This window comes from Caulobacter sp. GW821-FHT10C03, assembly GCF_059415485.1.
This window is the reverse complement of sequence record NZ_JBWKNI010000003.1, coordinates 333,659-383,796: the sequence shown is the minus strand read 5'-3', so window position 1 is coordinate 383,796 and position 50,138 is coordinate 333,659. Positions and strand designations below refer to the sequence as shown.

The 50,138-nt window shown below is 69.7% G+C and carries 55 protein-coding genes (1 of these 55 cut by a window edge); 18 read left to right on the top strand and 37 right to left on the bottom strand.

Annotated elements, in window-relative coordinates:
- The first annotated feature begins 172 nt into the window (after positions 1-172).
- Both AC07NG_RS05860 and AC07NG_RS05855 read left to right on the top strand, forming a co-directional pair.
- Positions 173-916, top strand: coding sequence for a hypothetical protein (locus AC07NG_RS05860; protein WP_494592696.1), 744 nt, complete (start codon positions 173-175; stop codon positions 914-916).
- Between the two features lie 31 nt (positions 917-947).
- Complete coding sequence (locus AC07NG_RS05855; RefSeq protein WP_494592695.1) at positions 948-1,343, top strand: OsmC family protein; 396 nt, start codon at positions 948-950, stop codon at positions 1,341-1,343.
- A 179-nt stretch (positions 1,344-1,522) separates the two neighbouring features.
- Here the strand turns inward: AC07NG_RS05855 and AC07NG_RS05850 are convergent, their stop codons facing one another.
- From AC07NG_RS05850 to petA, 3 genes are read right to left on the bottom strand one after another with little or no spacing between them, the layout of a single operon-like run.
- Positions 1,523-2,377 carry a cytochrome c1 gene (locus AC07NG_RS05850; RefSeq protein WP_492853690.1) on the bottom strand — a complete coding sequence of 285 codons (855 nt, stop codon included), beginning with the start codon at positions 2,375-2,377 and terminating at the stop codon, positions 1,523-1,525.
- A gap of 5 nt (positions 2,378-2,382) precedes the next feature.
- On the bottom strand, positions 2,383-3,702 hold the full coding sequence (locus tag AC07NG_RS05845; RefSeq protein ID WP_487288122.1) for a cytochrome b: 1,320 nt from the start codon (positions 3,700-3,702) through the stop codon (positions 2,383-2,385).
- A 5-nt stretch (positions 3,703-3,707) separates the two neighbouring features.
- Entirely contained in the window at positions 3,708-4,256 is a 549-nt protein-coding gene (gene petA, locus AC07NG_RS05840; protein ID WP_110120228.1) for a ubiquinol-cytochrome c reductase iron-sulfur subunit, read from the bottom strand.
- A 198-nt stretch (positions 4,257-4,454) separates the two neighbouring features.
- On the opposite strand from petA, the gene AC07NG_RS05835 reads away from it, so the two are divergent.
- The gene (locus tag AC07NG_RS05835; RefSeq protein WP_494592694.1) at positions 4,455-4,919 is read left to right on the top strand and encodes a tRNA (cytidine(34)-2'-O)-methyltransferase; all 465 of its coding nucleotides are present in this window, start codon (positions 4,455-4,457) and stop codon (positions 4,917-4,919) included.
- Positions 4,920-5,227: 308 nt separating this feature from the next.
- Here the strand turns inward: AC07NG_RS05835 and AC07NG_RS05830 are convergent, their stop codons facing one another.
- The 8 genes from AC07NG_RS05830 to prmC all read right to left on the bottom strand — a co-directional run bounded on the left by AC07NG_RS05830 (position 5,228) and on the right by prmC (position 14,205).
- Positions 5,228-5,806, bottom strand: a complete 579-nt coding sequence (locus AC07NG_RS05830) for an OmpA family protein (protein ID WP_492853692.1) — start codon at positions 5,804-5,806, stop codon at positions 5,228-5,230.
- A gap of 447 nt (positions 5,807-6,253) precedes the next feature.
- On the bottom strand, positions 6,254-8,842 hold the full coding sequence (gene clpB / locus AC07NG_RS05825) for an ATP-dependent chaperone ClpB (RefSeq protein WP_494592693.1): 2,589 nt from the start codon (positions 8,840-8,842) through the stop codon (positions 6,254-6,256).
- A 101-nt stretch (positions 8,843-8,943) separates the two neighbouring features.
- Positions 8,944-9,705 carry a M48 family metallopeptidase gene (locus tag AC07NG_RS05820; RefSeq protein WP_494592692.1) on the bottom strand — a complete coding sequence of 254 codons (762 nt, stop codon included), beginning with the start codon at positions 9,703-9,705 and terminating at the stop codon, positions 8,944-8,946.
- Between the two features lie 93 nt (positions 9,706-9,798).
- The gene (locus AC07NG_RS05815) at positions 9,799-10,407 is read right to left on the bottom strand and encodes a DUF4893 domain-containing protein (protein WP_494592691.1); all 609 of its coding nucleotides are present in this window, start codon (positions 10,405-10,407) and stop codon (positions 9,799-9,801) included.
- A 61-nt stretch (positions 10,408-10,468) separates the two neighbouring features.
- Positions 10,469-10,807 carry a response regulator gene (locus AC07NG_RS05810; protein WP_110120224.1) on the bottom strand — a complete coding sequence of 113 codons (339 nt, stop codon included), beginning with the start codon at positions 10,805-10,807 and terminating at the stop codon, positions 10,469-10,471.
- On the bottom strand, positions 10,808-11,839 hold the full coding sequence (locus tag AC07NG_RS05805) for a sensor histidine kinase (RefSeq protein WP_494592690.1): 1,032 nt from the start codon (positions 11,837-11,839) through the stop codon (positions 10,808-10,810).
- A gap of 75 nt (positions 11,840-11,914) precedes the next feature.
- Positions 11,915-13,081 carry a DUF4167 domain-containing protein gene (locus tag AC07NG_RS05800; protein WP_494592689.1) on the bottom strand — a complete coding sequence of 389 codons (1,167 nt, stop codon included), beginning with the start codon at positions 13,079-13,081 and terminating at the stop codon, positions 11,915-11,917.
- A 254-nt stretch (positions 13,082-13,335) separates the two neighbouring features.
- Positions 13,336-14,205 (bottom strand): peptide chain release factor N(5)-glutamine methyltransferase, encoded by an 870-nt coding sequence (gene prmC, locus AC07NG_RS05795; protein WP_487288115.1) that lies wholly within the window; start codon positions 14,203-14,205, stop codon positions 13,336-13,338.
- A gap of 178 nt (positions 14,206-14,383) precedes the next feature.
- On the opposite strand from prmC, the gene AC07NG_RS05790 reads away from it, so the two are divergent.
- Positions 14,384-15,340: a DUF1028 domain-containing protein gene (locus AC07NG_RS05790; RefSeq protein ID WP_494592688.1), complete on the top strand. Its 957-nt coding sequence runs from the start codon at positions 14,384-14,386 to the stop codon at positions 15,338-15,340.
- A 10-nt stretch (positions 15,341-15,350) separates the two neighbouring features.
- On the opposite strand, the gene AC07NG_RS05785 is transcribed toward AC07NG_RS05790, so the two are convergent.
- Positions 15,351-16,115: an MOSC domain-containing protein gene (locus AC07NG_RS05785; protein ID WP_494592687.1), complete on the bottom strand. Its 765-nt coding sequence runs from the start codon at positions 16,113-16,115 to the stop codon at positions 15,351-15,353.
- A gap of 89 nt (positions 16,116-16,204) precedes the next feature.
- Here AC07NG_RS05785 and AC07NG_RS05780 point away from each other — a divergent pair, with 89 nt between their 5' ends.
- Positions 16,205-17,455, top strand: a complete 1,251-nt coding sequence (locus AC07NG_RS05780; RefSeq protein ID WP_494592686.1) for a YihY/virulence factor BrkB family protein — start codon at positions 16,205-16,207, stop codon at positions 17,453-17,455.
- 54 nt (positions 17,456-17,509) lie between these two features.
- Positions 17,510-18,034, top strand: coding sequence for a GNAT family N-acetyltransferase (locus tag AC07NG_RS05775; protein ID WP_494592685.1), 525 nt, complete (start codon positions 17,510-17,512; stop codon positions 18,032-18,034).
- Between the two features lie 166 nt (positions 18,035-18,200).
- Here AC07NG_RS05775 and prfA read toward each other — a convergent pair whose 3' ends face one another.
- Complete coding sequence (prfA, locus tag AC07NG_RS05770; protein WP_487288110.1) at positions 18,201-19,262, bottom strand: peptide chain release factor 1; 1,062 nt, start codon at positions 19,260-19,262, stop codon at positions 18,201-18,203.
- Between the two features lie 191 nt (positions 19,263-19,453).
- Here prfA and AC07NG_RS05765 point away from each other — a divergent pair, with 191 nt between their 5' ends.
- Positions 19,454-19,981 (top strand): DUF1993 domain-containing protein, encoded by a 528-nt coding sequence (locus AC07NG_RS05765; protein WP_494592684.1) that lies wholly within the window; start codon positions 19,454-19,456, stop codon positions 19,979-19,981.
- Positions 19,982-19,996: 15 nt separating this feature from the next.
- Here AC07NG_RS05765 and AC07NG_RS05760 read toward each other — a convergent pair whose 3' ends face one another.
- The 3 genes from AC07NG_RS05760 to AC07NG_RS05750 form a co-directional block, all read right to left on the bottom strand.
- Entirely contained in the window at positions 19,997-20,833 is an 837-nt protein-coding gene (locus AC07NG_RS05760; protein ID WP_494592683.1) for an alpha/beta hydrolase, read from the bottom strand.
- Between the two features lie 59 nt (positions 20,834-20,892).
- Positions 20,893-21,384 (bottom strand): molybdopterin-dependent oxidoreductase, encoded by a 492-nt coding sequence (locus AC07NG_RS05755; RefSeq protein WP_494592682.1) that lies wholly within the window; start codon positions 21,382-21,384, stop codon positions 20,893-20,895.
- Positions 21,385-21,757: 373 nt separating this feature from the next.
- Positions 21,758-22,429 carry a LysE family translocator gene (locus tag AC07NG_RS05750; protein WP_492853704.1) on the bottom strand — a complete coding sequence of 224 codons (672 nt, stop codon included), beginning with the start codon at positions 22,427-22,429 and terminating at the stop codon, positions 21,758-21,760.
- A gap of 97 nt (positions 22,430-22,526) precedes the next feature.
- Between AC07NG_RS05750 and AC07NG_RS05745 the strand changes: the two genes are divergently transcribed.
- A complete protein-coding gene (locus tag AC07NG_RS05745; protein WP_494592681.1) occupies positions 22,527-23,909 on the top strand; it encodes an aminotransferase-like domain-containing protein in 1,383 nt (460 codons plus the stop codon).
- 109 nt (positions 23,910-24,018) lie between these two features.
- Here AC07NG_RS05745 and AC07NG_RS05740 read toward each other — a convergent pair whose 3' ends face one another.
- The 12 genes from AC07NG_RS05740 to AC07NG_RS05685 form a co-directional block, all read right to left on the bottom strand.
- Positions 24,019-24,618, bottom strand: a complete 600-nt coding sequence (locus AC07NG_RS05740; RefSeq protein ID WP_492853706.1) for a hypothetical protein — start codon at positions 24,616-24,618, stop codon at positions 24,019-24,021.
- Complete coding sequence (locus AC07NG_RS05735; protein ID WP_492853707.1) at positions 24,615-25,058, bottom strand: translation initiation factor 2; 444 nt, start codon at positions 25,056-25,058, stop codon at positions 24,615-24,617. The genes AC07NG_RS05740 and AC07NG_RS05735 overlap by 4 nt, the downstream gene beginning before the upstream one ends.
- A 180-nt stretch (positions 25,059-25,238) precedes the next feature.
- Entirely contained in the window at positions 25,239-26,378 is a 1,140-nt protein-coding gene (gene ispG, locus AC07NG_RS05730; protein WP_494592680.1) for a flavodoxin-dependent (E)-4-hydroxy-3-methylbut-2-enyl-diphosphate synthase, read from the bottom strand.
- A gap of 66 nt (positions 26,379-26,444) precedes the next feature.
- On the bottom strand, positions 26,445-27,518 hold the full coding sequence (locus tag AC07NG_RS05725; protein WP_494592679.1) for a helix-turn-helix domain-containing protein: 1,074 nt from the start codon (positions 27,516-27,518) through the stop codon (positions 26,445-26,447).
- A gap of 157 nt (positions 27,519-27,675) precedes the next feature.
- Positions 27,676-29,940 carry a phosphoenolpyruvate--protein phosphotransferase gene (ptsP, locus tag AC07NG_RS05720; protein WP_487288099.1) on the bottom strand — a complete coding sequence of 755 codons (2,265 nt, stop codon included), beginning with the start codon at positions 29,938-29,940 and terminating at the stop codon, positions 27,676-27,678.
- Positions 29,941-30,121: 181 nt separating this feature from the next.
- Positions 30,122-30,508, bottom strand: coding sequence for a hypothetical protein (locus AC07NG_RS05715; RefSeq protein ID WP_494592678.1), 387 nt, complete (start codon positions 30,506-30,508; stop codon positions 30,122-30,124).
- Positions 30,509-30,664: 156 nt separating this feature from the next.
- Positions 30,665-31,609: a DMT family transporter gene (locus AC07NG_RS05710; RefSeq protein ID WP_492853710.1), complete on the bottom strand. Its 945-nt coding sequence runs from the start codon at positions 31,607-31,609 to the stop codon at positions 30,665-30,667.
- Positions 31,610-31,704: 95 nt separating this feature from the next.
- The gene (locus tag AC07NG_RS05705) at positions 31,705-31,923 is read right to left on the bottom strand and encodes a hypothetical protein (RefSeq protein WP_492853711.1); all 219 of its coding nucleotides are present in this window, start codon (positions 31,921-31,923) and stop codon (positions 31,705-31,707) included.
- Positions 31,924-31,990: 67 nt separating this feature from the next.
- A complete protein-coding gene (locus AC07NG_RS05700) occupies positions 31,991-33,343 on the bottom strand; it encodes a hypothetical protein (protein ID WP_494592677.1) in 1,353 nt (450 codons plus the stop codon).
- Positions 33,344-33,442: 99 nt separating this feature from the next.
- Positions 33,443-34,177, bottom strand: a complete 735-nt coding sequence (locus AC07NG_RS05695; RefSeq protein ID WP_494592676.1) for a helix-turn-helix domain-containing protein — start codon at positions 34,175-34,177, stop codon at positions 33,443-33,445.
- Positions 34,178-34,195: 18 nt separating this feature from the next.
- Entirely contained in the window at positions 34,196-34,660 is a 465-nt protein-coding gene (locus tag AC07NG_RS05690) for a hypothetical protein (protein ID WP_487288094.1), read from the bottom strand.
- Between the two features lie 99 nt (positions 34,661-34,759).
- Complete coding sequence (locus tag AC07NG_RS05685) at positions 34,760-36,007, bottom strand: aspartate kinase (RefSeq protein ID WP_494592675.1); 1,248 nt, start codon at positions 36,005-36,007, stop codon at positions 34,760-34,762.
- A gap of 206 nt (positions 36,008-36,213) precedes the next feature.
- On the opposite strand from AC07NG_RS05685, the gene AC07NG_RS05680 reads away from it, so the two are divergent.
- From AC07NG_RS05680 to AC07NG_RS05650, 7 genes are all read left to right on the top strand, one after another.
- Positions 36,214-36,726, top strand: coding sequence for an AbrB/MazE/SpoVT family DNA-binding domain-containing protein (locus AC07NG_RS05680; protein ID WP_494592674.1), 513 nt, complete (start codon positions 36,214-36,216; stop codon positions 36,724-36,726).
- Positions 36,716-37,102 carry a type II toxin-antitoxin system VapC family toxin gene (locus tag AC07NG_RS05675; protein WP_492853714.1) on the top strand — a complete coding sequence of 129 codons (387 nt, stop codon included), beginning with the start codon at positions 36,716-36,718 and terminating at the stop codon, positions 37,100-37,102. Before AC07NG_RS05680 ends, AC07NG_RS05675 begins: the two co-directional genes overlap by 11 nt.
- Before the next feature lie 2 nt (positions 37,103-37,104).
- Entirely contained in the window at positions 37,105-37,869 is a 765-nt protein-coding gene (ubiG, locus tag AC07NG_RS05670) for a bifunctional 2-polyprenyl-6-hydroxyphenol methylase/3-demethylubiquinol 3-O-methyltransferase UbiG (RefSeq protein WP_487288090.1), read from the top strand.
- A gap of 243 nt (positions 37,870-38,112) precedes the next feature.
- Complete coding sequence (locus AC07NG_RS05665) at positions 38,113-38,490, top strand: hypothetical protein (RefSeq protein WP_494592673.1); 378 nt, start codon at positions 38,113-38,115, stop codon at positions 38,488-38,490.
- A gap of 138 nt (positions 38,491-38,628) precedes the next feature.
- Positions 38,629-39,720 (top strand): YMGG-like glycine zipper-containing protein, encoded by a 1,092-nt coding sequence (locus tag AC07NG_RS05660; protein WP_494592672.1) that lies wholly within the window; start codon positions 38,629-38,631, stop codon positions 39,718-39,720.
- A gap of 105 nt (positions 39,721-39,825) precedes the next feature.
- Positions 39,826-40,137 (top strand): glycine zipper 2TM domain-containing protein, encoded by a 312-nt coding sequence (locus AC07NG_RS05655; protein ID WP_487288085.1) that lies wholly within the window; start codon positions 39,826-39,828, stop codon positions 40,135-40,137.
- Between the two features lie 106 nt (positions 40,138-40,243).
- Positions 40,244-41,518, top strand: coding sequence for a cation:proton antiporter (locus tag AC07NG_RS05650; RefSeq protein WP_494592671.1), 1,275 nt, complete (start codon positions 40,244-40,246; stop codon positions 41,516-41,518).
- On the opposite strand, the gene AC07NG_RS05645 is transcribed toward AC07NG_RS05650, so the two are convergent.
- The 4 genes from AC07NG_RS05645 to AC07NG_RS05630 are packed head-to-tail and all read right to left on the bottom strand — an operon-like array spanning position 41,511 to position 43,845.
- Positions 41,511-41,945, bottom strand: coding sequence for a DUF1178 family protein (locus AC07NG_RS05645; protein ID WP_494592670.1), 435 nt, complete (start codon positions 41,943-41,945; stop codon positions 41,511-41,513). The two genes, AC07NG_RS05650 and AC07NG_RS05645, sit on opposite strands and share 8 nt — an antisense overlap.
- A gap of 15 nt (positions 41,946-41,960) precedes the next feature.
- Positions 41,961-42,785, bottom strand: a complete 825-nt coding sequence (locus AC07NG_RS05640; RefSeq protein ID WP_494592669.1) for a carbon-nitrogen hydrolase family protein — start codon at positions 42,783-42,785, stop codon at positions 41,961-41,963.
- A complete protein-coding gene (gene grxC, locus AC07NG_RS05635) occupies positions 42,782-43,036 on the bottom strand; it encodes a glutaredoxin 3 (protein WP_110120192.1) in 255 nt (84 codons plus the stop codon). Before grxC ends, AC07NG_RS05640 begins: the two co-directional genes overlap by 4 nt.
- A 29-nt stretch (positions 43,037-43,065) precedes the next feature.
- On the bottom strand, positions 43,066-43,845 hold the full coding sequence (locus AC07NG_RS05630; RefSeq protein ID WP_494592668.1) for a ComF family protein: 780 nt from the start codon (positions 43,843-43,845) through the stop codon (positions 43,066-43,068).
- Here AC07NG_RS05630 and AC07NG_RS05625 point away from each other — a divergent pair.
- Positions 43,844-44,755 carry a methyltransferase domain-containing protein gene (locus AC07NG_RS05625; protein ID WP_494592667.1) on the top strand — a complete coding sequence of 304 codons (912 nt, stop codon included), beginning with the start codon at positions 43,844-43,846 and terminating at the stop codon, positions 44,753-44,755. The two genes, AC07NG_RS05630 and AC07NG_RS05625, sit on opposite strands and share 2 nt — an antisense overlap.
- Before the next feature lie 123 nt (positions 44,756-44,878).
- On the opposite strand, the gene AC07NG_RS05620 is transcribed toward AC07NG_RS05625, so the two are convergent.
- Positions 44,879-46,285 carry a family 43 glycosylhydrolase gene (locus AC07NG_RS05620; protein ID WP_494592666.1) on the bottom strand — a complete coding sequence of 469 codons (1,407 nt, stop codon included), beginning with the start codon at positions 46,283-46,285 and terminating at the stop codon, positions 44,879-44,881.
- A gap of 46 nt (positions 46,286-46,331) precedes the next feature.
- On the bottom strand, positions 46,332-46,760 hold the full coding sequence (mutT, locus tag AC07NG_RS05615) for an 8-oxo-dGTP diphosphatase MutT (protein ID WP_492853723.1): 429 nt from the start codon (positions 46,758-46,760) through the stop codon (positions 46,332-46,334).
- 86 nt (positions 46,761-46,846) lie between these two features.
- On the opposite strand from mutT, the gene AC07NG_RS05610 reads away from it, so the two are divergent.
- Together AC07NG_RS05610 and AC07NG_RS05605 are read left to right on the top strand one after the other, a co-directional pair.
- Positions 46,847-47,182: a PRC-barrel domain-containing protein gene (locus tag AC07NG_RS05610; RefSeq protein WP_494592665.1), complete on the top strand. Its 336-nt coding sequence runs from the start codon at positions 46,847-46,849 to the stop codon at positions 47,180-47,182.
- Between the two features lie 147 nt (positions 47,183-47,329).
- The gene (locus AC07NG_RS05605; RefSeq protein WP_494592664.1) at positions 47,330-47,671 is read left to right on the top strand and encodes an endonuclease domain-containing protein; all 342 of its coding nucleotides are present in this window, start codon (positions 47,330-47,332) and stop codon (positions 47,669-47,671) included.
- Positions 47,672-47,788: 117 nt separating this feature from the next.
- Here AC07NG_RS05605 and AC07NG_RS05600 read toward each other — a convergent pair whose 3' ends face one another.
- The 3 genes in view from AC07NG_RS05600 to AC07NG_RS05590 are tightly spaced (each overlapping or abutting the next) and all read right to left on the bottom strand, a layout consistent with a single transcriptional unit that may run on beyond the window.
- Complete coding sequence (locus AC07NG_RS05600; RefSeq protein ID WP_494592663.1) at positions 47,789-48,379, bottom strand: hypothetical protein; 591 nt, start codon at positions 48,377-48,379, stop codon at positions 47,789-47,791.
- Positions 48,376-49,629 carry a M48 family metalloprotease gene (locus tag AC07NG_RS05595; RefSeq protein WP_492853726.1) on the bottom strand — a complete coding sequence of 418 codons (1,254 nt, stop codon included), beginning with the start codon at positions 49,627-49,629 and terminating at the stop codon, positions 48,376-48,378. The genes AC07NG_RS05600 and AC07NG_RS05595 overlap by 4 nt, the downstream gene beginning before the upstream one ends.
- Positions 49,629-50,138, bottom strand: the 3' portion of a protein-coding gene (locus AC07NG_RS05590) for a hypothetical protein (protein ID WP_492853727.1). The gene runs 180 nt beyond the window's last position; 510 of the gene's 690 nt are visible here — the last part of the coding sequence; its start codon lies off the right edge, out of view; its stop codon occupies positions 49,629-49,631. The genes AC07NG_RS05595 and AC07NG_RS05590 overlap by 1 nt, the downstream gene beginning before the upstream one ends.

Here is a 50,138-nt window from a genome sequence, read left to right as displayed (position 1 = left end):
CCCCCCGCCGGCACAGAGCCCAGTCTCGCCCCCTCCACCACTTCGTGGTCCCCCTCCCCCGTTTCACGGGGGAGGAGTTTGGGATCCAGACTTGTACGAACCGACCGGCGATCCACGTCCCTAGAGCGACCGGCGCTTCCCACCGCCGCCGCACACGCTCTAGTCTCCCTCCATGCGCGCCCCGCTCCTCGCCCTGGCCCTGATCCTCGCGACCGCCGCCTCGGCGCGGGCCGGCGAGACGGCCTGCTGGTTCGAGAACGGCGCGGTGGTCGCCCCGGCCGCGATCGGCGACATGACCGGCGACTTCGTCATCGACCTGTCGGCGCCCCGCACCCTGCTGCACGAGACCAAGGCCCAGGCCGGCGGCTTCGAAGCGACCGACCTTTCCCTCCCCATCCGCGTGGCCGGCGAGGCCCTGCCCGCCCAGCCGGTCAGCGTCACCGATCTCGACTATCGCGGCGTCGGCTTCGTCGCCCCCATCGCCGGAGTCATCGGCGCCGATGTCCTGGCCCGCTACACGGTGGTGATCGACTTCTCCCCCTGCCGCCTGACGCTGGCGCCCGCCGACGGGCTCGCGAGGCCTTCGGGACGCGCCCTGCCCGTCGAGATGATCGGCGGGGTGCCGACCGTGCGGGCGACCGCTTCGGACGGCTTCACCAGCGTCCAGGGTCCCTTCGCCCTCGACACCGCCTCGGGCGGCGTGCTGCGGGCCCGGGGACCGGCCGACGGACCGCGCCAGAAGCCGGCCGGCACGGTGGCCGCGCTGGCCTTCGACGGTCGCCTCTATCCCCGCGCCCGGGCCGTGAAGGCCGGCGACCTGCCGCCCGGCGTGGTCGGGGCGCTGGGCGTCGAGGTGCTGGCCCGGGGCCGCCTGCGGCTGGACCCGGCCGCCCACGCCCTGTGGCTGACGCCCTGATCCTTCTTCTTCCCTGTACGGAGCTTCCCCCATGGCCTCGCGCGCCCACGCCGTCACCGCCGATCCGCGCCACACGATCCTGCTCGAGGTGAACGGCCACAAGCTGGTCGGCGACGAGCCCCCGGCCCTGGGCGGCCAGGACGCCGGCCCGCCGCCGTTCGGCTTCGTGCTGGCGGGCCTGGCCGCCTGCACCGCCACCACCCTGCGCATGTACGCCGACCGCAAGGGCTGGGGCGAGGTGACGATCACCGTCGACCTGGCGCTCGACACCCACGGCGATAAGCCCAGGATCGACCGCAAGGTGGCCGCGACCGGCGACCTGGACGAAGCCGCCGTCGCCCGCCTGCGCGACGTCGTCGAGCGCACGCCGGTGACCCTGGCCCTGAAGGGCGGGTTCGAGATTGATACGGTGCTGGAGCGGGGGTGAGACCCCCTCCGGCCCTCCGGGCCACCTCCCCCAGAGGGGGAGGATTTGGTCGGCGCGGCGTAGATGCTCCCCCTCTGGGGGAGCTGTCGCGGAGCGACTGAGGGGGTCTCCCCCCGAAAACAAAAAAGGGCCCGGCGTCGCCGCCGGGCCCTTCTTCGTTCTCAGTCGGAACGCGCCGCTCAGTGCGACTCGTTCTTCCAGACCTGGCGGTAGGCCGCATAGAGCAGGCCGGCGAACAGGATCAGGTAGATCAGCACGGCGAAGCCGGTCTGCTTGCGCTCTTCCAGCTTGGGCTCGGCGGCCCACATCAGGAAGGCCGAGACGTCCTTAGCCTGCTGGTCGATCGTCGAGGGCGTGCCGTCGTCGAAGGTGACGAGGCCGGCCTTCAGCGGCGGGGCCATGGCGATGAAGCCGCCCGGCGGAACATGCTCGTGCGAGCCGCTCCAGTACGAGGTCAGATCGCCGGCCATGTACGGGTTGTAGTGCTGGCCCACGCCGACCTTCAAGCCGGCCGGGGCGTCCTTGTAGCCCGTGACGATGGCGTGGATGTAGTCCGGACCGCCTTCGCGGGCCTTGGCCAGCAGCGACATGTCCGGCGGCAGGGCGCCGCCGTTGCTGGCGCGGGCCGCGGCCTCGTTCGGGAACGGCGAGGGGAAGCGGTCGGCGCTGGTGGCCGGGCGCTTGATGGCGTCGCCGGTCTCGGAGTCGATGTCGGCGACCTCGAACTCCTTGGCGATCGCCTTGACCCACGGGTTGTCGTTCGAGTTCGGGTACTTGTCGTTATAGAACGGGCCGCCCTTGTCGCCGAGGTTCCGGAAGCTGACCAGCTTCATGGAGTGGCAGGCCGAGCAGACCTCGCGATAGACCTTGTAGCCGCGTTGCAGCTGGGCCTGGTCGAACTTGCCGAGCGGTCCCTCGAACGACCAGTGGATCTTCTCGGGTTCCAGCGGGTGACCGGCGGCCAGGGCCGGAGCCGAGGCTCCAGCCGTCAGCAGACCCGCGACCGCTGCGATGGCGAAGAGTTTGCGCAGCATCGGGATCAGCCCTTCATTTCAGGCGCGGCGGTCGCTTGCTCCGGCGCGGCGGCCGGGTGCGACAGGGCGGGCGAGGCGATGGAGTCCGGCACCGGCAGGGTCTTCTCGACCAGGCCCAGCACCGGCAGGATCACCAGGAAGAACGCGAAGTAGTAGAGCGAGGCGAACCGGCTCAGCCACACGAAGCTGTTCAGGTCGGAGTCGATCAGGGTGAAGGTCTTGAAGTGACCCAGCACCGGATCGTCCGGCAGCTTGGCGCCGCAGAGGCCCAGGATGCAGCACACCACCACGAAGATGAGGAAGTACAGCTTCGCGGTCGGGCGGTAGCGCATCGAGCGCACCTTCGAGGTATCCAGCCACGGCAGGGCGAACAGGCAGGCGATGGCGCCGAACATGGCCAGCACGCCCATCAGCTTGTCCGGAACGGCGCGCAGGATCGCGTAGAACGGCAGGAAGTACCATTCGGGCACGATGTGCGACGGCGTCACCAGCGGGTTGGCCTCGACGTAGTTGTCGGCGTGGCCCAGGGCGTTCGGCAGGTAGAAGACGAACACCGCGAAGAGGATCATGAAGACGCTCATCGCAAAGGCGTCCTTCACCGTGGCGTACGGCGTGAAGGGCAGGGTGTCGGCTTTCGACTTGGGCTCGACGCCGGTCGGGTTGTTCTGGCCGACCACGTGCAGCGCCCAGATGTGCAGGATCACGACGCCCGCGATCATGAAGGGCAGCAGGTAGTGCAGCGAGAAGAAGCGGTTCAGCGTGGCGTTGTCGACGGCGAAGCCGCCCCACAGCCAGGTGGTGATCGACGGGCCGACGATCGGCAGGGCGCCGAACAGGTTGGTGATCACGACGGCGCCGTGGAAGCTCATCTGACCCCAGGGCAGCACGTAGCCCATGAAGGCCGTGGCCATCATCAGCAGGTAGATCACGCAGCCCAGGATCCACAGCACCTCGCGGGGCGCCTTGTAGGAGCCGTAATAGAGGCCGCGCAGCATGTGGACGTAGACGGCGATGAAGAACATCGACGCCCCGTTGGCGTGCATGTAGCGGATCAGCCAGCCGTAGTTCACGTCGCGCATGATGTGCTCGACGCTGGCGAAGGCGTGGTCGGCGCTCGGCGTGTAGTGCATCACCAGGATGATGCCGGTGATCAGCTGGCTGGCCAGGCACAGCGACAGGATGCCGCCGAAGGTCCACCAGTAATTCAGGTTACGCGGGGTGGGGTAGTCGACGAAGCTGTCGTAGCCCAGGCGCACGATCGGCAGACGGGCGTCGAGCCAGCGCTCGATACCGGTCTTGGGTTGGTAGGTCGAATGTCCGCTCATCTGGCTTACCCGATCTTGACCTTGGTGTCGGACAGGAAGGCGTACTCCGGAACCACCAGGTTCTTCGGAGCGGGGCCCTTACGGATCCGGCCGGACGTGTCGTAGTGCGAGCCGTGGCACGGGCAGAACCAGCCGCCGTAGTCGCCGCCGCCGAAGGTGGGCACGCAGCCCAGGTGCGTGCACGAACCGATCAGCACCAGCCATTGGGCCTTGCCCGGCTTCACGCGCTCGGCGTCGGTCTGCGGGTCGCGCAGGCCCGGATCATGGTCATCCTTCACCGCGCGGGCGATCTCGGCCGACGTACGGTTACGCACGAACAACGGCTTGCCGCGCCACTTCAGCGTGACCTGCTGGCCGTCGGCGACCTTGGTCAGGTCGAACTCGGTCGAGGCCAGGGCCAGTGTATCGGCAGAGGGATTCATCTGGTCGATGAACGGCCAGGCAATGGCGGCGGCGCCGCCGGCGGCGGCCGTAATGGCCGCGATGTAAATGAAATCGCGTCGGCTGGGATCGGACCCAGACTCGGTCTTTGCGCCCACGGCGGTGTCGGCCACCTTGTTCCACCCTTCGTTTCCGTCGGACCGGCGAGCGACCCGACCAGGAAGCGCCATTTCGGCGCAGTATCTTTTATTCGACCCGCAAGCGGATCTTCGCCACAAGGGGCATGCTCCCTATCGGATGGGCGAACAGAGTTCGCAAGCCCTTTCGATGCGCAGCAATGCCCCTACTAGCCCCATGGTTGGTTCGTTAGAATGCGTCTCGCCCTTTTTCAACCCGGCATTCCCCAGAACGTGGGCGCGGCGATTCGGCTTTCGGCCTGCCTCTCGGTCGGGCTCGACGTCATCGAACCCTGCAGCTTTCCCTTGGACGACAAGAGCTTGAAGCGCGCGGCCCTCGACTACGGCCCGCTGACGCACCTGACGCGACATGATTCGTGGGAATCGTTCCTGGTCGCGCCTCAACGGGCGGAGGGGCGCCTGGTGCTTTTCACCACCCGCGGCGACACAAGCTTCCACGACTTCGCCTTCCAGCCCGGCGACACCCTGCTGTTCGGCAACGAGAGTCGCGGCGCCCCACAAGAGGTGCACGCCGCCGTCGACGCCCGGCTGGTCATTCCGCTGCGTCCCGAGGCCCGCTCGCTGAACGTCTCGGTGACCGCGGGCATGGCGCTGGCCGAGGCCCTTCGCCAGACCGGCGGCTTCCCCGCCCTGCCCTGACGGCTGACCATTCGGAAACCGAGGCGCTTTTTCACCGCGCATCCCCGCGAAGGCGGGGATCCAAGCCGAGTCTGCGGATGATCCACGGCCGCGCCCCATCCTGAAAGCCAGCTTGGGTCCCCGCCTTCGCGGGGAGAGACGAATTTGGGGGAAGGATCAGCGGGCGGAAGTCGCCTCGCCCAAAGATCAGACCACGAAAAAAGGCGGCCCCGTTTCCGGGACCGCCCAAGGTTCAGTCTGGCGCTCGGGCCGGCCAGGCGAGATGTGGAGTCCTCGCCCGCCGGTCTTGGCGTCCTGGGCGGTAAGGCCTAGGCGAGCACCATGATCACGACCCGGCGGTTCTGCGCCCGGCCCTCCTTGGTCTCGTTCGGGGCGATCGGATCTTCCGAGCCGTACGAGATGGTCGCCATCCGGTTCAGGGCCACGCCCTGACGGGACAGATACTTGCGCACCGCGTCGGCGCGGCGTTGGCCGAGCTTTTCGTTGTAGCCGGTCTCGCCGGTGGCGTCGGTGTAGCCCTGGATTTCCAGGTAGACGTTCTTGTTCTCTTCCTTGAGCTTCGACGCGAAGTCGGCGAGGCGCTGCTCGGCCTCCGGCGACAGGGCGTCCTGGTCGGTCGGGAACTTCACGGAATCGTCGGACAGCACCATCGAGTACATGAACTTGCCCTCGGCCAGCTTGCCGGCCGCCGTGGCGCGCTCCAGCGCCTCGCGCGAGGTCTTGTCCAGTTCAGCGATCTGGGTGTCGTGCCCGTCGACGCGGGTGGCGACCCCGCCGACCTGGGTGTTGACGTACTTCTTGGTCGCGCAGCCGCTGACCGCCAGGCCCCCAGCCACCAGCGCGACCACCGCCGCCATCTTCAAGCTGCCTTTGACTTGGCCGATCATTGTTCGCCTTCTCTCTTCATTGATCCAATAAAGCTTGACCTTGGACCTACACACTCCATCCGGGTCGTTCAGCTTTCGCATTACGAAACCGTCAGGTGACAGAGGCGAAAAATGGGCGTGTTCTTGTCGCGATTGGCGCCGCTTTGAACCTATGTTCTTGGTGACTTTATAGACCGCGCGCGATCGTGCGAACGCCGGTTTGGTTCCACGAATTATTTTCGAATGGGATGGGGATTTTTGGCCGCTCGGAGGGGCCCGCGAGCCGCCGTCGGGTCCCGAAAGGACATCGGACGGAATCGCCGGCCGGCCTGAAACGGGCGCGGCGGCGCATCGCTCGTCCTCCAGATGTAGGGAGCTTTCGCGCGACTTCAAACGAAAAACGCGCGCTCCGGAGGCCGGAGCGCGCGCTTCGTCGAAATCGATCGGCCAGGGCTTAGTGCCCAGAGCCTACTGCAAGGTCGCCCGGCCGAAGGACAAGCCCTCGGCATCCGCTCCCACCGCGATGACGCCGCCATCCTCAAGCTCGCCGGCCAGCAGACGGCGGGCGATCGGGTCGACCAGTTCCTTCTGGATCACGCGCTTGAGCGGGCGTGCGCCATAGACCGGGTCGTAGCCCTTGTCGGCCAGCCACTGCAGGGCGCCGGCGTCCAGCGCCAGGCTCATGCGGCGGTCGGCCAGCAGCTTCTCCACCCGACCCAGCTGGATGCGGACGATGTCGCTCATGTTCGAGCGGTCGAGCCGCTTGAACAGGATGATCTCGTCGATCCGGTTCAGGAACTCCGGCCGGAAGTGGCCGCGCACCGTGGTCATGACCAGGGGCCGGACCTCTTCCACGTCGGCCCCGTCCTCCTGGTTGGCCAGGAACTCGGCGCCGAGGTTGGAGGTCATGATGATGATCGTGTTGCGGAAGTCGACCGTGCGGCCTTGCCCGTCGGTCAGACGACCGTCGTCCAGCACCTGGAGCAGCACGTTGAAGACGTCCGGGTGGGCCTTCTCGATCTCGTCGAACAGCACCACCTGGTACGGACGGCGACGGATAGCCTCCGTCAGCGCCCCGCCCTCGTCGTAGCCGACATAGCCCGGAGGCGCCCCGATCAGACGGCTGACCGAGTGCTTCTCCATGTATTCCGACATGTCCATGCGGGTGATCGCATGCTCGTCGGCGAACATGAACTCGGCCAGGGCCTTGGTCAGCTCGGTCTTGCCCACGCCCGTCGGGCCCAGGAATAGGAACGAGCCGATCGGGCGCGTGGGGTCGTGCAGGCCGGCGCGGGCGCGGCGAACGGCGTCGGACACCGCCTCAAGGGCCTCGTCCTGGCCGACCACGCGCGAGCGCAGGGCGACCTCCATCTGCAGCAGCTTCTCGCGCTCGCCCTCCAGCATCTTCTCGACCGGCACGCCGGTCCAGCGGCTGACGACGGCGGCGATCTGTTCGGCGTCGACGACTTCCGGCGTCAGGGCCTTCTCCCCGCCGGTCTCGCCGGCCTCGGCGTCGGCCAGGCGCTTTTCGAGCGCCGGGATCTCGCCGTACTGAAGCTGGCCAGCGCGGGCGAAGTCGCCGGCCCGCTGGGCGTTGGCCAGGTCGGCGCGCAGACGGTCCAGGGCCTCGCGCGCCTGAGCGGCGCCGCCGACCTTGTCCTTCTCGGCCTTCCAGCGGGCGGTCATTTCGTCCGACCGGAACTGCAGGTCGTCGATCTCGACCTCCAGGTTCTCCAGGCGCTGCTTGGAGGCGGCGTCGGTTTCCTTGGACAGGGCCTCGCGCTCGATCTTCAGCTGCACCAGGCGGCGGTCGATCTCGTCGAGCTCCTCGGGCTTGCTGTCGATCGCCATCCGCACGCGGCTGGCCGCCTCGTCCACCAGGTCGATGGCCTTGTCGGGCAGGAAGCGGTCGGCGATGTAGCGGTTGGACAGCGTCGCGGCGGCCACGATGGCGCTGTCGCTGATCCGCACCCCGTGGTGGACCTCGTACTTCTCCTTCAGGCCGCGCAGGATCGAGACGGTGTCCTCCACCGTCGGCTCCTGCACGAACACCGGCTGGAAGCGGCGGGCCAGGGCGGCGTCCTTCTCGACGTGCTTGCGGTACTCGTCGAGCGTGGTGGCGCCGACGCAGTGCAGCTCGCCGCGCGCCAGGGCGGGCTTGAGCAGGTTCGAGGCGTCCATGGCCCCGTCGCTCTTCCCCGCGCCGACCAGCGTGTGCATCTCGTCAATGAACAGGATGATCGAGCCCTCGGCGGCCGTTACCTCGCCGAGCACGGCCTTCAGCCGCTCCTCGAACTCGCCGCGATACTTCGCGCCGGCGATCAGGCTGCCCATGTCGAGCGACAGCAGCTTCTTGTCCTTCAGGCTCTCGGGCACGTCGCCGTTGACGATGCGTTGCGCGAGGCCCTCGACGATGGCGGTCTTGCCGACGCCGGGCTCGCCGATCAGCACCGGGTTGTTCTTGGTGCGGCGGGAGAGGACCTGGATGGTGCGGCGGATCTCTTCGTCGCGACCGATCACGGGGTCGATCTTGCCGTCGCGGGCGGCCGCCGTCAGGTCGCGGGCGTAGCGCTTGAGGGCGTCATAGCCTTCCTCGGCGTTGGCGCTGTCGGCGGTGCGGCCCTTGCGCAGGGCGGCCGCGGCGGTTTCCAGGCTCTGGGCCGAGACGCCGGCGTCCTTCAGCACCTTGGCCACGTCGCCGCCGTCCTTGGCGATGGCGACCAGCAGGCGCTCGGTGGTGACGAAGGCGTCGCCGGCCTTCTTGGCGCCGTCCTCGGCGGTGGCGAAAACCCGGGCCGTGTCGGGTTTCATGTAGAGCTGGCCGCCGGCGCCGTCGACGCGCGGGTTCTTGGCCAGGATCGCGTCCACGGCCGCGTCGGCCGCGTCGGGACGACCGCCGGCGTTGACGATGATGGTGCGCGAAAGCCCGTCCTTTTCTTCCAGCAGCACCTTCAGAAGGTGTTCGGGCCCGAGCTGCTGGTGACCACGGGCCAGGGCCAGGCTCTGCGCGGACTGCACGGCCTGCTTGGCGCGGTCGGAATAGATGTCGATCTTCACTCTGAACGTCCCCTTGTTAGGCGGATCAGACCAGGCCGCCTCCGATGAGCGCGGCCCGACCTGTCAGGGGATGTAGTGTGACCTTCAGGCCACACAAGGCGTCACCAGCCCTTGCTGGCGATATAAGTTTCCAGGGCCTGGATGCGGGTGGCGTCCGACGGGTGGGTCGAGGTGAACTCGGCGCGGTTCGAACCGCCCTGGGCCTGCATCTTGCGCCACAGGACCACGGCCTCGCGCGGCCGGTAGCCGGCGCGCTGCATAAAGTCGACGCCCAGGCGGTCGGCCTCCAGTTCGTGCTTGCGCGAGAACGGCAGCAGGAAGCCGACCTGAGCCCCCGCCCCACCCAGCGCCGAGACGGCCTTGCCGCCGTCGCTGGCCCCGCCGCCGGCGGCCGCCTGGGCGATGGCCAGCACCAACTGCGTGCTCATCTGCTGCGAATAGCGCTCGGCCGCGTGGCGGGCGACCACGTGCGCGGCCTCGTGGCCCAGCACGGCGGCCAGCTGGTCGTCGTTGTCGACCAGCTGCACCAGCCCCGAATTGACGCCCACATGGCCGCCCGGCAGCACGAAGGCGTTGGGCACCGGATTGTCGAACACCACATAGTCCCACGGACGGTCAGCCAGGCCCGCGGCCGTGACCACCCGCTGGCCCACCCGCTCGACCCGGGCGTTCAGCCGCGGATCCTGCGAGATCTTGCCGGTGCGCAGCGCCTCGTTCCACGCCTGCTCGCCCGAACGGGCCAGGGCCGCGTCGTCGACCACCGCGAACTGGTCGCGACCGAGCTCGGCGTTGTAGGCGCAGGCGGAAAGCGCCGCCGTCGACGCCAGGACGGCGAACAGGGCAAGCGACGGGCGGCGAAGCATGGGCGGCTCGGGGGCTGGTTGGTCTGCGCCCCGACTTAAGTCGGCTCGGGGCGCGCTTGCAACCACCGGGTCATAGGGGTCTTCCCTTGCGCGTCAGCGGCGCAGTTCGAGAATGTCGAGCTTCGACTCCTGCTGAGGCCACGGCAGCACCAGGCGGTAGCGGTTCGCGCCGACCCGCTCGAACACCCCGGCCTGGTCGCGTTGCGGGTCTCGGCGGTAGGTCGCGCGCCCCTCGCGGTCGCCCCAGGCGACGGCGCCCAGGAACACCTGGCGGCGCGGCGCGTCGGGATAGAGGTTGCCGGCTTGGCGCTGCGAGCCGGTGGTCTTTTCGAGGATCAGGTCGCCGCCCGGGGTCAGCTCCACCCGGCAGCGGAACCAGCCGTAGGCGACGTAAGGCAGGCCGCGCCCGTCCTGGCTGCCCAGCTTGATGGTGCGGCAGCGATAGGCGCCCGGCGTCGGCTGCGGACGGGCCAGGGCCGCGCGCGGATCGACCAGCGGGCCCAGCGCCCGCAGTTCACGCCCGTGACCGCCCCGGCGCGCCTCCGAAAGCGCCGCGTCCCAGGCCTCGTCCAGCCGCTCGATGCGCCGCACGTCGTCGCGGCTGGCGTCGCGCCGCCAGTCGCCCGAGGCGGCCCAGGCCGGGGCGGAGAGGGCCGGAGCGGCGGCGGCGAGGGACAGGACGATGGCGGCGACGGCGCGCATGGGCGGCTCCTGGGAACGTCGAAGGAGCGTGGATAACTCCCCAGACCTCGGAGCGGTTCGTTCAGCGCGCCGCGGCGATCGTCCGCGCCAGGTGCCTGGGATCGACCGGCTTGCTGAGGATCGGGGCGTCGCGCAGGTCGGCCCGCACGCCCTGGTCGCCATAGCCGGTGACGAAGGCGAAGGGCACGCCGCGCTCGCGCAGCACGTCGGCGGCCGCGAACGAGGTGCCGCCGTCCAGGTTGACGTCCAGCAGGGCGAAGTCGACCTTCTCGCGCCGCGCGGCCTCGACGGCGCTTTCGGCCGAGACGGCCGGGCCGGTGACCTCGCAGCCGAGGTCGGTCAGCAGGTCCTCGACCAGCATGGCCACCATGATCTCGTCCTCGACGATCAGAACGCGCATTCAGGCGGCTCCTCGGGCCGGTACGGCGTTGGCGGCCGGCTTGCGACGAAGACGGGCGACGATGGCGCAGGCCACCCCGTCGGGCTGGTAGTCGAGCGTCGCCTCGCCATCGAGCTCCAGGGCCAGGCCCCGCGTGATCAGGCGGCTGCCGAAGCCCTGGCGCTCGGGTGGGGAAACCAGCGGCCCGCCGCTCTCCTTCCAGCCCAGCCGCAGGCGCTCGTCCTCGCCCTCGCCTTCCCGGCTCCAGCCGATCGCGACCTGGCCGGCGGGGGTGGAAAGGGCGCCGTACTTGGTGGCGTTGGTGGTCAGCTCGTGCAGGGCCAGCGACAGCGACAGGGCCGTCTTCGGCGACAGCCGCACCGAAGGTCCCGACAAGGTGAAGCGCGTGGCGTCGCCGTAGGATTCGATCAGTCCGGCCAGGATGTCGCGCAGGTCCGCGCCCTCCCAGCTTTCGCGGGTCAGGATGTCGTGGGTGCGGGCCAGGGCCAGCAGGCGGGTGGTCAGGGACTCGCGGGCGTCGCCCAGGTCGGCGGCGTTGCGCAGGGTCTGGCCGGCCACCGACTGCACGGTGGCCAGGGTGTTCTTGACCCGGTGATTGAGCTCGTTGACCAGCAGCCTCTGCAGCTCCTCGGTCCGCTTGCGCTCGGTGACGTCGCGCATCACGCCGGTGAAGAACCGCCGTCCGCCCGAGCGCCATTCGGCGATCGAAAGTTCGAGGGGGAAGGTCGAGCCGTCCTGCCGGCGGCCGAACACCTCGCGGCCGATGCCGATGATCCGGCGCTCGCCGGTGGCGCGGTAGGTCTCGAGATAGCCGTCGTGCCCCGCGTGATGCGGCTCGGGCATCAGGGCCTTGACGTTGGACCCGATCATATCGGCGGCGGTGTAACCGAACAGCCGCTCGGCGGCGGGATTGAACGCCTCGATGCGGCCGTGCTCGTCGATCACGACGATCGCGTCCACCGCCGTATCGACGATGGCGCGATAGCGGGCCTCTTCGCCCGCGCCGCCGGCCTTAGCTCCACGCCCGCCCATGGCCGGCTCTCCTGTCGTCCAGGAGAGCCTAGCCTATGGGTTTAGCAATAGCCAAGGCCTCGCGGAGGGTAAGTCTCAAGCTTCTTCGGATTCCGAAGCCGGAGCGTCGCCGCCTTCGAAGCTGCGCGGGGCGCGGCGACGACGGGGCTTCTTGACCTCTTCGCCGGCGGCCTCGGGGGCCGGAGCGGCGGGGGTCTCGGCCGCCGGAGCGGCTTCGGCCTCGACCTTGGCGGCCTTCGGCTCGGACTTGCGGCCGAGGAACGCCGGGGCGTGGCTTACCGCGCCGTCCTGGCCGCGCAGCACCGGCGAGCTTTCGCTCACCGAGGCCTCGCCGCCGCCCAGCGGGGCGGCTTCCGGCTCGATCACGGCCAGCGGATCACGCTCGCCGCGGTCACGGTCGCGATTGCGGTCACGATCCCGGTCGCGGCGCGAGCGGCGGCCTTCGCGGGCCTCGCCCTGGAATTCGCCGCCTTCGGCCGCCGGACGCTCTTCGCGCGGCTGGCGCTCTTCGCGGGGACGGTCGTCGCGCGGCCGATCATCACGGGGGCGGTCATCACGGGGGCGATCGTCGCGGTCGCGGAAGCGGTCTTCGCGGGGACGGTCGTCACGCGGGCGGTCGTCACGGGGACGATCATCGCGCGGGCGATCATCACGGGGCCGATCATCACGGGGACGGTCGTCGCGGCTGCGGTCGCGGTCGTCGCGGTCGCGCCAACGGTCGCGGCGCTGTTCGCCCTGGCCCTGGCCATCGCGGGGACGGTCGTCGCGGTTGCGATCGCGGTCACGGTTCTCGAAGCGGTCGCGGTTGCGGTCGCGGCGTTGTTCGCCCTGACCTTCGCCGCCCTCGCCGCCTTCAGCGCCCTCGGCGGGCGTCTCGACGGCGGCCGGGGCCTCGACGACTTCTTCCGGCTCGGCCTCGAAGTCGATCTCGTACGCCGAGTAGGCGTCCTTGCCGATGATGTCGCTGACCGAACGATTCGGCTGGATGGCGCGCAGCACACGGAAATAGTGCTCGGCGTGCTGCAGGTAGTTCTCAGCCAGCACCCGGTCGCCGGACGACGAGGCGTCGCGGGCCAGCTGCTGGTACTTTTCATAGACGCTCTGGGCCGCGCCGCGGACCTTCACGCCGTCGGGACCGTTCGAATCGAAGGCCCGGTTGGCGTTGTGCTGCTGTGGCTTGCCACCACCGCCCCCGCGGTTGTTGCGGCCACGCTGGCGCTTCATGCCCTTGAAATCTCTCATCTTCTCTTCTGAACCTGTCCGACCGGGAAGCTTTGCCTCGATCGGTATTCGGTCTCTTGAGACTGGGTGGGCCCGTCTCGGGCTCGCCTTCGATGTTCTTGAGACCTGGGTTTCCGTAGAGTCTCCGTCCGGATCGGGCGCGGCTTTCGGCCTCGTCGGCCGTTCGCGCCTGCCGGATGCGTCTGGCGACCGTCGAAACGACCGCTCTTCCCGTCACCCGGCGATTTGGAAGGAGACCCCTTTCGTCTAGCGCCTCACGCGGCCGTTTCCAAGGGGTTTTTGAACCCCGTGACAACGCGGTCGTGGGTGGAGAGGTCCTTGACCGTCCGCACGTTCTGCGCGCCGGCCGCCTTGAACAGGATCTCGACGTCCGCCGACTGGTCGAAACCGATCTCGACGCAGAACAGGCCGCCGGGCTTGAGCACCCGCAGAATCTCGGGCGCCAGGGCGCGATAGGCGCTCAGGCCGTCGCTCCCGCCGTCCAGCGCCAGGCGCGGCTCGTGGTCGCGCACTTCCGGCTCCAGGGTGTCGATATGGGCGGTCGGGATGTAGGGCGGGTTGGACACCACCACGTCGAACGACGCATCGCCCAGGCCCGTCGTCCAGTCGCCGCGCATCAGCGCCAGGCGACCGTCGAGATCCAGGTTGGCGGCGTTCTCGCGCGCCACGGCCAGGGCCTCTTCGGAGATGTCGATCCCCAGGCCCTTGGCGGCCGGACGCTCGGCCAGGATGGCCATCAGCATCGAGCCCGAGCCGACGCCCAGGTCCAGCAGGTTGAAGGCCATGGTCTCGGGGAAGGCCTTCAGCACCTCGTCGACGATGACCTCGGTCTCGGGGCGCGGGGTCAGCACGTCCTTAGTCACCGACAGCAGGATCTTCCAGAACCCCTTGCGGCCGATGATGTGGCTGACCGGCTCGCGGCGGGCGCGGCGCTCCAGGTAGTCGTCCAGCGTGGCCACCTGCTCGGCGGTCAGCTCGCGATAGGGGTCGGTGATGATGTCGGTGCGGCTGACGCCGGCGGCGACTTCCAGCATCAGGCGCGCGTCGATGGCGGGCTGATCGATGCCGGCTTCCTTCAGGCGCTCCTTGGCGCCGTTCCAGGCTTTGACGAGAGTGAGGGTCATGGCGGCTCCAATAGCGCGTCGCGGCGGCGAGGGCGAGATTGCAGATGGATTAGCGTCGGCGATGCGCCGTTGCTTGTCCGGACCTGCCATGGACCGCCCCCTCGGCATGAACCGCTTTTCACGTGACACCCGGCGACCGGGTCGGAACAGTCGCGGTCGAGTTGAGGGGGAAGACGACGTGCTTCGTTCGATCATCGCGGGTCTCGCCGGCTGCGGCCTCGTCGCCCTGGCCACGCCCGCCAGCGCCACCTTCTCCATCGCCGCCTGCGACGCGCAGAAGACCTGCGGGGTGGCGGTCGCCACCAACAACCTGGCCGTCGGCGCCAGCGTGGCCTACGCCGAGGGCGGCGTCGGCGCGGTCGTCACCCAGTTCGAGACCAATCCGCACTACGGCCCCAAGGGCTTGCGCCTGCTGGCCCAGGGCCAGGATCCGCAGAAGGTCGTCGCCACTCTGCTGGCCGAGGACGGCGGCTTCGAGGACCAGGACCAGAGCTGGCGCCAGGTCGCCGTGGTCGCGGCCGACGGACGGGCCTTCGCCTTCACCGGCGACAAGGCGGCCGCCTCCGCCTGGGCCGGCCACCAGGCGCAGGCCGGCTACAGCGTCCAGGGCAACGGCCTGGAAAGCGCCAAGGTGCTCGAGGCGATGCAGGCGGCGTTCGCGCGGACCGCCGGTCCCCTGCCCGATCGCCTGCTCGCCGCCCTGGAAGCCGGCGAGGCGGCGGGCGGCCAGACCACCGGGCGGATGTCGGCGGCCCTGCTGGTCCGCACCGTCGAGGGCGGCTGGAGCGACGTCGACCTGCGGGTGGACGCCTCCGACGCCCCGATCGCCGACCTTCGCCGGCTGCTGAACCTTCGCCAGGCCAACGAGCGGCTGGCCGGCGCCGAACGCGCCGCGCGCCGGGGCCGTCTGGACGCCGCCAGAAGCGACATCGCCGTCGCCATCGGCCTGGGCGGCGACTGGGACCGCGTCTGGCGCCGGGCCGCGCGCCTGCAGATGTCGATGGGCGACCGCGCCGCGGCCGTTCAGGCGCTCTCGGCCCTGCATCGCCTCAATCCGAAATGGGCGGCGATGGAGCGAGACGATCCGCTGTTCGCCCCCGTGCGCGAGGACCCCGCGCTGACGCTATGGCGCTGAGCGCTCGCCCTCAGGCCTCGACCACCACCGCATCCCCCTGCCCCACCGAACCGCCTTCGGTGACGTTCAGGTAGATGCCGCAGAAGGTGTGGCCGTAGTTGTCGAACAGCGCCTTCACCACCTCGATGTCGCGCTCGGCGGTGATCGGATCGACGTGGGTGGCCGCGCAACGGACGATGGGCTTGAGAACCTGGGCGGTCGCCGCGCCGACGCTCACCGTCTTTCCCGTCCAGTCGTTCTCGGCCCAGGCCGGCCAGCCCTCGACATAGAGATTGGCGCGGAAGCGCAGGGGATCGACCGGACGGCCGACCTTTTCGGCGAGGTCGCGCACGCTGGCCAGGTTCACGATCGAGACGAAGCCCGACTTGCTGTCCATGAACCGGTGCGCGCCCGGCCCCTCCAGCACCCGCAGCGGACCTCTCGCCTCATCGCCCAGCAGGGCCGCCAGCCACGCCTCGAAACCGCGCCGCCCTTCCTCGCCGCGCAGGTCGCCGGCGAAGGCTTCCAGCCCCTCGGCCGAGGCGGTCAGCACGCCGCTTTCCTCGTCATAGGCCGTGCGCGCCTTGGCCACCTGCGGGATCTTGGCCAGCACGGTGAACTTCATCTTCGACAGGTGGCCCGGCGCGTCGGCGTCAAAGCCGCTGGGACCGTCCTCGACCGCATAGAGCCGGTCGCACGGGAAGCAGGCGCCCGCGCTCAGCGTCGCCGCCTCCAGGCGCTCGGGCGTAAAGCCCTTGACGGGATGACGATAGAGCGAGGCGACCTGGGCTTGCATGGCGGCAAGGTGGTCGCGCAGCTGAGGCTTGGCAAGATCAAGGAACGCAGCGCCCGCTCGCGAATTTCCCAAGCCCGGGAGGCCCGTTCATGACCGACACCGCGCCGCGACGCCCCATCCGGTCGTGGCTGGCCACACGGCCCTATCACCTCGCGCCCTGGATCCTGCTGCTGGCGGTCGCGCCGTTCGCCTTCCCCAAGCGGCTGGAGCCGGTCGAGGAGCCCCACGCCCCGCCGCCCGGCCTGTCGGAAGACCGGACCATGCCGCCCGACGAGTTCGACGCCGCCGAGCCCCGGCGCGGCCGCGCCGCCCGGCATCCCCATGGCATTCCCCTGCTCGGCTGGCGCGACATCCTCTGGCGCACCGCCCGCGAGATCAGCGTCGACAAGCTGCCCTCGGTCGCCGGCGGCGTGACCTTCTACACCCTGCTGGCCCTGTTCCCGGCCATCGGCGCCTTCGTCTCGCTCTATGGCCTGTTCGCCGACGTCGGGGCGGTGGAGAAGCAGTTGCAGGAGATGGCCACCGTCTTCCCCGCCAGCGTCGTCCAGATCGTCGGCGAGCAGATGCTGCGCCTGGCCAGCCAGGAGGGAAGCAAGCTGGGCCTGGCCTTCGTGGTCAGCCTGCTGCTGTCGATCTGGAGCGCCAACGCCAGCATGAAGGCGCTCTTCGACGGGCTGAACGTCGCCTATGACGAGGACGAGAAACGCCACTTCGTCGGCAAGACCCTGCTGACCTACGGCTTCACCCTGTGCGCCCTGGTCTATGCGGTGTTCATCGCCGCGGTGCTGATCGCCCTGCCGATCGCCTTCGAACGCCTGGGCCTGGGCGCGATCGCCGCCCTGTGGATCCCGCTGCGCTGGCTGACGGTATGGCTGGTCACCGCCCTGGCCTTCGCCATGCTCTACCGCTTCGCCCCCTGCCGGGCCCGTCCGCGCTGGCGCTGGGTGGTGCTGGGCGCGCTGTTCGGGGCGGCCGCCTGGCTGATCGGCTCGCTGGGCTTTTCGCTCTACGTCAACCGCATCGCCCACTACGACGCCACCTATGGCCCGCTGGGGGCGGTGATCGCCTTCATGGTCTGGGTGTGGTTCTCGATCATGACCGTGCTGATCGGGGCCGAGCTCAACGCCGAGATCGAGCACCAGACCGCCCACGACTCGACCACCGGCCCCGAAAAGCCGATGGGCGCGCGCGGCGCGGCCATGGCCGACACCGTCGGTCTGGCTTTCCATCCCTGGGAGATGATCAAGCGCGAGGCCGGCACGGTCAAACGCATCGGCGGCCGCTACTGGGGGCACGCGACGCGGATGGGCCGCAAGGAACCGCCGCCGCCCGAGCCCTGAGGCCTCAAGCCCCGGGCTTGGCGCCGCGCGCGACCCATGGCTTAGCTCGCGGCCATGATCTTCGCCCCCGCCCTTCCTTCCGAACACGACGCCCTCGTCGCCCTGGTCAATTCCGCCTATCGCGGCCAGGGCGCCCAGGCCGGCTGGACCACCGAGGCTGGCTATATCGACGGCCAGCGCATCGACCTGGAAAGCCTGCAGGCCGACCTGGCCGCTTCGCCGGACGCGGTGATCCTGACCGCCCGCGATGAGGCGGAAGGCCCGATCCTGGGCTCGGTCTGGCTGGAGCCGGCCGAGCCGGGCGTCTGGTACCTGGGCATGCTGACCATCCGCCCCGACCTGCAGGACCGGCAGCTGGGCCGCACCCTGCTGGCGGCCGGCGAGGCCTTCGCCCGCGAGCGCGGCGCGGTCCGGATGCAGATGACCGTGGTCCACATCCGCGACACCCTGATCGCCTGGTACGAACGCCGCGGCTACGCCCTCACCGGCGAAACCCGCCCCTTCCCCCACGGCGACGACCGCTTCGGCAAGCCGCTGCGGGACGATCTGAGCTTCGTGGTGATGGAGAAAGCCATCTGATCCCTCTCCCCTTGCGGGAGAGGGTGGCCTCCGAAGGAGGTCGGGTGAGGGGTCGCACGCACAGAAACGCCGCGAAAGCCGATCAGCTTTCGCGGCGTTTTGCGTCTGAGAGACCCCTCATCCGTCGGCTTGCGCCGACACCTTCTCCCGCAAGGGGAGAAGGGCCTTAGTCTTCCAGGCTCGCCAGGCGCGCGGCCTGGTCCTCGGCGATCAGCGGGTTGATGACGTCGTCCAGGGACTCGCCCTCGATCACCTTGGCCAGGTTGTAGAGGGTCAGGTTGATCCGGTGATCCGTCACCCGGCCCTGCGGGAAGTTGTAGGTGCGGATGCGCTCGGAGCGGTCGCCGCTGCCGACCTGGCTCTTGCGGGCGTCGGAGCGGGCGTCGTCCAGGGCCTGGCGCTGCATGTCGTAGAGCCGGGCCTTCAGGTTCTTCATCGCCTTGGCGCGGTTCTGGTGCTGGCTCTTTTCCGACGACGTCACCACCACGCCCGTGGGCAAGTGGGTGATGCGCACGGCCGAGTCGGTCTTGTTGACGTGCTGGCCGCCGGCGCCGGACGAGCGGTAGGTGTCGATCCGCAGATCGCTTTCCTTGATGTCGATCTCGACGTCCTCGGCCTCGGGCAGCACGGCCACCGTCGCGGCCGAGGTGTGGATGCGGCCTTGGGCCTCGGTCTCGGGCACGCGCTGCACCCGGTGCACGCCGCTCTCGAACTTCAGCCGGCCGAACACGCCGTCGCCGGTGATCGAGGCGATGATTTCCTTGTAGCCGCCCATCTCGCCTTCGGAGACGCTGTCGACCTCGACCCGCCAGCCCTGGGTGACGGCGTAGCGCTGGTACATGCGGAAGAGGTCGCCGGCGAACAGCGCCGCCTCGTCGCCGCCGGTGCCGGCCCGCACTTCGAGAATGGCCGAAGCGTTCTCGTCCTTGTCCTTGGGAGCCAGCATCAAGGCCAGCTCGCGCTCCAGGATCGGCAGGCGCTCGTCGAGAGCCTCGATCTCGTCGCGGACCATGGCGGCCATCTCGGGATCGGCGGCCATCTCGTCCAGCTCGGCGCGCTCGGCGCTCAGCTTGGCCAGGCGTTCGACGGCCTCGGCCACCGGCCGCAGCTCGGCGTGCTCCTTGGAGAGCTTGACGATCTCGCCGCCGTCGGTGGCCGCGCCCATGCGGGCCTCCACTTCGCGGAAACGGTCGAGAACCTGGTCGAGGCGGGCCTGGGGCAGTCGCAAGGGAAGAGATCGCACGGCTGAAGGATGGGGCCGGCTTCTCTAGGCCCTTTCCGGGGGGAAGGGAATGGAGGCGCGGCCAAGCCGTCGACTGCTGACGCCCACCGCCATCAGTATCGTTTGAAAACTCACAGGACTGGCGCTAGCTAGTCGTAGAGCCGGCCGCGCGCCGCGGCCTGCCCAGGGAAACGCCCATGTCCTTTTCGATCCACCACGTCACGGCCACCGCCTTCACGCGCGGCCTGACCACGCTATCGAACCTGCTCGACAAGGCCAAGGCCCATGCGGAAGCCGCCGGCGCCGACCCGGACGCCTTCGTCCAGGCCCGTCTGTTCGAAGACATGCTGCCGCTGGCCGGCCAGATCCAGCGCGCTTCCGACGCGGCCCGCGGCGCCATGGCCCGCCTGAGCGGCGGCGGCGCCCCGCCCATGACCGACGACGAGACCACATTCGCCCAGCTGCAGGATCGCGTGGCCCGCAGCCTGGCCTATGTGCAAAGCGTTCCGGCCGAAGCCTTCGAAGGGGCCGAGACCCGCGAGGTGGTGTTCCCCGCCGGCCCGCTCACCCTGGGCTTCACGGGGCTGGACTACCTGCTGGAGTTCGCCCTGCCGAACTTCCAGTTCCACGTCGTGACCGCCTACGACATCCTGCGCCATCACGGCGTGCCGCTGGGCAAGCGCGACTACCTGAACCTGGGCGCGGAACGGGTGCGGGCGGCCTAGGGCCGTCCGACCGCCTTATCGCGTCTTCCAGTCGGCCAGGGGCGTCGAGGCCTGCGCCGCCAGCGCGGCCTCGGCGGCCGCGTCACCCAGCACCTTGGCCTTCAGGAAGGCCACACTCAGCGCCGAGGCCTCGGGAAAACCGAGCGCCTGAGGCTGGTAGGACATGCTGTGGCCGACGCCCTTGCCGACCCACAGGTACTTGGCCCCGGCCGCGCTGGTGTCGAACGGATAGAGGTGCTCATGCCAGTCCTCGATCATGCCCGGCAGGACGTCCTTGTCGCCGGTGATCATCAGCATGGGTCCCTTGACGCCCTGGTAGGCGGTCGGACCGATCAGACCCTTGATGACGCCCGGGCTGGAGAAGCACAGCACGGCCTTGGTGCGCGGGTCCTGGGCCGGGATCATCCCCTCCAGCGCCCCGCCCCGGATCAGCGACATCAGCGAGCCGTAGGAGTGGCCGGCCGAGGCCGTCGGCAGGCCCGGCGCGGCCTTGGCGGCGTAGTCGGCGGCGGCCGCCAGGTCGGCCAGGCGCAGCGGGAAGGCCGCACGCAGGTCGAGGCGATTGGGGTTCTTCTGGGAATCGACGTGCAGCGGCGCGACCACCATGAAGCCGGCCTGGCTCCACAGGTCGAACAGGGCGCCGTAGGCGGCCGGCCAGCCGCCCGCCCCGTGCGAGAAGATCACCACGCCCTTGGGCGCGTCCGGGCGCACGATGGTCAGTTCGACGTCGCGGTCGCCGACCTTGAGGGTGGTGGTCGAGGTCGCCGCCGCGGCGTGCGCCAGGGCCGGCGCGGCGGCGAAGGCCAGGGTCGCCGCCAACAGGCCGCGGCGGTTGAGGATAAGCTTGGTCACGGAAAGCCCCACAATCGTTTAGCGAGCAGGCTTCGCCGGTTCGCGTCGATTGTCCAGGCTCAGTAGGCCGGCCGCACCTCGATGGCGCTCACCTGCCTGGCTGAGCGCGAGGGCTTCCTGTCGCCATCCACCACCACCCGGTAGGGGCCTTCGCGGGCGTCCAGCGGCTGGCCGTTCTTGCGGTCGGCGATGACCACCGGATTGTCGCGGTAGAACGGGTCGGTCTCGGCCAGCGACAGGATCGAGGTGTAGCCGTCGGCCGCCTTCACGATCACTACCTGGTTCAGGTAGCGGCCCATCAGCCGGTCGCCGTGCACCACGCCGGCCTGGACCAGGGCGGCGTTCAGCAGCACGCCTTCGTAGACGGCGCTCTTGCCGCCCTCGACCATGGTCGCCTTGGCTCGCGGCAGGGCGGCGAAGTCGGCCGGGGTCAGCACGATGCTGTCGCGGCCCTGCACGGTCACCTTGATGTCCTGGGCCCAGGCCGAAGGTGCGAAGGCGGCGGGGGCGAGCGCCAGGACGGTTGCGGCGAGGGCGGCGGCGAGACGCATCGAGGAAACTCCAAAGGACCCGACGATGTGATCCCGCGCGGCGCGCCGGCGCAAGTCAGTCCGTCTTGCAGTTCGACGGCGCTGCAAGACGCTCGTCGAGCTTCTGGTCGATCCGCGCCAGTAGGCGCAGGCCATAACCCAGGGCGATGAAGATCAGGAACTTGTCCAAACCTCCTTCATCAGGAAACCGGCTCGGGTCCAGCGTGTGCGCTGTCGTCCTGAACGCGCACACCGCCGCATAGACGAAGCACAGCGCTCCGAAGAGCTTGGCGAACCTTCGAAAAACCCTCTCGCCAACGTCTGGCATACAGCTCTCCCCCTTGGGAGGCCAAGCTTGGGAGACGGTCGTCGCCGAGTCCAGTAGCAAGACCCCTCAACCGCGCCAGGCGAAGACCAGGGGCTTGCTGATCAGCGCCAGGTCGCGCGGCGCGGTCTTGGGCGCATGGCCGCCGCCGAAGATCGTGGGGTAGAGCGACACGACCAGCAGCACGGCCATGGTGATGTTGAAGCCGCGCAGCACCGCCGGCCGGTCGAGGAACCGGCGCAGGGCCATGCCGAAGCCGGCCCAGGCGGCGCTGCACGGCGCGCCGACCAGCATGAACAGGCCCGCCAGCATCGGCACGACCAGGATCGAACCGCCCTCCGGCGCATAGGTGGTCACCGCGCCCAACGCCATGGCCCAGGCCTTGGGATTGACCCACTGGAAGGCGGCCGCGGCCCAGAAGCCCATCGGCTTGCCGCCGGCCTCGCGCTCAGACACCCCCTTGGCCGTGCCGATCTTCCAGGCCAGCCACAGCATGTAGCCCGCCCCGACCCAGCGCAGGATCTCGTGCAGCACCGGCCAGGCCTTGAACACGCCCGACAGCCCAAAGCCCATGGCCAGCACCATCGCCCCCAGGCCCAGGCTGATCCCCAGGATGTGCAGGATCGTGCGGCGGAACCCGAAGTTCGCGCCCGATGCCAGCAGCATCATGTTGTTGGGACCGGGCGTGCCGGCGGTGGCGAAGGCGAACAGCACGAAGGCGAGGATCAGTTGCGGGGTCATCGGGACCTCCCTGGACAGGAATGTCACGGTGATGATTTTGATTGATCTATGAGTCAAAACTTATATTGATACAGTGACAATATGAATGGAGCGCCCGATGGCCGCCGCCTGGACCCCCGCCCTGCCCGATGGCGACGCGCCGATCTACGAGCGCCTGGTCGAGGCCCTGCGCGCCGACGTCGCCTCGGGCGCCCTGCCGGCCGGAACCCGCCTGCCGCCGCAGCGCGACCTGGCCCACCGGCTGGGCCTGGGCCTGGGCACCGTCACCCGGGCCTATGTCGAGGCCGAGAAGGCCGGGCTGGTCAGCGCCCATGTCGGCCGCGGCAGCTTCGTCAACGCCCCCGGCGCGATCGGCTCGCCGCGCCGCCGCGAGGGCCCGATCAACCTGTCCCAGAACGTCGCCCTCAACTGGCCGGCCTCGCGGGTGATCGGCGAGACGATGCAGCGCCTGCGTCGCCGCCCCGACCTCGCCGATCATCTGGACTATTCGCCCGCCGCCGGGCTGGAGCGGCATCGTCGCGCCGCCGCCGAGTGGCTGGCCCGCAGCGCCGGCTTCGAGACCGCCGACTGGCGGCGCCTGGTCTGCTGCGCCGGCGCCCAGCAGGGCCTGGCCCTGGCCTTCGGCGCGGTGGCGCGGCCGGGCGACGCGGTGCTGTGCGAGGCCTCGACCTTCCACGGCATCCGCGCCCTGGCCGCCCACGCCGGCTATCGTCTGAAAGGCGTGGCCATGGACGACGAGGGCCTGAGGCCCGACGCCCTGGAAGCCGCCGTCGCCGCCACCGGCGCGCGGGTGGTCGCCGTGCTGCCCACCCTGCAGAACCCCACCGGGCGGATCATGTCGCTGGCCCGGCGCGAGGCGATCGTCGCGGTCGCCCGCCGCCTCGACCTGATCCTGATCGAGGACGACATCTACGGCGCCTATGCGCCCAGCGCCCCGCCCCCCCTCGCCATGCTGGCGCCCGAGCGGACGTTCCACGTCTCGGGCGTGTCCAAGACCCTGGCCCCGGGCCTGCGGGCCGGCTTCGTCATCGCCCCCGACGACGCGGCCCTGGAGCGGATCCTCGAGACCATGCGCGCCATCGCCTACGCCCCGCCGGGCTTTGGCATGCTGATCGCCGGCCAATGGATCGAGGACGGCACGGCCGACGCCATCCTGGCCGAGATCCGCGAGGAGACCGCCGCCCGCGTCGCCCTGGCCCGCTCGATCCTGGGCAACGCCCTTTCCGGCCCTGCCACCCCGACCGCGCCGCACCTGTGGCTGCCGATGAGCGAGCTGGAGGCCGAGCGCCTGGCCGGCCGCGCCCTGCGCGGCGGCGCCGAGGTCACCCCGCCCGCCGCCCCGATCGTCGAGCCGGGCCTGGTCACCGGCGTGCGCCTGGCCCTGGGCGCGGCGGCCGACCGGGTCGAGCTGGAAGAGGGCCTGCGGATCGTCGCCGCCGCCCTGACCGACGTCGACGAGCGCGCCAGACCGGTGATCTGAGACCAGTGATCTGAGGCCGGCGATCTGAAGCCGCTCCCCTCCGGAAACAGGAAACCCGGCGACGCATGGCGTCGCCGGGTCCTTGCGTCACAGCCGAAGGCGCGAGCGCCTACTGCTGGTACATGCTGGCGCTGCTGGCGCCGCCCTTGGTCTTCAGGCCTTCCTGCAGGCGCTTGACGAAGGCCTCGATATTGGCCCGCATCGCCGCCTCGTTGGCCTTGCGCAGACGCTCGACGGCCAGCAGGGACTCGCCGAAGTGAGCCGTGCCCGTGGCCGCGACCGTGTCGTCGAACACCGGCGCGCCGCCGCCGACCGGGATGGCGCTGTAGCGCACCTTCGAGGTCACCGACATGTCGATGCCGGCCATCGGCCGCTGCAGGTCGACGATGCTGGCCTTCAGTTCCAGCGAAGCCTTGTCGCTGCTGTCGGCCAGATAGTTCAGGCCCTTCAGCGAGGTTTCCAGCGCCAGCTTGAAGTCCTTGTCGGAGACGTTGGACATCCACAGCGGGTTGGTCTCGCCGCCGCCCTGGACGGCGGCCACGCGGAACGCCTTGTAGCCCGGCGCGCCGGGAGCGGCGGCCGGAACCGTGCTGGCGGTGATGGTCATCTGCTCGGGCTTGGAGGCGCTGGCGCAGGCGGCCAGGGTCAGCAGGCCCGCGCCGACCAGGGCCGCGCGCGAGACGCGGGCGAAAGTGCGGAGCGCGCTCACGGCGTGCCGCTCGCGGCCGGGGCGGCGGCGGCTTCAGCCGCGGGCGCCGTGGCGACTTCCGGCTCCAGCACCACCTTCAGCGGGTTGGGCGTCAGGTCGTTGAGCGCGCCGCTCGAGGCGTCGACGCCCATGCCGATGATGCCGCCGGCCAGGACGTTGCCGGCCAGGGCCGCACCGCCGCCGCCGCTCATCTTGCTGACGACTTCCGAAGTGTGGGTCTTGTAGCCGGCCTTGGTCACCGTGACCGTGAAGCCTTCCTTGCGGGGCAGCTTCAGGGTGCAGGGCGTCGACGGGCAACTGAAGCCCGTCGAGGTCTTCACCTCGGCCGGCGGCGAGGATTCGACGGTGAAGGACTGGGTGGTGCCGCGCGTGACGGTGGCGCACGCGCTCAGGGAGGCCGCCGCCAGGAACAGCGACGCGCCGCGAAGATAGGTGTTCATGTAGCCCCCAACTCAAAGTTACAGGGCTCAACCTAGACGCGGTCAATTGCACAGTCTAGCTGCAACATAGTGTTGTTATCGAAATAATTCAAACCGACAAGAGGCGGCGGCAGCCCGCACACCCTTGAAAAGTTGAAGCTTTTGCGACGACGCTGGCGCGAGGCCTTCGCGCCGTCCGCTCTACTCCGCCGCGATCGCCTTGGCGGCCTGGGCCGCCTGCAGCTCGGCGGCCTTCTTCTCCACGAGCTCGACGATGTGGTCGATCATGCCCTCGTTGGACTGCTTGTGGTCGGGCTTGCCGGCCATGTAGACCATGCCCGCCCCGGCCCCGCCGCCGGTGAAGCCGATGTCGGTCATCAGCGCCTCGCCCGGGCCGTTGACCACGCAGCCGATGATCGACAACGACATCGGCGTGGCGATGTGGGCCAGGCGCTCTTCCAGTTGCTCCACCGTCTTGATGACGTTGAAGCCCTGGCGGGCGCAGGACGGGCAGGCGATGATGTTGACGCCACGGTGGCGCAGGCCCAGCGACTTCAGGATGTCGAAGCCGACCTTGATCTCTTCCACCGGATCGGCGGCCAGGCTGACGCGGATGGTGTCGCCGATGCCGGCCCAAAGCATCGAGCCCATGCCGATGGCGCTCTTCACCGTGCCGGTGCGCAGGGCGCCGGCCTCGGTGACGCCCAGGTGCAGCGGGCAGTCGATGCGTTCCGACAGCTGGTGATAGGCGGCCACCGTCATGAACGGATCCGACGCCTTCACGCTGATCTTGAACTCGTGGAAGTCGTGGTCCTGCAGGATGCGGGCATGGTTCAGCGCGCTCTCGACCATGGCGTCGGGGCACGGCTCGCCGTACTTCTCCAGCAGTTCGCGCTCCAGCGAACCGGCGTTGACGCCGATGCGGATGGAGCAGCCGTGGTCCTTGGCGGCGTTGACGACGTCGCGCACGCGGTCAGGGCTGCCGATATTGCCCGGATTGATCCGCAGGCAGGCCGCGCCGGCCTGGGCCGCCTCGATGCCGCGCTTGTAGTGGAAGTGGATGTCGGCCACGAGCGGCACCTTCGCCTCGCGGGCGATGGTCTTGAAGGCTTCGGTGCTGTCGACGTCGGGGCAGCTGACGCGGACGATGTCGGCGCCGGCCTCTTCCAGCTGGCGGATCTGATTCAGCGTCGCGACGGCGTCGCTGGTCAGGGTGTTGGTCATCGACTGCACCGAGATCGGCGCGTCGCCGCCCACCTCGACGCTGCCGACGCGGATCTTGCGCGACTTGCGGCGCTCGATCATGCGCCAGGGACGAACGTGGGTGTGGTCAGCGGCCATGGCGCCAATCTAGTGGGTCTTGGTGACGGATAGAAGGCCCGAGCGCGAAGGCTTCGACCAAAGACCCTATTGCGGCTTGGCCGGCGCCGGGGCGACGGGCTTGGGCGCAACCGGGATCAGCTTGGCCAGCGGCGTCTGCGGGGCCGACAGGCGCGTCGTCAGCACCCCGCCGACGAACACGTCGACGGCGCCCGGCTCGGCGATGTCGGCCACCAGGCCTGGCGTGCGCGGGGCGCGGAAGGCGTCGCCCGCCGACAGCCAGCGGGTGAAGTAGACCGCGCCGTCGGCGCCGCGCACCACCAGCGAGGTCGACTTGCGGGCCTGCAGGATCACGCCCGACGAGTCGGCCGCAGCCGCGCCGTATATCGCGCCCTTGGACTTGAACGGCGCGCCGAGATTGGCGATCGCCTCGGGCGCGGCCTGGGCCTCGGCTTCCTTGCGGGCCTTGGCGGCGGCGGCCACGGCGTCGGCCGAACCGCCGGCGGCGGCGGCGGCTTCCAGGCCGGGGGTCACGTAAGGCGTCGGGGTGGTCGACTCGACCGGAGCCGGCAGCGGCGCGCCGAGCGACACCGAGCCGCCCCCGTCACCACCAGCGCCGCCGGCGGCGACGGCCGTCGGGGTGCTGGGCGGAACCGCGCCGGCGGCCACCTGGGCCTTGGGCTCGGCGTCATGGGTCATGGCGCGCTGGGCGACGTTCCACAGCACGATGGCGCCGCCGACCAGCAGGCCGCCGGCCAACAGCAGGCCCAGGCGCGGGTCGCGCTGGCGATGCACGCCGATCGGCGCGCGCAGGGGCTCGACGTCGTCGTGGGCTTCCAGCTTGAAGCGGGCCACGGCCGCCTCGGCGTCCAGGTGCAGCAGGTTGGCCACGGCCTTGATGTAGCCGATGGTGAACGGCCGCGAGGGCAGTTCGTCCAGGCGCATGTCCTCCAGCGCCTCGACATAGGCCTGGCGGATGCGGGTGGCGTCGGCCACGTCCTGCAAGGTCATGCCGTGGAACAGGCGGGCGGCGCGCAGGGCTTCGCCCAGGTCGACGCCGTGATCGACCGAAGGCTGACCGGCCGTCACGGCCCCAGCCTCGTCCCGGTCGCCCTCGGCGACCAGACTCAAATGACTCACCCTGCCCGTGTCGAGCGGCATGACGAACAGATCACCCCAGAAAATTCGCGTCGCACGAGAGTCCGACCGATCTTGCGCCGACTCTAGCCGGCCTTTGTTAACATTTGATTGTGGATATCAAAGTAAGTAGCCGGATTCAATGCACTAAACTTGGCCGCAAGGTTAACGCGCCCTCAGTCTAGACGGCGACATAGAGCTTCCTGGCCAAGGTTTCGATCTCGCCCCGCAAGGACCCGCCGGACCCTTTCAGCAGAGCTTCGACGTTGCGGCGGGCGGCCTCGCGGTCGCAGGACAGCACCATCTGCTTGACGGGACCGATGCCGGCCGGGGGCATCGACAGGCGGTCGAAACCCAAGGCCACCAAGGCGAAAGCCTCCAGCGGACGACCCGCCATCTCGCCGCACACCGACACCGGCGTGCCAGTGTCCTCGCAGGCCTGCTGGATGGTCTTCAGCGCGCGCAGAGCAGCCGGCGACAGCGGGTCGTAGCGGTCCGACACCCGCGGATTGCCCCGGTCGGCGGCGAACAGGTACTGCATCAGGTCGTTGGTGCCGACCGAAACGAAGTCGGTCATCGGCAGCAACGCGTCCAAATGCCACAGAAGCGACGGGGCCTCGACCATCGCCCCGACGTCCAGGCGGGCCGGCGCGGGGCGGCCGCGCTTCAGGGCCCAGGCGACTTCCTGGTCGACGAAGGCGCGAGCGGCGCGGAACTCGTCCACATTGGCCACCAGCGGGAACATGATCCGCAGCTCGCGGCCGGCGGCGGCCTTGATCAGGGCGCGGATCTGCAGGCGCAGAAGGGCCGGACGGTCCAGGCCCATGCGCACCGCGCGCCAGCCCAGGGCGGGATTGTCCTCGCGCTCCAGCTCCATGTACGGCAGCAGCTTGTCGCCGCCGAGGTCGAGCGTGCGGAAGGTCACCGGCATGCCGTTGGCGGCCTCCAGCACCTTCTCGTAGAGCGACGTCTGGGCCTCCAGCCGCGGCATCTCCTCGGCGACCATGAACTGGAACTCGGTGCGGAACAGGCCGATGCCCTCCGCGCCCGTCTCGCCCAGGATGTCGAGATCGACCGCGAGCCCCGCGTTCATCAGCAGGGTGATCTTGGAGCCGTCGCGGGTGAAGGCCGGCGTGTCGCGCAGGCGGGCGAACTCGGCCTTGCGCTGGGCGCGGACCTCCATCCGGGCCTTCAGGGCCTTCACGACGTCGGGGCGCGGGCGCAGCCAGGCCTCGGCCGTCTCGGCGTCGACCACCACGGGGTCGCCCTCGCTGACCCGATCGCGCAGGCCGGCCAGGCGGCCCACGCACGGGATGTCGAGCGCCCGGGCCACGATGCCGGCGTGGCTGGCGGCCGAGCCTTCTTCGAGCAGAATGCCCTTCAGCTTGGTGCGGTCGTATTCCAGCAGGTCGGCGGGACCCAGGTTCCGCGCGATCAGGATGGCGTCTTCGGGCAGTTGGCGCACGGCGTGGACGTCGCCCGACAGGTGCCGCAGCAGCCGGTCGTTGAGGTCTTCCAGGTCGTGCAGCCGCTCGCGCAGATAGGGGTCGCGGGCTTGGCCGAGGCGCGCGCGGTGCTCGGAGCGCACGCGCTCGACCGCGGCTTCCGCCGTCAGGCCGGAGCGCACGGCCTCCTGCAGGCCCCGGTTCCAGCCCCGGTCGTGAGCGAACAGGCGATAGGTGTCGAGCACCTCGTAGCTGGCGCCGACCAGGCCGTGCTGGCCGTCCAGCATCTCGTCGATCTGGGTCTGCAGGGCCTCGATGGCCCATTTCAGCCGGGCCTCCTCGGCCAGGGCGTCGTCCGACAGCAGCTGTTCGGGGGCCACCGGCTGCTCGTGCAGCACGGCCACGCCATAAGCCAGCCCCTCGGCGAAGCGCGCGCCCTTCAGCCGCTCGGGCTTGTGCGGGGCCAGCTCGACGTCCTTGAGCTCGTCGGCGCCCAGAAGCTCGCTGGAGCTGACCATCTCGGCCAGCACCATGGCGATGATCTGCAGGTCCTCGACCTCCTCGTCCTCATAGACCCGCTCGGTGCGGTTCTGGACGACGAGCACGCCGATGGCCCGGCCGCCGCGCAGCAGCGGCACCGCCAGGAAGGCGTGGTAGGGATCTTCGCCCGTTTCCGGACGATAGGAGAACGACGGGTGGCTGGCGGCGTCCGACAGGTTCAGCGGCCGGCCCAGGCGCATGGTCTCGCCGACCAGGCCTTCGCCCGGCTTCATCCGGGTGACGTGAACGGCGTCGCGCGACAGGCCCTCGGTGGCGAAGAGCTCGAGATCCCCCGAGGCGCGGCGCAGATAGATCGAGCAAACCTCGGCGACCATCGAGACGGCGATGGTGCGCACCACCATGTCGAGCTTGGCCTGGGCGGGTCCGCCGCCGGCCATGGCCTCGCGGATCTGGCGAAGCAGGCTTCTGGGTCCTCGAACGGCGATGCCGGGGCCTGCCATGTCGCCTGTCGTGCGCTCCCTTGGTTCCGACGCGTCGAAGCACGTCGTCCTGTCATGCGCGCTATAGCAGATTTCGCGCGCCGCACAGTGAGCGCGGTGTTTTTCCTCGACCCTTAAGCGCAAAAAACGCCGCCCCTCCGGAAAGGGGCGGCGTCTTGCCTAGCTTGTCAGCGGTCAAGCTTTAGCGGCGCTGACCGTAATAGTCGTAGCGGCTGTCGTAGCGATCGCGATGGTCGCGACGGTCGTAGCGGTCGTTATAGCCGTAGCGGGTGTCGCTGTAGTACGGGCGACGCTCGTCATAGCGGCTGCTGTAGCGGTGATGACGCTTGTCCTTGGCGGTGGCCGCGCCGATGGCGCCGCCGGCCAGGGCACCGACCGCGATCGCGCCGCCGTCGCCGTCGCCCAGCATGGCGCCGGCCGCGCCGCCCAGAACCGCGCCCAGGATGGCGCGCTCGGTCTTGTTGCTCTTGCCGCGATCGCCGGCGAAGGCGGCCGTGGCGGGCAGGACCAGCGCGCCGGCGATGGCGGTGCTGATGGCGATCTTGCTGAACTTACCGATGGTCTTCATGGCAGTGCTCCTTGTTCCAGAAGCGTCGCCAAACCCGGAGGCGGCGCTGTTGAGGACGTTTATGAGCCTTGCCGTTTGAACCCGACCTGAACGCGCCTGTTCATGTTGGTGTCAGGTTTTTCCAGAGCTTTTCAGCGCTCCCGGAAGAAGGTGGAGCTATTCCCCCGCGTGCGCCGCCCCCGGTCGATGCAGCCGCACCGACCACAGCACGCCGGCCAGCATCAGCACGATCGCCGACCACTCCAGCACGTGCGGCCAGCGGCCCTCGTGCAGAAAGCCGTAGAGCAGGGCGAACAGGGTCTCGAACACGATCAGTTGGCCCGACAGCGACAGCGGCAAGAGGCGGCTGGCGCCGTTCCACAGGCCGTTGCCGATCACCGAGGCCCCGATGGCGACGGCGAAGCTGACCATCCAGAACCAGCCCCAGGCGGCCGGCGGATGAACTTTGCCATCCATCAGGAAGGCCGGAACCACCAGCACCAGCGACAGCAAGCCCGTGACCAGGCCCGTCAGCAGCGACCATTCGTGGCTGCTGAACTTCGGGGTCGCGGCCAGGCGGCGGGCGTTCCAGACGGCGTAGGCGGTCCAGACCGCCAGGGCCAGGGTCGCGCCAAGCACGCCGAGGATCAGCTTGCCGACCGGGACGTCCGACGGCGTCGTGAACACCGCCACGTTGATGCAGACCCCGCCGGCGATGATCAGGGCCAGCGGCGCGGCCAGGGCCCGCAGTGGGGCCCCCTCGCCTTTCCGGGCGCCGGCCAGGGTGATGGTCACGGGCAGCAGGCCGATGATCAGCGAGGCCAGGGCCACCCCCGCCGTCTGCACCGCCACCGACAGGCCCACATAGTAGACAAGGTTGCCCAGCAGGCTCAGCCCGGCGAGATCGCGCCAGTCGCGGCGGTCCATCCGCGCCATCACCGACGTCCAGCTCGGGGCCAGCAGCACGGCGGCGGCCAGGCCGTAGGCGATGTAGCGACCGGCGGTCATCTGCAGCGGCGTGAACGCCTCCAGCAGCTTCGGCGCCAGGAACACCCCGCCCCACAGGGCGCCGGCGACGAGACCGTAGAGAAGACCGAGCAGAAGGTTCCGGGGACTGATCATGACCCCGGACCTAGCAGGCGCGTGAAGCCCTGGCTTTGGCGAAAACTCCCGAAGATCGGGCGAAGGCTCCCGCCCGCGCCCGATCCCGGCGGCTTCTAGCGCCCCGCCTCCAGGACGGCGATACGCTCCAGAGCGAGGGCCAGTTCGGCCTCCGCCCGCAGCTTGTCGGCGACGGCGCTGGCCTGGACGACGCCCAGCACTTCGCCCGCCAGCCGCCCCGCGTCGACGATGCTGCGCGGGGCGGTCGGAGCCGTGGAGATCACCACCCCGTCGCGCACGGTCTGGACCAGTTCGACATAGTGCGCGCCGGTCATCACGCCGTCGGTCCAGCGGATCAGCAGTTCATAGGGATGGATCCTGGTCTCAATCGTAATGACCGGCTCAGGACATGACTTCGCGGTTGGAGTTGCGACGCCAGTTCACCCCGTCCGAGAAGCAAAGTTCGGCGCCGCCGGTCAGGTCGGAGACGTAGATCTCGGCGCCCGCGCCGATGGCCGGACTGGGCGCGGTCGACCGGATGTAGGTCGGATGCCGGATCGGAACCGAAGCGGTGATCGCCCCTGCCCCCACACGCAGCCTCTCGAGGCCCTTGCGCGTCACCAGCACGTCGGTGTCGGTATCCGAGCCGAAGACGACGCCGGAGCCGTTCGAGGCCTGGACGCGCCCGAGGGTTTGGCCGCCGCCGACCTCGATCAGACCGCCCGACGTGTCGTTGCGCACCCGGATAGTCGCATGGCCGGGCGTGTCTAGCGGCGGCGCGTCGCCGATCGCCAGGTTGCCCGCCTCCGAGACCCCGGCCCCGTTGCGGAACTTGATGAGGTAGTCGGTGAAGGCGGCGTTGGTCGCCGAAAAATCGATCCCGGCGGCGAACCTGCCCTGGAACAGCACCCCTCGGTCGACGGTAACGTTCTCGCCGTCCGCCGGATCGGACACCAGGTTGAGCAGCGTGCCGACCCTGGCCGGCAGCACGACATCCTTGAACAGCCGGTAGGCGAAGATCGAAAGGCCTACGCGGTTACCCGAAATGGGATTGGCGTTGTCCGATCCGGCGCCGGCGTAGACGTCGAGCTCCGCGCCCATGACCGCGTAGGCCGGATCTTCGCGATAGGCCCTGATCTCGTCGCCGGCGGCCGCCGGCGAGCTCAGGACGATCTTCTGCCCGTCGCTGTCGGTGAAATCGGTCCCACGCTGCAGCGCCACTTTGTTCTTCAGCACCACGACCTTGCCGGGGACATGGTTCGGGACGTCGAAATGGGTCTGCCCGGCCGTGGCCGTGAGGAGTTCGGGCCACTCCTTGCCCTCGCCGAGCACGCCCCAGGCGCGGCCGCCATGCCTGGCGTTGCCCTGGCAGAACACGCCCGAGCCCTGGCCGTGATAGGAGTAGTTGTCGGTCACGAACAGACCGCCCAGTTCGTTGCAGTAGGTCACGTTGGCGCCGACCTGGTTGTAGCCGTGCACGGCGGCGTTGACCGGCGCGTCGGCGTCGCCGGACGAGCCGCCGGTATAGTCCGAGACCTTCTGGCCGTAGATCGCGCCCAGCACGCCGCCCGGCTGCTGCTGGCGTTGCACGACGGCGAACTGCTTGTCGACCGCGCTATCGGCCGAAGGCAGGAAATAGCTGCCCCAGCCCAGAAGCTTGTCGGTTCCGGTAAAGCCGAAACCGGCGCGGGCCGCCGTCGCGTCGGGCGACAGCAGTATGGGTTTCATGAAGTCGGAGACGGGTTCGTCGGTCATCCTTGGAGCTCCTTTTGTTTGGAGCCACCGCACTGCGCGGGGGCGTTGGAGCCCCAAGAGCACCATCCTCCCACGCCAGATCGGGACGTAGGGCCGGGGCTAGCGCCGCCCCTTGCGCCAGGCCGCGGGCGTGACGCCCAGCACCGCCTTCATCCGCCGCGTCAGGGTGCTCTGGTCGCCGTGACCGGTGCGGACGGCGATCTCCGCGACGGAGAGGAGAGGATCGTCCAGCAGGCGCTGGGCGGCCCGCAGCCGCGCGTCGGTCAGGGCGGCGTGCGGGGTCGCGCCGTAGGCGGCGGCGAAGCGGTCGAAGAAGCGGCTCTGGCTCATGCCGGCCTCTGCCGCCAGGTCGCGGACGGTCAGCGGCTGGTGGTAGCGGGCCTCGATCATCGCCGCCGCGCGGGCCAGGCGCGGATCGACGGCGATCGGGCCGCTCGACAGGCCGCGCAGCAGGAGCGGCGTCCACAGCCCCGCGACGCCGTCGTCGATCCCGCCCGGCGCCTCGCCCGACAGGAACGACAGCAGGCCGCGCACCGGGCTGGTGACGCAGGCGAACGGCTTTTCGCGCAGGCGCTCGAACGGCGCCATCAGGGAGGACCCGATGTCGGCCACCACGAACAGGTTCTCGCCGTCGGCGGCGCAGACGTGGCGCGTGCCCGGCGGGATCACCGCGGCGCTGCCCGGATCGACCCGGCCGCCCCGGCCGTCGATCTCGATTTCCAGCACGCCACGGCGCGGCAGCACGATCTGGTCGAAGTCGTGGGCGTGCGAGATGGCTTCGACGCTGTAGCGGCGAAAGGACAGCTCGGCGGGGGCGGTCAGGTCGTGGCCCATGACCTCACTATAGCGAACTCAGCCGTGACCCGGCAGGGCCAGAGGCTCCTCGGCGTCCATGACCAGGCGGCGGGCCTGCTCCAGAGCCGCGTCGATGTCGCTCTCGATGAACTCGACCTGCAGGTCGGTCAGCGGGTGCGGCGCGGCGACGACGTCGCGCAGGTAGTCGCGCTTTTCCGGCTCGGTCATGGTCCACCAGCCGACGGTGTGGCCTTCCTCGATCACGGCGTCGCCCATGGCCAGCAGGTCGTCGGTGTCGAAGATCGGCTGGCCGGGCTTTTCGGGGAACCATTGGCCGTCGTCCGGCAGCGCCTGGTCCAGCTGGCGCAGCAGCGCCGCCAGCCACGGGCTGACCAGCAGCGGCTTTTCGTAGCCGTCGCCGAACTTGGCGCGCAGCAGCAGGTCGTAAAGCAGCTCGAGGCCGGCGTCGCCGTGGAAGGTGACGGTCTTGGCGGCGGGATCGAACTTGAAGACGTCGGACATGGGACTCTCGAAGGCTGGTGCGCCTTCATAACGTCAGAGCACGACGTTTAGGCAACGGCGATCCCCCTCGCCCCGCCTGGGACGAGGGGATGCGCGTTCTTACAGCTGGTCCAGGCCGTACACGGCGTGCAGGGCGCGGACGGCCAGTTCGGTGTAGGCCGCGTCGATCAGGACCGAGATCTTGATCTCCGAGGTCGAGATGACCTGGATGTTGATGTTCTTCTCGGCCAGGGCCGCGAACATCGACTGGGCGACGCCGGCGTGCGAACGCATGCCCACGCCGATCACCGACACCTTGGCGACGTCCTCGTTGACGGCCACGTCCTCGAAGCCGATCTCGACCTGGGCGGCGCGGACGATCTCGACGGCGCGGGCGGCGTCACGCTTGCCGACGGTGAACTCCATGTTGGCGGTGTCGGCGCTGCGGGCGCGCGACTGCACGATCATGTCGACGTTCACATTGGCGTCGGCCAGACGGCCGAAGATCTGCGAGGACACGCCCGGATGGTCGGGCAGGCCCAGCAGGGTGATCTTGGCTTCGTCGCGGCTGTAGGCGACGCCCGAGACGATGCGCTTTTCCATGATTTCTTCCTCGTCGCAGACGATCGTACCTTGGCCCGGGGCTTCGCCCGGCTCGACGAAACTCGACAGCACCCGCACCGGGACGCGATGGGCCATGGCCATCTCGACCGAACGGGTCTGCAGCACCTTGGCCCCCAGCGAGGCCATTTCCAGCATCTCTTCGTAGCTGATCTTGGCCAGGCGCTTGGCCTTGCTCTCGATCCGCGGGTCGGTGGTGTAGACACCATCGACGTCGGTGTAGATGTCGCAGGCGCCCTTCACCGCGGCGGCGATGGCCACGGCGCTGGTGTCCGAACCGCCACGGCCCAGCGTGGTGATGCGCTGCTTGCTGGTCACGCCCTGGAAGCCGGCGATGACGGCGATCTCGCCGGCCTCGAAGCAGGCTTCCAGGTTCTGGGGCGGAATGTCCTCGATGCGGGCGCTGCCGTGCGCCTCGTTGGTGAGGATCGGCACCTGCCAGCCCAGGAACGAGCGGGCCTTATGGCCCATGTTGCGCAGGGTCATGGCCAGCAGGCCGGCGGTCACCTGCTCGCCCGACGCCACGACGGCGTCGTACTCGTCGTCAGACGCGGGAAGGCCCGCGGCGGCGCGGCCGGCTCCGTCCGTCCAGGCGACCAGCTCGTTGGTCTTGCCCGACATGGCGGAAACGACGACGGCGACCTGCTTGCCCGTGGCGACTTCCGCGGCGACCAGGCGCGCCACCCGGCGGATGCGCTCCAGGTCGGCCACCGAGGTGCCGCCGAACTTCATCACCAGACGTGACACGTCTCTAAATCCTCGAACCAAAGCGGTTTTTTCTTGCGCCTTCGCGGCCGGAACCCGTCCTTCCGCGCAAGCCCGCGCCTTCTAGCGGGGCCTTGGCGCAACGGCAATGTCGCGGATGTGTCTTTTTTCTCGGGATGGGGCGAGGATTTGACGCAGGGTGCAACCTGACTGACTATCTACCTGTCCACAGACGATCGGAAAGCGCCATGTCGCCCGAGGTCGAACGCCTGCTGGCCGGCCACACCACCGTCGCCGGCAAGATCCGCGCCCTGGCCGCCGCCGGCTACAAGCGCGCCGACATCGCCCGCATCCTCGGCAAGCGCTACCAGCACGTGCGGAATGTGCTGGAGGAGGCGCGTCCGGCTGAGACGCTCGCGCCGATAGGAATGGCGGAAGGCGACGCCGGAGCCTTTGTCCACGATCGGCCGAAGAGCTACCGATTGGAACTCAGGAACGGATCGCTGACGCTTCCACCCGAGGTGCTCGCGGCGCTCGGCGCTGGAGCGAACGGCGTGATCATCGCCGAGCTGGATGGCGAGTTCTTCAAGCTCATCAGCCTTCCGGAGTCCGTGCGTCGTCTGCAGAACTGGGTGGCGAGCTTCGCTATCCCCTCCGACAAACTGGCGTCCGACGAGTTGATCGAAGATCGCCGCCGAGAGGCCGCCCAGGAGGAAGAGGAAGCCCGGGCCTGGGAGGCTCAACGCCGCCATGACGACTGAATTCATCATGGACTGCTCCGCCGTCCTGGCGATCCTGTTTGGCGAATCCGGCCAGGATCGCGCTGCCGCGGCGCTCAAGGACGCCCGGATATCCACCGTCAACCTGGCTGAAGTGGTCACCAAGCTGATCGAGCGCGGCGCAACGCCTTCGGACGTCGAAGGCCGCCTCTCGACGCTGGCGCTGAACATCGCTGACTTCGATGGCGATCTCGCCATCCAGGCCGGCCTTCTCCGCGCCGCCACCCGCCACAAGGGCCTGTCGCTCGGCGACCGCGCCTGCCTCGCCCTGGCCATCAGGGAAGGTCTCCCGGTCATGACGACCGATCGGGCCTGGAGCGATCTGGACCTGCCGGTCGAAGTCGTGCTCATACGCTGACCATGACTCAGAGCGCCCCGAATACGCCCAACTGGAGCATCGACCCCGCCGACGTGGCGCGGTTCTCGGCCATCGCCGCCGAGTGGTGGGACCCGAAGGGCAAGTTCGCGCCGCTGCATGTGTTCAACCCCTGCCGGCTGGGCTTCATCCGGGAGCAGGCGCTGGAGCGCTTCGGCCGCGACGGCAACGAGCGCGCGCCGTTCGAGGGCCTGTCCCTGATCGACATCGGCTGCGGCGGCGGCCTGCTGAGCGAGCCGATGGCGCGCCTGGGCTTTTCCGTCACCGCCATCGACGCCTCGGAAAACAACATCAAGACCGCCGCGGCTCACGCCGCCGAGCAGGGTCTGTCCATCGGCTACCGCCCGGCCACCGCCGAGCAGTTGGTCGCCGAGGGCGCGGGTCCGTTCGACGTGGTGCTGACCATGGAGGTCATCGAGCACGTCGCCGATCCGGGCGCCTTCCTGCGCACCTGCGCCCAGTTGCTCAAGCCCGGCGGCCTGATGATCGTCGCCACCCTCAATCGCACGCTGAAGGCTTTGGCGCTTGCGAAGATCGGCGCCGAATACGTGCTGCGCTGGGTGCCGCCCGGCACCCACGAATGGAAGCAGTTCCTCAAGCCCGAGGAGCTGCGCGCCTTCCTGGCCGGCGAGCCGGTCGAGATGCACGGCCCGTTCGGCGTCGCCTACAACCCGCTGACCGGCCGCTGGAGCCGCTCCACCGACGTCGACATCAACTACATGATGACGGTCACCAAGCCGGCGGCGTGACGCCGAACGGGGTTCGCGGTAAAACTGCGTCATGTCCGAGACTGGACCGCTCATCATCAGCGACCAGAAGATCCTGTCGAGGATCTATGAATTGGCGCGCCAGCTCGGCTGCACGCCACATGAAGCCGTTCGCATAGCGGTTGAGCGAGCGCTCGAACAGGAACGCATCAGGGCCGCCCTGAAAGAGGCTTGACGCCGGGCGGCCGCGCGCCAACCTCCGGCTGTAACCCTGGAGTACTCCCCATGTCCGCCCTGCTGCTCGCCCTCGCCGCCGCCCTGCCCTCGCTGGCCGGGGATTTCGACGGCGACGGCAAGGCCGACCTGGCCCGGCTGGAGCCGCGCGGCGGGGCGCATGTGCTGGTGGTCGAGCGCGGCGCGGCACCCGGCAAGCCCGAGACCATCACCCTGGTCGCCGATACGGCCAACTTCTTCATCGCCGCCCAGCCGGCCGGGACCTATCCGACCACCTGCGCCAAGGACGTCGGCGCGCCCTGCGCCGCCGACGAGCCGCGCCAGGTCGAGCTGAAGGCCCCGACCCTGTCGTTCGGAACCGAGGAAGCGTCCATGGCCGTGGCGGTCTGGACCGGCGAGCGCTTCGCCGTCACCTGGCTGACCGACTGATCCCAGTCCTTTTTCGAGACCTTTTCCGGGAACCTTGACCTTCGCTGCGGCTTATTTCGCCGCAGGGACTTGGAACCTGGATCGGCGCCTCTCGTGGGGCGGAGCGCCCGATCCGTTCGTCGGAACGGAGACTTCCCCATGACCTCCCGTCGTCTGGCCTGGCTGATGGCCGGCGCCGTCGCCATCACCTCGGCCGCGCCCGCCATGGCGCAGTACGAAACTCAGAGCGATAGCGCCTACCAGCAGCAATTGCAGACCTATCAGCAGCAGCGCTCGTCCTACGAGGCCCGCCGCGCGGACTACGACAGCCGCCAGGCCCAGTACGACGCCGACCGGGCCGCCTATGAGCGCGCCCGCGACGACTACGACCGCCGCTATGGCCGCGGGGCCTATGACCGCCGCTATCCCAGCGAAGCCAGCCGCTGGCGCACGCCGGCCTACCCCACCAGCGGCGACTACTACGCCGAACAGCGCCAGTTCGAGGCCGACCGCGCCGCCTACCAGCGCACGCGCGACGCCTATGACCGTCGCAACGGCCGCGGCGCCTACGACCGCCGCTACCCCGACGAGGCCCGTCGCTTCGCCACCAGCGGCCAGAACTACGACTCCCGGGATGTCGCCGACTACGACGCCCAGCGCCGCCAGTGGGAGAGCGACCGCGCCAGCTATGAGCGGGCCCGCGACGACTACGACCGCCGTTACGGCCGCGGGTCCTATGACCGGCGCTATCCGGACGCGGGCGACCGCTACGAGACCGACCCCTACGCCGGCCCTGCCCCGCCGCCCGTCTATGGCGACAACACCAGGCCCTCGGGCGGCAGCTACAGCGACCCGTGTCGTGACGACGCCAAGCGCAACGCCACCGCCGGCGGGGTGATCGGCGCCCTGGCCGGGGCGGTGATCGGCTCCAACGTCGCCGCCCGCAACGCCAAGACCGAAGGCGCGGTGCTGGGGGCCGTGGTCGGCGCCGGCGCCGGCGCGGTCATCGGCAACTCGACCGCCAAGGCCCGCTGCGACACCCGCGGGCAGTACTGGTCCTACGACGACACCGTGCCCTATCGCGAAAGCGCCGACTATCGCGACCGGGCCGGCGGTTATTCGGAATGGAACCGCTACAACGAGCGCAAGTGCCGCCTCGTGCAGGCCCCGACCGAGTACCAGGGCCGCACCGAAAGCCGCTACGTCCGCGTCTGTCCCGACAGCGACGGCCGCTACCGCGTCGACGGCTGATCCACACCTGAGTTCCCGCGTCGGGCTCTCGACATAGAACCGACGCGGAGCTTCGGCGTTATCCCCCGCAAGGGACATAGAACAACACTCTCAACGGAGGTCGCCATGCGCGCCCAAATGAAAACCCTGATCGTCGCGGTGAGCCTGGCCTTCACCGCCTCCACCGTCGCCGTCACCGTCGCCGAGGCCCAGCAGCGCCGCGAACGCGTGCTGGTCTGCAAGAGCACCAAGAAGTCGCGCAACAAGGGCACCGTGATCGGCGGCCTCAGCGGCGGCGCGCTCGGCGCGGCCGTGGCCGGCAACGGCGCCAAGACCGAGGGCGCGATCCTCGGCGGCGTGGTCGGCGCGGTCGCCGGCAACCAGATCGCCAAGCACAATTCCAAGAAGAACTGCCACTACGAGTACCGCTACCGCTAAGCCGGAAGCGACGAGCGGCGGCAAGCCGCTTCGAAAGGTCGAGGGGCCCGTTCGTAAGGACGGGCCCTTTTTCGTTTCCCTTCGCCTCCCGGCGCGTTGGAGCACGATGGCGCTAGACCCCTACATCCTGTTTCTCCTCGGCGTCGGCGTGATCGTGCTGCTGGTCGCCTGGCTGCCGATGGCGCTGCGCAACCTGCCCCTGTCGCTGGCCATCCTCTGCGTCGTCATCGGCGTCGTGGTGTTCCACGCCGGCGGCCTGCCGTTCCGGCCCGATCCCCTGCGCTTTTCCACCCTGACCGAGCGGCTGACCGAACTGGTCGTGCTGGTCTCGCTGATGGGCGCGGGGCTGAAGATCGACCGCCGCCTCGGCTGGAAGGCCTGGAGCTCGTCCTGGCGGCTGATCGCCATCACCATGCCCCTGACCATCGCCGGCGTGACGCTGATCGGCGTCTACGGACTTGGATTGGGCCTGGCCTCGGCTCTGCTGCTCGGCGCGGCCCTGGCCCCGACCGACCCGGTGCTGGCCTCCGACGTGCAGGTCGGGCCGCCGCGTTCGGGCGAGGACGGCGAGGCGCGCTTCGCCCTGACCTCCGAGGCGGGGCTCAACGACGGCTTCGCCTTTCCGTTCGTGCACCTGGCCGTGGCAGCCGCGGCCGGCGGCGGCCCTCTGTCCGCCGAGCGCCTGGGCCACTGGCTGGCCGTCGACGTCGCCTGGCGGATCGCGGCCGGGATCGCCGTGGGCTGGGCGGTCGGCAAGGCCCTGGGCTGGATCACCTTCAAAGCGCCCCGCGCGCGCCTCTCCGGCACGGGCGACGGCCTGGTGGCGCTGGGAGCGACCCTGTTCGCCTACGCCGTGGCCGAGGCGGCCCACGGCTACGGCTTCCTCGCCGTGTTCATCGCCGCCCTGGCGCTGCGGGCCACCGAGCGCGACCACGAGTTCCACGAGGCCATGCACGACTTCGCCGAACAGGTGGAGCGCCTGCTGATGATGCTGGTCCTGGTCATGCTGGGCGGCGCGATCGGCGGCGGGCTGCTGGCGCCCCTGACCTGGAAGGACGCCGGCCTGGGCCTGGCGCTGCTGCTTGTCGTGCGGCCGCTCGCCGGCTGGATCGGCCTGCTGTGGGCGCCGCACTCGCGCCGCGAACGGGCGATCGTCTCGTTCTTCGGGATCCGCGGGATCGGCTCGTTCTACTACCTGGCCTGGGCCCTCAACCACGGACCGTTCGACGACTGGTCGCGGCTCTGGGCGATCACCGGCTTCGTGGTCCTGGTCTCGATCCTGATCCACGGCGCGACCGCCACGCCGCTGATGCGCCGGGTCGACGACTGGCGGCGCGGCGCCGGCCTCATGGGACCCAAGGAACGCGGCGAGCCTAGTTGACCTGCGTCTTCTTCGGCGGCGCGGGCGGCAGGGCGGCGACCTTGACGCCGTCCTCCAGCAGGGCCTTCACCTCCTTGGGCGAGGCCTCGCCATAGATGCCCCGCTCCTCGGACTTGCCCTCGTGGATATCCCGCGCCTCCTTGGCGAAGCGGTCGCCGACATAGTCGAAGTTCTCCTCGACCTCGCGGCGCACCTCGCTCATGGCGGTCATCATCATCTCGCGCATCTTCGCATCCGGCTCGGGCGCGGAGCGCTGGGCCTTCGTCCCCGCGACGGCGGGGGCCATGATCTGCTTGCGAACCCCGGTCGAGCCACAGACCGGGCACTCGACGAGGCCACGGGCGGCCTGGTCGTCATAGTCGCCCGACGAGCCGAACCAGCCTTCGAACTCATGTTCGTGATCGCAGGCGAGGGCGTACTTGATCATGACGTCATTATGGGCTCACGGCCCGACGAAGTCGCGGGCGTTGGTCAGGACCGGGATGGCCGCGCGCGCCTTGTCGGCGGCCGCCAGGTCGAGATCGGCGATCAGCACGCCCGGCTCGTCATGGTCAAGCATGCCGATCACCTCGCCCCAAGGGCCGATGGCGATCGAGCGGCCCCAGGTGCCGCGCCCATCCTCGTGGAAACCGCCCTGCGCCGCCGCGATGACGAACGAGCCGGTCTCGATGGCCCGGGCGCGCAGCAGGATGTCCCAATGGGCCTCGCCGGTCGGACGGGTGAAAGCGGCGGGCGCGGTGATCACCTTCGCCCCCGCCAGGGCCAGAGCCCGGTGCAAAGCCGGAAAACGCATGTCGTAGCAGATGGTCAGGCCGGTCGGGCCCAGGGGCGTGTCGACCACCACCGCCCGCTCTCCGGGGGTGTAGACGGCCGATTCCCGCGCCGTTTCTCCAGTCGGCAGCTGCACGTCGAACATGTGCAGCTTGTCGTAGGTGGCGACAATCGCGCCGCTCGGGTCGATCACGGCCTGCCTGTTGGCCGCCTTGCCGTCCTCGCGCAGCACCAGGGCCGAGCCGACGTCGATCCAGACGCCGTATTCCCGCGCCAGGGCCTGCAGGCCGCGCACCACCACGTCGTCCTCCAGCGGGACGAGGGTCGGCAGCAGCTTCTCCTTGTCCTTCTGCAGCACGTTGACGCCCTCGGGCGTCAGGATGAACGCAGCGCCCGCCTCGGCCGCCTGCCGCACCAGCGGCGCGACATGCTCGAGCGCGGCGGCCTGGGTGGCCGGCGTACGCGTCTGGACGAGGCCGACCCGGACCGTGGTCATGCGGCCAGCAGCGGGTCGAGCTTGCCCTCGCGCTCCAGCGCCATCATGTCGTCGCAGCCGCCGATGTGCTGCTCGCCGACGAAGATCTGCGGGAAGGTGGCGCGGCCCGAGCGGTCGATCATCTCCTGGCGCAGCTTGGGATCCATGCCCGCCTCGATCTCGGAGAAGTCGGCGCCCTTGTCGTTGAGCAGTTTCAGGGCGCGGGCGCAGTAGCCGCAGAAGGGACGGGTGTAGATGGTGACCTTGGCCATGTCGGTTCCAAAAGCTCGGATTCCAGCCCTCATATAGGACGGGTTCGCATTTCTGTAACGCGCGCGACGACAGTCAGGTCGACAGCCGAGGCTCCGGCCGCCAGCAGCGCCCGCGCGCAGCCCTCGGCGGTGGCTCCCGTGGTCAGCACGTCGTCGACCAGCAGCACCCGTTTTCCCTCGACCAGCAAGCGCTTGCGGTCGGGCACGGCGAAGGCGGCGGCGACGTTCCGGCGGCGGCCGTCGGCCGACTTGCCGCCCTGGCTGGCGGTGTCTCGCCTGCGCACCAGGGCGTCTGCCAGATAGAGCCGCCCCGCCGTGCGGGCCAGGGGCCGGGCGATCTCGGCGGCCTGGTTGTAGCGGCGGCGCAGAAGCCTCGCGCGGTGCATCGGCACGGGAACCACCGCATCGGCCTCTTCCAGCAGGTCGGGCGCGGCGCGCGAAATCCAGCGGGCGAACAGGCCCGACAGGTCCGTACGGTCGGCGTGCTTCAGCTTCAGGATCAAATCCCGCGAGTGCTCGTCGTAAAGGCAGGCGGCCCGGGCCCGCGCGAAGGTCCGGGGCCGAGCCAGGCACAGGGCGCACAGCGGCTCGCCCTGGTCGAACGGGAACGGCGCGCCGCAGCCGTCGCAGACCGGCCCGTCGAGAAAGACGATACGGCTCCAGGCCCCGGCCGACAGTCCGGAGGTCAGGGCCGGCTCGCCGTCGAAGGCGCGCGGCGGCAGGATCAGGTCGAGCAGGCCCCTTCCGATCCCCGTCAGGCGCGGGCCGGGTTTCCATTGCGCAAGGAAATCGCCATGTTCCGCCCGCATGACCAGTTCGCCCCTCCTCTTCGACCGCGACCTTCTCCGAGCCCGCCTCAACCGCGCCGCGCCCCATTTCGGCCAGGCCGGCTTCCTGAAGGCGCGCGCCGCCGGTGACGCCGTCATGCGGCTGGAGGCGATCCTGCGGGAGTTTCCGGTCGCCGTCGATCTCGGAAGCCGAGACGGCGCTTTCCGCCAGGCCCTGTCGGAAAGCGATGCGGCGGCCAAGATCGGCCTGCTGATCGACACCGATCTTTCGGCCCGCATGCTGGCCGGGCGCGGCGGCCCGACCGTGGTCGCCGACGAGGAACGCCTGCCGTTCGGCGACGAGACGCTGGATCTGGTGGTCTCCACCCTGGCCCTGCACTGGACCAACGACCTGGTCGGCGCCCTGATCCAGATCCGCCGCGCCCTGCGGCCCGACGGCCTGTTCATCGGCGCCCTGTTCGGCGGGGCCACCCTGACCGAACTGCGCCAATCGCTGATGGCGGCCGAGGACGAGATCGCCGGCGGCGTCTCGATGCGCGTCTCGCCCTTCGCCGACACGGTCGACGCGGCGGGCCTGCTGCAACGCGCCGGCTTCACCCTGCCGGTGGCCGATGTCGACCGGGTCAAGGTCCGCTACGGCCACCCGATCGCGCTGCTTCAGGACCTGCGCCGCATGGGCGAGACCAGCGTGCTGCTCGACCGCTCGCGCAAGCCCCTGAGCCGCAAGGTGCTGTTCCGCGCCCTGGAGATCTACCAGGAGCGCTTCGCCGAAGCCGACGGCCGCGTGCCGGCGACCTTCGAGATCGTCACCGCCACCGGCTGGGCGCCGCATGCGAGCCAGCAGAAACCCCTGCGGCCCGGCTCGGCCAAGATGCGGCTGGCCGATGCGCTGGGGGTGAAGGAACAGCCGGCGGGTGACAAGGCGGGCTGAGGCGGCGAAGACCCCCTCCGGCCCTCCGGGCCACCTCCCCCAGAGGGGGGAGGATCTAGTTCAGCAGATGCTCCCCCTCTGGGGGAGCTGTCGCGGAGCGACTGAGGGGGTCTACCCCGAACCTCAGCTCACCAGCCAGGTCGCCGCCGCGCGGGCCTTGGCGTCCGTGGCCGGCGCCACCACCACCGCCCCGTCGCGGTGCATCAGATAGCCGCCCTTCCGCGCCCGGAACGAGACGCCCTTGCCGGCCAGGCCCTTCACCCGAACGAAGTCCGCCGCGCGATCGGCGAGAGGATCGGGCTGCGCGGCCACGACCTTGTCGCCCTCGATCCGCAGGCCATGACCCGGTCGCAGGATCGGCTCCAGCGTCACCTGGCCGTGCGGCCCAAGCTTCTGACGCAACTGGGTCGTCGCCAGCGCCCCGTCGCCCACGCTCACCACATCGCCCTCATAGCGCAGGAACGCCCCCGGCCGATCAACCGGCGAAAACCGGTCCGGGATCTCGCCCGCCCCGGCCGGCACGCCGAAGTCCGGGGTCCCGTCCGGCTTGTAGTACAGCCGCTGCACCCGCGTGTGGCGGTTGGGGTCGAACAGGGGGTTGCCCTTGATCGCCTTGTAGTCGCGGCCGTGGAAAACCAGGACGTCGCGCCCCTGCTCGTCCACCGTGAACGAGTTGTGGCCAGGCCCCCAGACGCGGGTTTCCTCCGACGAGACGAAGACCGGGACCGGCGACTTGCTCCACGAGGCCTCGGCCATCAGGTCGGCGTCCGCGTCGGCGGTCAGCAGGCCCAGGCAGTAGCGGTCGTCGGTGGCGCTGGCCGAATAGGCGATGAACACACGGCCGTTGCGGATCAAGGCGGCGGGTGCCTCGGCCACCTTGTAGCCCCGGGTCTCCCAGTCGAGCGTCGGCACGGTCAGGCGAACCGGCGGCCGGGCCAGGGTCAGGGGCGTGGCCAGCGGGGCCAGGTAGAGGTTGCTGTTGGTCTTGATCCCCGGCTCGGTCTGCGCCCAGCAGATGTAGCGCACGCCCTTGTGGCTGAAGACCGTGGAGTCGAGCGTGAAGGTGTCCCAAGGCGTCTGCAACTGGCCCAGCAGGCTCCAGCGGCCCGACAGGGCGTCGCGGTCCTGGCAGCGCAGCACATAGGTGCGGATGTGGAACGGCTCGCCCGCGTCGCCGGCGGCGAAGTACATGTGCCAGTCGCCGTCGAGCCAGTGCAATTCGGGCGCCCAGATATAGCCGCCCAGCTTGCCTTCCTTGGGCCTGCGCCAGATCACCGCCTCTTGCGCCGTGGCCAGCCCCGCCAGGGTGCGCGACCGGCGGATGATCAGCCGGTCGTATTCCGGCACCGAGCCGGTCAGGTAGTAGAAGCCGTCGGTGTGCTTGAAGACCTGGGCGTCGGCCCGCTGGCGGACGACGGGATTGAGCAGCGGTCCGGCCGAAGCGGGCGCGGCGACGGCGGCTCCAGAAACGGTCAGGGCCCCGGCCCCCGCCAGCATCAGGCGCCGCGAAGGCTGCAAGTCGAAAGTCACCGCTCGTTTCCTCGGACGTTTCGCGCCTTCGCGCTATTTGTCTGAGTTAAAGCACATCCCGCAGCCAGGCGACCAGCGGAAGATCGGCCGGCGGCATGTCGTAGTCCGACAGCTGGGCGGGCTTCACCCAGGCCATCGCCTTGTGCTCCCTGGCCGTCACCTGCCCCTCCCAGCGCCGCAGCAGATAGAGCGGCATCAAGAGGTGGAAGGTCTCGTAGGTGTGCGAGGCGAAGACGAAGGGCGCCAGGCAGGCCTGGGCGACCGTGATGCCCAGCTCCTCGTGCAGTTCGCGGATCAGGCACTGCTCGGGCGTCTCGCCCTTCTCGACCTTGCCGCCGGGAAACTCCCACAGGCCGGCCAGCGACTTGCCCTCGGGGCGCTGGCAGATCAGCACCCGCCCGTCGACGTCGATCAGGGCGGCGGCGGCGACCAGGACGATCGGACGGTCGGTAGGCGGGGCGACAGGCGTGCTCATGCCCGATCCATCGCGGGCTTCGCCGGGGTTGGCAACTCCCGCCGCGCATGGGGCGTTGCCCTTGGGCTATTCAAAGGAGGAACCCCATGGCCGTCGACGATCGTCTGGTGAAGAGCGGCGACCTGATCGGCACGCCGGTCACCGACGCCAAGGGCCACAAGCTGGGCGTCATCCGCGAGGTGTTCGTCGACCGCGACGCCGGCATCGGCCGCTATGTCGCCGTCGAGCCGGCCGGCCTGTTCACCGGCGGCAAGTACCATCCCCTGCCCTGGCGCGTGCTGACCTTCGACGACAAGGCCGAAGCCTACGCCGTCGAGATCACCAAGGACCGCTTCAAGGACAGCCCCGCCTACGACCGCGACCAGCTGGCCAAGCCCTCCCACGGCTGGGCCGAACAGGTGGAGCGGTATTTCGAGGGGTAGCAGTTTGAGCTCCCTATGACCCCTCTCTCTTAGAGAGAGGGAGGGGCCCGCCGCGAAGCGGTGGGAGGGTGAGTGGTTTCGCCGCTCACAGGAAAATCCCAATTCCTCTGCTTGAGAACACAGGACGGCCATGCCGAAGCTTTGGGCATGGACAGGACCGCCTACGCCCGCCGCCTTCGCCAGCGCCAGACCCTGGCGGAAAAGACGCTCTGGACCCTCGTCCGCAACCGCCGCCTCTCAGGCTTCAAGTTCATGCGGCAGATTGCGATCGACCGCTATTTCGCGGACTTCATTTGCGAGGCGGGCAAGCTGATCGTGGAACTCGACGGCGCCGCTCATGACGGCCGTGAAGACTATGACGATCACCGCACCTGTACGTTGGAGCAGCTTGGGTACGTGGTCTTGCGGTTCAACAACGAGCGTGTCCTGGCCGATCCCAGCGGGACAGCCGACGACATCCTGGCCGCGCTCCGATCGGCCAGGCCGTAACCACTCACCCTCCCACCGCCTGCGGCGGCGGGCCCCTCCCTCTCTCTAAGAGAGAGGGATCGGTTTGTGGCGACGTCCGACTAGGGCCGCGAACCGAAGTTGGCCCTTCCGCTCCTCTCACCCCACCTTCACCGAGCCCAGCACCGTCTCCACTTCCGGCAGTTCGGCGGCGAAGTAGTGCTCGCTGGGGGCCAGGAACAGTACGACGTAGAGCTTGCCGTTCACCTCGGCCACCTGGGCGGCGCCGGAGATGTCGAGGCCCTCCTTGGTCTTGGCCTTGAGGTCGAAGCGCAGGCCGTCGGCCGAGCCCACCTTGGCCGGGCGCAGGTTGTCGGTCTCCACGCGCTGGTAGTCGAGGGCCGCGACGCTGTCGGTGACGAACTCCACCAGCTCGGTCGGGGCCATGCCGGCGCGATAGGTCGGGGTCGGGCGCTCCTTGGCGGCCGGCTTGACCATGAACTCGCCGGGCGCGAGGCCGTCGGTCACGTAGAGCCGGTTCAGCAGCGGGCCGTCCATCGACAGCAGGCGCACCTTGGCCGGGCGGGCGAACATGATGGCGCTGATGTCCGACCACTCGTGGCCGAGGGTCACGGTGGCCGTGCCGATCTTGTAGGGACCGGCCGGGGCCGAGGTGACGCTGACGCAGGCCGACAGGCTCATGAGCAGGGCGGAGGCGGCCAGCAGGCGAACGACGTTGGTGCGGATCATGTCGCGCTTCCTTCGGAGAGTTTCTTGAGGCTGGCCTCGACCAGCCAGCGGTCCTGCGCCTGGGGGGCGCGGGCGAGATAGGTTTCGTAGGCGGTCTTGGCGCCCGGGCGGTCGCCGGCCTGCAGGGCCAGGTCGCCCAGGGTGCGCCAGGCGGCGACCGGGGCGTCGGGATAGGTCCCGGCCTGGGCGTAGGCCTTGCGGGCCAGTTCCAGGTCGCCCTCCCCGCGTCGCTGGCGATAGGCCTCGGCGCGATAGAAGGTCAGCAGGCCCTGGTCCTCGCCCTGCGCCGCCAGGCGGTCGATCAAGGCCAGGCTCTGGCCGTAGTCGCGCCGGCGCAAATCATCCTTCAGCCAGGCCGCCAGGTGCGGGCGGATGACGGCGCGATAGGCCTTGCGATCGGCGGTGGAGGCCTTGGTCGGCGTCCGGGCGGCCAGGTCGTCCAGCGCCTTGACCCGCTCGCTGCTGACGGGGTGGGTGCTGAAGATGTTGGACCGGGCTTCCTGGTCGCGCACCCGCTTGAAGCTCGACGATCCGGTCTCGGCGATCAGCGAGCGCCACAGGGTCGCCCCGGCGGCCGGGTCGTAGCCGGCGGCCACGGCTCGCTTGAAGCCCAGGCCGTCGGCCTCGACCTCGTTCTCGCGCGAATAGCCGAAATAGGCGGCCAGCTGGCCCAGATAGAGCAGGTCGTTCAGCGCCCCGGCCGCGCGCATGATGTCATTGGCGCCCTGGGCCGAGCCGGCGTTGACCGCCGCCCCCATGGCCACCGCCGCCACGGCGAACTGCACGGCCATGGTCGCGCCCAGCCGGGCCTTCAGCGTCCGGTAGGCCTCGATCGAGTGGTTCTCGGCGAAGTGCCCGACCTCGTGGCCCAGCACGAAGGCCAGTTCGTCCTCGCTCTGCACCCGCAGCAGCAGGCCCGACCACACCTCGCCATAGCCGTTGGGGGCCATCTGGGCGTTGAAGAACGGCCGGTCCATCACATAGACGCGGATGTCGCCCTGGTACTCGGGCGCCAGCTTGGCGACGACGCCGGTGACATAGGCGTTCAGCGCCGGGTCGCGGTTACGCTCGACCGACTGGCGGGCCGCCAGCTCGGCCTTTTCGGACAGCGCCCAGATGCCGCCCTCGTCGGAGGTGTCGGTCGGGCGCAGGTGCGGGGCGCGGGGTTGGGCTCCCGCCGGCGCGACCGCCAGGACGGCGGCGGCCAGCAGGGCCAGGCCCTTCGCCCTGGGGCGAAGGACGCGGGGCATCAGAGCGGCGCGTCCTTCAGCAGGGCCTTGGCGAAGGTCTCCGCGCCCTCGGGCGAGCGCATGTCGGAGTCCGTGCCGGCCACGGCGACGTTGAACCACACCACCTTGCCGGTCTTCAGGTCGACCAGCGAGGTGAAGGCGTATTGCTGGGCCATCGGCATGCTGACGCCCAGCAGGGCCGCGCCGACCATGGCCGCCTTGCGGCCGCCGCTCGAATAGGCGCCCCGGCCGTAGGTGAACAGGGCGTAGTCGGCGTCATAGGCCTGGGCCAGGGTCTGGGTTCCGTTCCCCAGCGTCCAGTCGAAGCTCTTCTTGGTCGGCAGCGAATAGAGGCCGTAGTTGAAGCCGCGGATCGAGTTGCCGACGGCCTCGTGCAGGCGCAGCAGCTGCAGGGCGCGCGGGTCCTCGACGGAGGTCGGATCCAGCGAGCGGAAGACGTGCGACTTGGCCGTCGCGGCCTCTTCCAGTTCGCGTTTGATGTTGCCGCGCGCCTGGGTCGACCAGTCGGC

What these genes read in the sequence shown, in the direction of transcription:
- AC07NG_RS05860 (WP_494592696.1), top strand. Translation starts at nt 173, where the DNA reads ATGCGCGCCCCGCTCCTCGCCCTGGCCCTGATCCTCGCGACCGCCGCC.
- AC07NG_RS05855 (WP_494592695.1), top strand. Translation starts at nt 948, where the DNA reads ATGGCCTCGCGCGCCCACGCCGTCACCGCCGATCCGCGCCACACGATC.
- AC07NG_RS05850 (WP_492853690.1), bottom strand. Translation starts at nt 2,377, where the DNA reads ATGCTGCGCAAACTCTTCGCCATCGCAGCGGTCGCGGGTCTGCTGACG.
- AC07NG_RS05845 (WP_487288122.1), bottom strand. Translation starts at nt 3,702, where the DNA reads ATGAGCGGACATTCGACCTACCAACCCAAGACCGGTATCGAGCGCTGG.
- AC07NG_RS05835 (WP_494592694.1), top strand. Translation starts at nt 4,455, where the DNA reads ATGCGTCTCGCCCTTTTTCAACCCGGCATTCCCCAGAACGTGGGCGCG.
- AC07NG_RS05830 (WP_492853692.1), bottom strand. Translation starts at nt 5,806, where the DNA reads ATGATCGGCCAAGTCAAAGGCAGCTTGAAGATGGCGGCGGTGGTCGCG.
- AC07NG_RS05820 (WP_494592692.1), bottom strand. Translation starts at nt 9,705, where the DNA reads ATGCTTCGCCGCCCGTCGCTTGCCCTGTTCGCCGTCCTGGCGTCGACG.
- AC07NG_RS05815 (WP_494592691.1), bottom strand. Translation starts at nt 10,407, where the DNA reads ATGCGCGCCGTCGCCGCCATCGTCCTGTCCCTCGCCGCCGCCGCTCCG.
- AC07NG_RS05810 (WP_110120224.1), bottom strand. Translation starts at nt 10,807, where the DNA reads ATGCGCGTTCTGATCGTCGAGGACGAGATCATGGTGGCCATGCTGGTC.
- AC07NG_RS05805 (WP_494592690.1), bottom strand. Translation starts at nt 11,839, where the DNA reads ATGGGCGGGCGTGGAGCTAAGGCCGGCGGCGCGGGCGAAGAGGCCCGC.
- AC07NG_RS05800 (WP_494592689.1), bottom strand. Translation starts at nt 13,081, where the DNA reads ATGAGAGATTTCAAGGGCATGAAGCGCCAGCGTGGCCGCAACAACCGC.
- prmC (WP_487288115.1), bottom strand. Translation starts at nt 14,205, where the DNA reads ATGACCCTCACTCTCGTCAAAGCCTGGAACGGCGCCAAGGAGCGCCTG.
- AC07NG_RS05785 (WP_494592687.1), bottom strand. Translation starts at nt 16,115, where the DNA reads ATGCAAGCCCAGGTCGCCTCGCTCTATCGTCATCCCGTCAAGGGCTTT.
- AC07NG_RS05780 (WP_494592686.1), top strand. Translation starts at nt 16,205, where the DNA reads ATGACCGACACCGCGCCGCGACGCCCCATCCGGTCGTGGCTGGCCACA.
- AC07NG_RS05775 (WP_494592685.1), top strand. Translation starts at nt 17,510, where the DNA reads ATGATCTTCGCCCCCGCCCTTCCTTCCGAACACGACGCCCTCGTCGCC.
- AC07NG_RS05765 (WP_494592684.1), top strand. Translation starts at nt 19,454, where the DNA reads ATGTCCTTTTCGATCCACCACGTCACGGCCACCGCCTTCACGCGCGGC.
- AC07NG_RS05755 (WP_494592682.1), bottom strand. Translation starts at nt 21,384, where the DNA reads ATGCGTCTCGCCGCCGCCCTCGCCGCAACCGTCCTGGCGCTCGCCCCC.
- AC07NG_RS05750 (WP_492853704.1), bottom strand. Translation starts at nt 22,429, where the DNA reads ATGACCCCGCAACTGATCCTCGCCTTCGTGCTGTTCGCCTTCGCCACC.
- AC07NG_RS05745 (WP_494592681.1), top strand. Translation starts at nt 22,527, where the DNA reads ATGGCCGCCGCCTGGACCCCCGCCCTGCCCGATGGCGACGCGCCGATC.
- AC07NG_RS05735 (WP_492853707.1), bottom strand. Translation starts at nt 25,058, where the DNA reads ATGAACACCTATCTTCGCGGCGCGTCGCTGTTCCTGGCGGCGGCCTCC.
- ispG (WP_494592680.1), bottom strand. Translation starts at nt 26,378, where the DNA reads ATGGCCGCTGACCACACCCACGTTCGTCCCTGGCGCATGATCGAGCGC.
- AC07NG_RS05725 (WP_494592679.1), bottom strand. Translation starts at nt 27,518, where the DNA reads ATGCCGCTCGACACGGGCAGGGTGAGTCATTTGAGTCTGGTCGCCGAG.
- ptsP (WP_487288099.1), bottom strand. Translation starts at nt 29,940, where the DNA reads ATGGCAGGCCCCGGCATCGCCGTTCGAGGACCCAGAAGCCTGCTTCGC.
- AC07NG_RS05715 (WP_494592678.1), bottom strand. Translation starts at nt 30,508, where the DNA reads ATGAAGACCATCGGTAAGTTCAGCAAGATCGCCATCAGCACCGCCATC.
- AC07NG_RS05710 (WP_492853710.1), bottom strand. Translation starts at nt 31,609, where the DNA reads ATGATCAGTCCCCGGAACCTTCTGCTCGGTCTTCTCTACGGTCTCGTC.
- AC07NG_RS05705 (WP_492853711.1), bottom strand. Translation starts at nt 31,923, where the DNA reads ATGACCGGCGCGCACTATGTCGAACTGGTCCAGACCGTGCGCGACGGG.
- AC07NG_RS05700 (WP_494592677.1), bottom strand. Translation starts at nt 33,343, where the DNA reads ATGACCGACGAACCCGTCTCCGACTTCATGAAACCCATACTGCTGTCG.
- AC07NG_RS05695 (WP_494592676.1), bottom strand. Translation starts at nt 34,177, where the DNA reads ATGGGCCACGACCTGACCGCCCCCGCCGAGCTGTCCTTTCGCCGCTAC.
- AC07NG_RS05690 (WP_487288094.1), bottom strand. Translation starts at nt 34,660, where the DNA reads ATGTCCGACGTCTTCAAGTTCGATCCCGCCGCCAAGACCGTCACCTTC.
- AC07NG_RS05680 (WP_494592674.1), top strand. Translation starts at nt 36,214, where the DNA reads ATGTCGCCCGAGGTCGAACGCCTGCTGGCCGGCCACACCACCGTCGCC.
- AC07NG_RS05675 (WP_492853714.1), top strand. Translation starts at nt 36,716, where the DNA reads ATGACGACTGAATTCATCATGGACTGCTCCGCCGTCCTGGCGATCCTG.
- ubiG (WP_487288090.1), top strand. Translation starts at nt 37,105, where the DNA reads ATGACTCAGAGCGCCCCGAATACGCCCAACTGGAGCATCGACCCCGCC.
- AC07NG_RS05665 (WP_494592673.1), top strand. Translation starts at nt 38,113, where the DNA reads ATGTCCGCCCTGCTGCTCGCCCTCGCCGCCGCCCTGCCCTCGCTGGCC.
- AC07NG_RS05660 (WP_494592672.1), top strand. Translation starts at nt 38,629, where the DNA reads ATGACCTCCCGTCGTCTGGCCTGGCTGATGGCCGGCGCCGTCGCCATC.
- AC07NG_RS05655 (WP_487288085.1), top strand. Translation starts at nt 39,826, where the DNA reads ATGCGCGCCCAAATGAAAACCCTGATCGTCGCGGTGAGCCTGGCCTTC.
- AC07NG_RS05650 (WP_494592671.1), top strand. Translation starts at nt 40,244, where the DNA reads ATGGCGCTAGACCCCTACATCCTGTTTCTCCTCGGCGTCGGCGTGATC.
- AC07NG_RS05645 (WP_494592670.1), bottom strand. Translation starts at nt 41,945, where the DNA reads ATGATCAAGTACGCCCTCGCCTGCGATCACGAACATGAGTTCGAAGGC.
- AC07NG_RS05640 (WP_494592669.1), bottom strand. Translation starts at nt 42,785, where the DNA reads ATGACCACGGTCCGGGTCGGCCTCGTCCAGACGCGTACGCCGGCCACC.
- grxC (WP_110120192.1), bottom strand. Translation starts at nt 43,036, where the DNA reads ATGGCCAAGGTCACCATCTACACCCGTCCCTTCTGCGGCTACTGCGCC.
- AC07NG_RS05625 (WP_494592667.1), top strand. Translation starts at nt 43,844, where the DNA reads ATGACCAGTTCGCCCCTCCTCTTCGACCGCGACCTTCTCCGAGCCCGC.
- AC07NG_RS05630 (WP_494592668.1), bottom strand. Translation starts at nt 43,845, where the DNA reads ATGCGGGCGGAACATGGCGATTTCCTTGCGCAATGGAAACCCGGCCCG.
- mutT (WP_492853723.1), bottom strand. Translation starts at nt 46,760, where the DNA reads ATGAGCACGCCTGTCGCCCCGCCTACCGACCGTCCGATCGTCCTGGTC.
- AC07NG_RS05610 (WP_494592665.1), top strand. Translation starts at nt 46,847, where the DNA reads ATGGCCGTCGACGATCGTCTGGTGAAGAGCGGCGACCTGATCGGCACG.
- AC07NG_RS05605 (WP_494592664.1), top strand. Translation starts at nt 47,330, where the DNA reads ATGGACAGGACCGCCTACGCCCGCCGCCTTCGCCAGCGCCAGACCCTG.
- AC07NG_RS05600 (WP_494592663.1), bottom strand. Translation starts at nt 48,379, where the DNA reads ATGATCCGCACCAACGTCGTTCGCCTGCTGGCCGCCTCCGCCCTGCTC.
- AC07NG_RS05595 (WP_492853726.1), bottom strand. Translation starts at nt 49,629, where the DNA reads ATGCCCCGCGTCCTTCGCCCCAGGGCGAAGGGCCTGGCCCTGCTGGCC.